Annotated in this window: 35 protein-coding genes (1 of these 35 running past the window's edge); 23 read left to right on the top strand and 12 right to left on the bottom strand. The window is 71.1% G+C overall.

Features of this window, described 5'->3' with window-relative positions:
• Positions 1–116: 116 nt before the first annotated feature.
• Positions 117–2141, bottom strand: coding sequence for a phosphocholine-specific phospholipase C (locus ACH4MY_RS27620; RefSeq protein WP_398006444.1), 2025 nt, complete (start codon positions 2139–2141; stop codon positions 117–119).
• 177 nt (positions 2142–2318) lie between these two features.
• Positions 2319–3140 (bottom strand): DeoR/GlpR family DNA-binding transcription regulator, encoded by an 822-nt coding sequence (locus ACH4MY_RS27615; RefSeq protein ID WP_398006443.1) that lies wholly within the window; start codon positions 3138–3140, stop codon positions 2319–2321.
• Between the two features lie 148 nt (positions 3141–3288).
• On the opposite strand from ACH4MY_RS27615, the gene ACH4MY_RS27610 reads away from it, so the two are divergent.
• Positions 3289–4212 carry an SIS domain-containing protein gene (locus ACH4MY_RS27610; protein ID WP_398006442.1) on the top strand — a complete coding sequence of 308 codons (924 nt, stop codon included), beginning with the start codon at positions 3289–3291 and terminating at the stop codon, positions 4210–4212.
• Between the two features lie 47 nt (positions 4213–4259).
• Positions 4260–5096 carry a ketose-bisphosphate aldolase gene (locus ACH4MY_RS27605; RefSeq protein ID WP_398006441.1) on the top strand — a complete coding sequence of 279 codons (837 nt, stop codon included), beginning with the start codon at positions 4260–4262 and terminating at the stop codon, positions 5094–5096.
• A 43-nt stretch (positions 5097–5139) separates the two neighbouring features.
• On the opposite strand, the gene ACH4MY_RS27600 is transcribed toward ACH4MY_RS27605, so the two are convergent.
• On the bottom strand, positions 5140–6018 hold the full coding sequence (locus ACH4MY_RS27600) for a LysR family transcriptional regulator (protein WP_398006440.1): 879 nt from the start codon (positions 6016–6018) through the stop codon (positions 5140–5142).
• Between the two features lie 72 nt (positions 6019–6090).
• Between ACH4MY_RS27600 and ACH4MY_RS27595 the strand changes: the two genes are divergently transcribed.
• Positions 6091–7035: a DMT family transporter gene (locus ACH4MY_RS27595; RefSeq protein ID WP_398006439.1), complete on the top strand. Its 945-nt coding sequence runs from the start codon at positions 6091–6093 to the stop codon at positions 7033–7035.
• Here the strand turns inward: ACH4MY_RS27595 and ACH4MY_RS27590 are convergent.
• Entirely contained in the window at positions 6978–7415 is a 438-nt protein-coding gene (locus ACH4MY_RS27590) for a nitroreductase family deazaflavin-dependent oxidoreductase (protein WP_398006438.1), read from the bottom strand. The genes ACH4MY_RS27595 and ACH4MY_RS27590 overlap by 58 nt on opposite strands.
• Positions 7416–7585: 170 nt before the next feature.
• Here ACH4MY_RS27590 and ACH4MY_RS27585 point away from each other — a divergent pair, with 170 nt between their 5' ends.
• The 3 genes from ACH4MY_RS27585 (at position 7586) to ACH4MY_RS27575 (ending at position 10981) form a co-directional block, all read left to right on the top strand.
• Complete coding sequence (locus tag ACH4MY_RS27585) at positions 7586–8377, top strand: alpha/beta fold hydrolase (protein WP_398006437.1); 792 nt, start codon at positions 7586–7588, stop codon at positions 8375–8377.
• A 226-nt stretch (positions 8378–8603) separates the two neighbouring features.
• A complete protein-coding gene (locus ACH4MY_RS27580; RefSeq protein ID WP_398006436.1) occupies positions 8604–9818 on the top strand; it encodes a S8 family peptidase in 1215 nt (404 codons plus the stop codon).
• Between the two features lie 158 nt (positions 9819–9976).
• Positions 9977–10981, top strand: coding sequence for a threonine/serine dehydratase (locus tag ACH4MY_RS27575; RefSeq protein WP_398006520.1), 1005 nt, complete (start codon positions 9977–9979; stop codon positions 10979–10981).
• A 14-nt stretch (positions 10982–10995) separates the two neighbouring features.
• Here ACH4MY_RS27575 and ACH4MY_RS27570 read toward each other — a convergent pair whose 3' ends face one another.
• Positions 10996–11466, bottom strand: a complete 471-nt coding sequence (locus ACH4MY_RS27570) for an Lrp/AsnC family transcriptional regulator (RefSeq protein ID WP_398006435.1) — start codon at positions 11464–11466, stop codon at positions 10996–10998.
• Positions 11467–11560: 94 nt separating this feature from the next.
• Here ACH4MY_RS27570 and ACH4MY_RS27565 point away from each other — a divergent pair, with 94 nt between their 5' ends.
• From ACH4MY_RS27565 to ACH4MY_RS27555, 3 genes are all read left to right on the top strand, one after another.
• The gene (locus tag ACH4MY_RS27565; RefSeq protein WP_398006434.1) at positions 11561–12424 is read left to right on the top strand and encodes an LLM class flavin-dependent oxidoreductase; all 864 of its coding nucleotides are present in this window, start codon (positions 11561–11563) and stop codon (positions 12422–12424) included.
• Positions 12421–12876: a nucleoside deaminase gene (locus tag ACH4MY_RS27560; protein ID WP_398006433.1), complete on the top strand. Its 456-nt coding sequence runs from the start codon at positions 12421–12423 to the stop codon at positions 12874–12876. The genes ACH4MY_RS27565 and ACH4MY_RS27560 overlap by 4 nt, the downstream gene beginning before the upstream one ends.
• Positions 12877–12963: 87 nt before the next feature.
• Positions 12964–13497 (top strand): GNAT family N-acetyltransferase, encoded by a 534-nt coding sequence (locus ACH4MY_RS27555; protein WP_398006432.1) that lies wholly within the window; start codon positions 12964–12966, stop codon positions 13495–13497.
• 30 nt (positions 13498–13527) lie between these two features.
• Here ACH4MY_RS27555 and ACH4MY_RS27550 read toward each other — a convergent pair whose 3' ends face one another.
• Positions 13528–14802: a serine hydrolase domain-containing protein gene (locus ACH4MY_RS27550; RefSeq protein WP_398006431.1), complete on the bottom strand. Its 1275-nt coding sequence runs from the start codon at positions 14800–14802 to the stop codon at positions 13528–13530.
• Positions 14803–15046: 244 nt separating this feature from the next.
• Between ACH4MY_RS27550 and ACH4MY_RS27545 the strand changes: the two genes are divergently transcribed.
• Together ACH4MY_RS27545 and ACH4MY_RS27540 are read left to right on the top strand one after the other, a co-directional pair.
• Positions 15047–16363, top strand: coding sequence for an FAD-dependent oxidoreductase (locus ACH4MY_RS27545; RefSeq protein ID WP_398006430.1), 1317 nt, complete (start codon positions 15047–15049; stop codon positions 16361–16363).
• Between the two features lies 1 nt (position 16364).
• A complete protein-coding gene (locus ACH4MY_RS27540) occupies positions 16365–17306 on the top strand; it encodes a phytoene/squalene synthase family protein (RefSeq protein ID WP_398006429.1) in 942 nt (313 codons plus the stop codon).
• 95 nt (positions 17307–17401) lie between these two features.
• On the opposite strand, the gene katG is transcribed toward ACH4MY_RS27540, so the two are convergent.
• Positions 17402–19621 carry a catalase/peroxidase HPI gene (gene katG, locus ACH4MY_RS27535; RefSeq protein ID WP_398006428.1) on the bottom strand — a complete coding sequence of 740 codons (2220 nt, stop codon included), beginning with the start codon at positions 19619–19621 and terminating at the stop codon, positions 17402–17404.
• A 170-nt stretch (positions 19622–19791) separates the two neighbouring features.
• Here katG and ACH4MY_RS27530 point away from each other — a divergent pair, with 170 nt between their 5' ends.
• Positions 19792–20202, top strand: a complete 411-nt coding sequence (locus ACH4MY_RS27530; RefSeq protein WP_398006427.1) for a Fur family transcriptional regulator — start codon at positions 19792–19794, stop codon at positions 20200–20202.
• Between the two features lie 161 nt (positions 20203–20363).
• On the opposite strand, the gene tpx is transcribed toward ACH4MY_RS27530, so the two are convergent.
• Entirely contained in the window at positions 20364–20864 is a 501-nt protein-coding gene (gene tpx, locus ACH4MY_RS27525) for a thiol peroxidase (RefSeq protein WP_398006426.1), read from the bottom strand.
• A gap of 272 nt (positions 20865–21136) precedes the next feature.
• Here tpx and ACH4MY_RS27520 point away from each other — a divergent pair, with 272 nt between their 5' ends.
• From ACH4MY_RS27520 to ACH4MY_RS27500, 5 genes are all read left to right on the top strand, one after another.
• Complete coding sequence (locus ACH4MY_RS27520) at positions 21137–22360, top strand: alginate lyase family protein (RefSeq protein WP_398006425.1); 1224 nt, start codon at positions 21137–21139, stop codon at positions 22358–22360.
• A gap of 154 nt (positions 22361–22514) precedes the next feature.
• Entirely contained in the window at positions 22515–23801 is a 1287-nt protein-coding gene (locus ACH4MY_RS27515; RefSeq protein ID WP_398006424.1) for a ricin-type beta-trefoil lectin domain protein, read from the top strand.
• A 160-nt stretch (positions 23802–23961) separates the two neighbouring features.
• The gene (locus ACH4MY_RS27510; protein ID WP_398006423.1) at positions 23962–24921 is read left to right on the top strand and encodes a GlxA family transcriptional regulator; all 960 of its coding nucleotides are present in this window, start codon (positions 23962–23964) and stop codon (positions 24919–24921) included.
• Between the two features lie 125 nt (positions 24922–25046).
• On the top strand, positions 25047–26042 hold the full coding sequence (gene gap, locus ACH4MY_RS27505; RefSeq protein ID WP_398006422.1) for a type I glyceraldehyde-3-phosphate dehydrogenase: 996 nt from the start codon (positions 25047–25049) through the stop codon (positions 26040–26042).
• Between the two features lie 195 nt (positions 26043–26237).
• A complete protein-coding gene (locus ACH4MY_RS27500) occupies positions 26238–27125 on the top strand; it encodes an alpha/beta hydrolase family protein (protein ID WP_398006421.1) in 888 nt (295 codons plus the stop codon).
• Between the two features lie 78 nt (positions 27126–27203).
• Here ACH4MY_RS27500 and ACH4MY_RS27495 read toward each other — a convergent pair whose 3' ends face one another.
• From ACH4MY_RS27495 to ACH4MY_RS27480, 4 genes are all read right to left on the bottom strand, one after another.
• On the bottom strand, positions 27204–27764 hold the full coding sequence (locus ACH4MY_RS27495; protein ID WP_398006420.1) for an HAAS signaling domain-containing protein: 561 nt from the start codon (positions 27762–27764) through the stop codon (positions 27204–27206).
• Positions 27761–28132 carry a PadR family transcriptional regulator gene (locus ACH4MY_RS27490; protein WP_398006419.1) on the bottom strand — a complete coding sequence of 124 codons (372 nt, stop codon included), beginning with the start codon at positions 28130–28132 and terminating at the stop codon, positions 27761–27763. Before ACH4MY_RS27490 ends, ACH4MY_RS27495 begins: the two co-directional genes overlap by 4 nt.
• Before the next feature lie 101 nt (positions 28133–28233).
• The gene (locus tag ACH4MY_RS27485; RefSeq protein ID WP_398006418.1) at positions 28234–31311 is read right to left on the bottom strand and encodes a glycoside hydrolase family 3 protein; all 3078 of its coding nucleotides are present in this window, start codon (positions 31309–31311) and stop codon (positions 28234–28236) included.
• Between the two features lie 66 nt (positions 31312–31377).
• Positions 31378–33327, bottom strand: coding sequence for a lectin (locus tag ACH4MY_RS27480; RefSeq protein ID WP_398006417.1), 1950 nt, complete (start codon positions 33325–33327; stop codon positions 31378–31380).
• Positions 33328–33534: 207 nt separating this feature from the next.
• Between ACH4MY_RS27480 and ACH4MY_RS27475 the strand changes: the two genes are divergently transcribed.
• The 6 genes from ACH4MY_RS27475 to ACH4MY_RS27450 form a co-directional block, all read left to right on the top strand.
• Positions 33535–34545 carry a LacI family DNA-binding transcriptional regulator gene (locus ACH4MY_RS27475; protein WP_398006416.1) on the top strand — a complete coding sequence of 337 codons (1011 nt, stop codon included), beginning with the start codon at positions 33535–33537 and terminating at the stop codon, positions 34543–34545.
• Between the two features lie 296 nt (positions 34546–34841).
• Positions 34842–38216 carry a CARDB domain-containing protein gene (locus ACH4MY_RS27470; RefSeq protein WP_398006415.1) on the top strand — a complete coding sequence of 1125 codons (3375 nt, stop codon included), beginning with the start codon at positions 34842–34844 and terminating at the stop codon, positions 38214–38216.
• Between the two features lie 144 nt (positions 38217–38360).
• Entirely contained in the window at positions 38361–42647 is a 4287-nt protein-coding gene (locus ACH4MY_RS27465; RefSeq protein ID WP_398006414.1) for a discoidin domain-containing protein, read from the top strand.
• Between the two features lie 307 nt (positions 42648–42954).
• On the top strand, positions 42955–44367 hold the full coding sequence (locus ACH4MY_RS27460) for an extracellular solute-binding protein (RefSeq protein WP_398006413.1): 1413 nt from the start codon (positions 42955–42957) through the stop codon (positions 44365–44367).
• A 154-nt stretch (positions 44368–44521) separates the two neighbouring features.
• Positions 44522–45481, top strand: coding sequence for a carbohydrate ABC transporter permease (locus tag ACH4MY_RS27455; RefSeq protein ID WP_398006412.1), 960 nt, complete (start codon positions 44522–44524; stop codon positions 45479–45481).
• A 16-nt stretch (positions 45482–45497) separates the two neighbouring features.
• Positions 45498–45733, top strand: partial view of a carbohydrate ABC transporter permease gene (locus tag ACH4MY_RS27450; protein ID WP_398006411.1) — the 5' portion only. It continues 640 nt past the right edge of the window; the window shows 236 of its 876 coding nt (coding positions 1–236); its start codon is at positions 45498–45500; its stop codon lies off the right edge, out of view.

Genomic DNA, 45733 nt, shown 5'->3' with positions numbered 1-45733 from the left:
GGGGGGGCGGCCCGCGTCCCCCCGCCGGCGCGGGCGGGGCCCCGCCGCGCCCCCCCCCCGGGGGGGGCGGGGGGGGGCGGGCCCCCCCCCCCCCCCCCCCCCGCCCCGGGACCGAATCAGCCGGTGACGCTCGCGGCGCCCGTCTCGATGTGGCCCGTGTACCGGCGCGACCAGGTGCCGTCGATGTCGGCCAGGACCGTGAAGTCGTACCAGCCGTTGTTGTAGGCCACCGCGTTGAAGAAGTCCTCACGGGTGGAGTTCGCCGGCACGGTGTACGTCCACGGGCCGTCGGTGCGGTAGGCGTTGGAGCGGATGGTGAACGTCACCGGTCCGGCCGAGGTGTTGCTCAGCTTGAACCAGAGGGCCGTCCGGCCCGTCCCCGGCTCGGTGGCGAAGCGGGACGCGACCTCGATCGCCCTGCCCGCCTTGGAGGCGTCGCCGATGAACCGCCGCAGGAAGCGATTGGGGCCCATCATCGAGATGTCGTACTTCCCCGATCCCGACCCCGTGCCGATGTTGAAGTAGTCGGTGGCCGTGCCGCCCGCGTCGACCGTGTACTGCCAGGCGGCCGTGTCGCGGTGCTGGTGCGGGTGGAGGGAGAAGTGCGCCGCCCGCTTGGCCTCCGCGCCCTGGTTCGTCATCGAGAACCAGGCCAGGATCTTTCCGGCGGCCCCGAACTCGAAGCGGTCGAGGTTGCCGTTCACCTGGTAGGGCACGGCCCGGGCCGGCCGGGTGCCGGCCTCCTGCGCGGGCAGGGCGTTGTTCTGTGGAGCGGGGTTCGGCAGCGGTTTGCAGGTGGACTGGCCGATCACCTTCGCCGTGGAGGGGAGGCCGGCGGGTACGCCGTACACCGGGTGGGCGAAGTCGAAGACGCCGGTCAGATCACCCGTCACCTTCCGCCGCCAGGCACTGATGTTGGGGCAGGTGGCCGGTGTGCCGAGCGCCGCCGTCCAGCTCTCCATGAAGCGCAGCACGGAGGTGTGGTCGAAGACCTCGGAGCTCACCCAGCCGCCCCGGGTCCAAGGGGACATGACGACCATGGGCACGCGGAAGCCCAGCCCGATCGGGACACCGTCGAGGTACTCGCCCGGCGTGCCCGGGGGAGCGACCGGCGGCGGCACATGGTCGAAGAATCCGTCGTTCTCGTCGTAGTTGAGGAAGAGCACCGTCGAGTCGAACACCTCGGCGTCGGCGGCGAGCGCGCGGTAGACGAGATCGACGAAGTGCGCGCCGTCCCCGGGCGGCGCGTAGGGGTGCTCGGAGAACGCCTCGCTCGCGACCACCCACGACACCTGTGGCAGGGTGCCCGCCACGACATCGGCGCGGATCGCCGCGGCGATGTCGTCAGGTGTCGATCCGGTCACCTTGGGGACCGAGCCCATGCCGCGGTCGTACAGCGGGTCGCCCGGCCGCGCGTCGGTGAACTTCTTGAAGTACGCGAGGCCGTTGTCGCCGTAGTTGTCCTGAGCGTTCTGGTAGACCTTCCAGCTCACCCCGGCGCGCTGGAGCGCCTCGGCGTAGGTCTCCCAGGTGAGCCCCGACTCCTCGCCGCCGTCCTTGCTGGAGCCGTCGATCTTCCCGCTCCACAGGAAGGTGCGGTTGGGTCCCGTGGCGCTCAGGGTCGAGCAGAAGTACGCGTCGCAGATCGTGTAGTGGTCGGCGAGTGCGTGGTGGAAGGGGATGTCCCCGCGGTCGAGGTGGCCGAGCGTGCGGGTGTTGCCCACGCCGATGACCCAGTTGTCGAGGCGCCCCTTGTTCCAGGCGGCGTGCTGCGAGGTCCAGCTGTGCGGCAGGTCGCCGTTGCACTGGGCGAGGGTCTCCCCGTCCACGCCACCGGCGGGCGGAGTGTCGCTGAGCTTCCACGGGTACTGGCGGCCACCCCAGTTGGGCTGGTTGAACATGCCCCAGCCGCCGGGCAGATTGCCCGCCGCGCGGTCGGCGAAGCCCCGTACACCGCGCAGCGTGCCGAAGTAGTGGTCGAAGCTGCGGTTCTCCTGCATGAGGATCACCACGTGGCGGACGTCGGCGAGGGTGCCGGTGGCCGCCTTCGCGGCGGCGGACGCCCGGGCCGTCGGGAGCGCCGCGCCCGCCACGAGCCCGGCGCCGATACCGACGAATCCTCTGCGGCTGATGGGAATCATGCTCCGCCTCTCCTGTCACGGTGTGCCCGGGCGGCACGTCGGAGACATGATGGGGGAGGGGAGCTTAAAGGTATACAGCCGTGCAGTAATTGATGGGTTAACACCTGAGGATGCCGTGGGGGCCTGGGAAATCTGTCTTCCGATTGGTTCAACAGGAGACCAATGAAAGATGATGGATCAGACGGTGAGGACCTTCACCCCGGCCTCGGTGAGCTGGGCGACCGCCTCCGCGCTGATTCCGGTGTCGGTCACCAGTAGGTCGATCCGGTCCAGACCACAGATGCGTGCGAACGCCCGGCGGCCCATCTTCGAGGAGTCGGTCACCACCACGACCCGGCTCGCCCGCTCCGCGAAGAGCCGGCTGATGCTCGCCTCGTCCTCCTGGTGGGCCATCACGCCGAGCCCGGCGTCGACCCCGTCGACCCCCAGCACCACCACGTCGAGCACGACCTCGTTGAGCACCCCGACCGTCAGCGGGCCCACCAGTTCGTACGTCTGGGGGCGGGCGACGCCGCCGGTTGTGACGATCTTGATCTGCGGACGCACCGCCAGCTCGCCCGCGATGTTGAGCGCGTTGGTGACCACGGTCAGCGCGGGCCCCGAAGCTGTCGTCCCCGCTGTCCCGGCCGTTCCCGCCGTGTCGGCCCTGCCGCTCGCGAACCGCAGGGCGAGGGCGCGCGCCACCTCCGTGGTCGTCGTGCCGCCGTTCAGCCCCACGACCTCGCCCGGTGCGACCAGATCGGCCGCGGCCTCCGCGATCCGCCGCTTCTCCGCCGCGTGCCGCGTCGACTTGTAGCGCAGGGGCAGCTCGTACGAGACGCCGTGCGCGACCGCCCCGCCCCGTGTCCGTATCAACAGCTGCTGCTCGGCGAGCTCGTCGAGGTCCCGGCGGATCGTGGCGGCGGAGACGTCGAGCGCGGTCGCCGCCTCCTCGACCTCCAGCTTCCCCGAGGCGGCCAGAAGTTCAAGGAGCGTGTTCCACCGCTCGTGCTTGGACATGGGTCCCTCCCTGGGGCTCGTGCGCGCGTCCGATTCTATCCACCGACACGTGCGGGACCTGGAAAGCAGATGCATGTTTCTGCTTGAATGGGCTCGACTTCAAGCATCTTCCATCATTCCTGTGCACTCTTCTTGCAAGGAGACCGGCATGAGCACCACCCGTACCGCCGTGGAGATCGCCTCCCAGCCGACGACCTGGCGTCAGGCTGCCCGCACGCTGTCCCAGCACACCTCAGCCCTGCCCCGGCGGGGCGAGCGGGTCGCGGTCATCGGCTGCGGCACGTCCTGGTTCATGGCCCTGGCCTACGCGGAGCTGCGCGAGTCCGGCGGCCACGGGGAGACCGACGCCTTCGCCGCCTCGGAGTTCCCCTACGGGCGCCGCTACGACCGCGTCGTGGCCATCACCCGCTCCGGCACCACCAGCGAGGTGCTCGCCGTTCTGTCCCGGTTGCGCGGCACGGTCCCCACCGGAGCGGTCACGGCCGACCCGACGACCCCCGTGATGGATCTCGCCGACGAGGTCGCCGTCCTGGACTTCGCCGACGAGGAGTCGGTGGTCCAGACCCGCTTCGCCACCACGGTCCTCGCCCTGTTCCGCGCGCACCTGGAGTCCGAGGACGCGCTGCCCGCGGGGGTGGCCACCGTCGAGGAGGCCGCGCGGGACGCCGAACAGGCCCTCACCTCCCCCCTGGACGACGGCGTCCGTACGGCGGAGCAGTTCACCTTCCTCGGCTCCGGCTGGACCTACGGACTCGCCCTGGAGGCCGGCCTGAAGATGCGCGAGGCGGCCGGCGCGTGGACGGAGGCGTACCCGGCGATGGAGTACCGCCACGGCCCCATCAGCATCACCGGACCCGGCCGGGTCACCTGGGGCTTCGGCGTCCTCCCCGCCGGACTCGCCGACGAGGTGCGCAAGGTGGGCGGCACCCTCTCCGAGAGCGACCTCGATCCGCTCGCGGACCTGATCCGGGCCCAGCGCCTCGCCGTGGCGGTCGCCGAGGCCCAGGGCCTGAACCCGGACACCCCCCGGAACCTGACCCGCTCGGTGGTCCTCACCGACGTCCCCGCCTGACCGCCGCCCCGCGCCCCCGCACCCGCTCACACCCCCGGAGAAGGACCATGCCGTTGACGCCGACCGATGAGATCGTCCGCCGCGCCCGCGCGGCGGGCACCGGCGTGGGGGCGTTCAACGTCCTCCAGCTCGAACACGCCCAGGCCATCGTGGTCGGCGCCGAGGACGCCGACCGCGCCGTCGTCCTCCAGATCAGCGAGAACACCGTCCGCTACCACGGTGCCCTGGAACCGGTCGCCCTCGCCTCCCTGGCGATCGCCCGCGCCGCCAAGACCCCCGTCGCCGTCCACCTCGACCACGCCGAGAACCCCGACCTCGTCCGCGAGGCCGTCGGGCTCGGCCTGGGGTCGGTGATGTTCGACGCCTCCAAGCTCCCCTACGCGGAGAACGTCGCCGCGACCCGGGAGATCGTGGAGTACTGCCACCAGCACGGCGTCTGGGTCGAGGCCGAACTCGGCGAGGTCGGCGGCAAGGGAGGCGCCCACACCCCGGGCGTCCGGACCGACCCCGACGAGGCCCGCGCCTTCGTCGAGGCCACCGGTGTCGACGCCCTCGCGGTCGCGGTCGGCAGCTCCCACCAGATGCTGACCCGGGACGCGGTCCTCGACTTCGACCTCATCGCGCGCCTGCGGGCCGCCGTCGACACACCGCTCGTGCTGCACGGTTCCTCGGGTGTGTCGGACACGGACCTCACCGCCGCGATCGCGGCGGGCATGACCAAGGTGAACGTCTCCACCCACCTCAACAAGGCCTTCACCCGGGCTGTCCGCACCCACCTCGCCGAACACCCCGCCGCCGTGGACCCCCGCCACTATCTGACCCCGGCGCGGGCGGCCGTGGCACGGGAGGTCGCCCACCTGCTGACGGTCCTCTCCCCTTCCTGACCGGGGTCCGGGGCCGGGCCGCCGACGGTCCCGAACCGGGCCCTCACACCTCCTGAAGGGCCGTGAGGAGACCGCGTACGGCCGGCAGGGCGAGCGAGGACGTCCGTACGGCCGCGTGGATCGAACGGACCGGCTCCGGGCCCCGGACCTTGCGGACGACCACGTTCGGGTGGCGGCTGCCCAGACCCATCAGAGGGATCAGGCTGATGCCGAGGCCCGCCGCCACGAAGCCCTGCGCGGTGGCGTACTCCTCGCACTCCACCGCGATGTCCGGGGTGAACCCGGCCGCCGCGCAGGCGTCCAGGACCGCGTCGAGGCAGGGCCCGGGACGTTCGCTGCCCACCCACGCCTCGGCGGCGAGTTCCGCCAGGTCGACGGCGTTACGGCGGTCGGCCAGCCGATGCCCCCGGGGGAGCACGGCGCGATAGGGGTCGTCGAGCAGCCGGACCAGCCGGAGCCCGTCGCCGGCCGAGTCCGGACCGCTGCCCCGGGGCCGTACGACCAGGGTGAGGTCCGCCTCCTCGTCGGGCACGCCGTCCGCGATCCTCAGAGCGACGCGCACGCCCGGGTGCTCGGTGCGGAACCGGGCCAGGGCGGGGGCGACGAGATCGGCGCCCGCGGTGGCGAAGTAGCGGACCGAGATCTGCCCGGTGCGGCCCGCCCGGAGATCGGCGAGCGCGGTCTCGGCCTCGGCGACCTGACGGCCGATCACGGTGGCGTGCTCGGTGAGCAGCCGCCCCGCGGCCGTCGGGCGCACACCCCGGCCGAAGCGTTCGAGCAGCGCGATGCCGGCCTCCTTCTCCAGGACTCCGATCTGCTGACTCACGGCCGAGGGGGTGTAACCGAGGTTCGCGGCGGCGGCGGTGACGGAGCCGCTGGTGACCACGGCCCGGAGCACCTGCATGCGTCTCACATCCAGCATGTAGCAGAGCTTAACGCTGGATGCACGATTCATCGCTTGTCCTGTTGGATGGGCTCGCGGGACCGTGAGGACATGACATCGGCGATACGCATGGGCGTCCTGGCCCTGCTCTGGGGCTCGGGCTTCCTCTGGATCAAGATCTCCCTCAACGAGGGCCTCACCCCGGGACAGATCACCTTCGTGCGGTGCCTGCTCGGCGCGGCGGTGCTCCTCGCCCTCGCGTACGGGGCGGGCCGGCGGCTGCCACGGGACCGGGCCACCTGGGGGCGGCTCGTCGTCGCCGCCTTCTTCTGCAACGCGCTGCCGTTCCTGCTCTTCTCGATCGGTGAGCAGACCGTGGACAGCGGCGTGGCGGGCGTACTGAACGCCACCACGCCGCTGTGGTCCCTCCTCATCGGCCTCGCCCTGGGATCGGAACGCCCGCTGCGCGCCGCCCGGGCGGCCGGTCTCGTGCTCGGCTTCGCGGGAGTCCTGCTCATCTTCGCGCCGTGGACCCACGGCTCGGGGCTGATGAGCCTGGGCGCCCTCGCCCTCCTCGGCGCCTCCGCGAGCTACGCCGTGGCCTTCGCGTACATGGCCCGCCACCTCACCGGGCGGGGCACCGCGCCGCTGGCGCTCTCCGCCGCACAACTCCTCGCGGCGACCGGACTCGGCACGCCCGCCCTGGTGGCCGGCGGCCCGGTGGCCGCCACCTGGACGGGCGTCCTCGCGGTCGTCGTCCTCGGGATCTTCGCCACCGGGCTCACCTTCCACCTGAACTACCGGATGATCGCGGAGGAGGGGCCGACCGCCGCCGCGACGGTCGGCTACCTGCTCCCGGTGGTCTCCGTGACCCTCGGCGCGCTGGTCCTCGACGAGCCGCTGACGGTACGGGTGGTGGCGGGGATGGCGGTCGTCCTGGTGGGGGTGGGGCTGACGAGGGCACGGACGCGCCCCGTCGACCCGCCGGAGGACAGGCCCTACTCGGCCCGCTCGACGACGAAGACCGGGATCTCCCGGTCGGTCTTGCGCTGGTAGTCCGCGTAGTCGGCGAAGGCCGCGACGGCCCGCTCCCACCAGGCCGCCCGCTCCTCGCCGGTGACCAGGCGGGCCGTCATGTCCCACACCTGCGTGCCGTCGCGCACCTCGACGAGGGGCGTGGCGACGAGATTGTGGTACCAGACGGGGTGCTTCACCGCCCCGCCGTTCGACGCGACGAGCGCGTACGCCCCCTCGTGCTCGACCCGCATCAGCGGGGTCTTGCGGAGCTTGCCGCTCTTCGCGCCGACGTTCGTGACCAGGACGACGGGCATGCCCCGCATGGTCGTGCCCTCGGTGCCGCCGGACGACTCGTACAGCTCGACCTGATTGCGCACCCACGTCTCGGGGCTGGGCTCGTACTCGCCTTCGAGGGGCATGGGCGTCCTTTCGATGGTGTCCGGCACGGCCGTCCGCCGGTCCGCGTCCCCCCGACGCTATCCGACGCCCCGCCCGGGGGCGGGGACGCGGGACCGGCGCTGTCAGTGCCGACTCATAGGGTGGCTCCTGACGGTACGGCAGTGGCGCGACACAGGGGAGAGTGGACGGCGTGCGGGAGTTGTTCCTGGCGGACCAGCAGGCGTACATCCGGTGGATCGACCTGCCGGGGGGCGGGCCCGTCCGGGTCTTCGTCCACGGCCTCGGGTGCACGGCGGCATCCGATTTCGCGCATGTCGCGGCCCTTCCCGCCCTCGCCGGCGGCCGTGCCCTGCTCGTGGACCTGCTCGGGTACGGGCTGAGTGACCGGCCCGCGGACTTCGACTACCGCATGGAGTCCCAGGCGGCGGTGGTGGCCGCCGTTCTCGACCACCTCGGCCTGACGGGCGTCGACCTCGTCGGGCACTCCATGGGTGGCGCGGTGGCGATTCACCTGACGGCCGCGCGTCCGGAACTGGTGGCGAGACTCGTGGTGGCGGAGCCCAATCTGTACGCGGGCGGGGGAGCGTTCAGTTCTCCGGTGGCGGCCCAGGACGAGGAGGCGTTCGTGGCGAAGGGGTTCGCCCGGATGCTGGCCGGCGTCGGACGGGCCGACTACGCGGCCCGGCTGCGCCTCGCCGACCCGCTGGCCGTCCATCGCAGCGCGGTCGCCCTCGTCGAGGGAAGCGTGCCCGAGCCGGGGGATCTCCTCGCCGCGATCGCCGTGCCCCGGACGTTCCTGGTGGGGGAGTCGAGCCTGCCGGACCCCGACGCCGAGAGGGTGGCGGCCTTCGGCGTCCCGGTGATCGAGATCCCGCGTGCGGGACACAATCTGATGCTCGACAACCCGGACGGCTTCGCCACGGCGCTCGCCCGTGCCCTCGCGGTTGCCCCGGCCCCGCTTCCCGGCCACCTCGGAAGCTGATCCGGCCACTTCAGCGGGGTTCGACGGGGGTTCGATTGCAGGCGTATGGCGGATGCATGACAAGGCCCCAACTTCCTTGAGCTACGCCCGTAGAGCGGCCAGGCTGCTGATCACGCCGGGACCGGACACACCGGTCCCGACCGTGTACGTGGCCCCACGTGCACCCCCCCACAGTCGCGCCGTCCACCCCACCGGGCGCGACGTCCATGAGGAGGAATCCCTCGTAATGGCACTCCCGAAGAACACCCGGACCCGCCTCGCCGTCACGGCATCCGCCGCCTCCGTGGCCGCCCTGCTCGGCACCTTCGCCGCCGTCCCCGCCCAGGCGGCCCCCGCCGAGGGCGTCGTCCTCGCGGCGGGCTCGGCCGACGCCGTACCCGGCAGCTACATCGTCACCCTCAAGCAGGGCGCGGGCTTCAAGGCCGCCTCCACCAAGGGACGGAAGCTGATATCCGGGTACGGCGGCACCGTCCGCAAGACCTTCGGCTCCGCCGTCAACGGCTTCTCCGCCACCCTCGACGAGACGGAGGCCCGCCGACTGGCCGCCGACCCGTCCGTCGCCTCCGTCGAGCAGAACCAGGTCGTCCGCGCCGACGCCACCCAGACCAACGCCCCCTGGGGCCTGGACCGCATCGACCAGGCGAACCTGCCGCTCTCCGGCACGTACACCTACCCCGACTCCGCGGGCGGCGGCGTCACGGCGTACGTGATCGACACCGGCGTCCGGATCAGCCACTCCCAGCTCACCGGGCGCGCCGTGAACGGCTACGACGCCGTCGAGGGCGACACGGTCGCCCAGGACGGCAACGGGCACGGCACCCACGTCGCCACCACGATCGCGGGCACCACCTACGGCGTGGCCAAGTCGACGAAGATCGTGGCCGTCCGCGTCCTCGACAACAACGGCTCCGGAACCACCGCCGGCGTCATCGCGGGCATCGACTGGGTCACCGCCCACCACACCGCCGGTGCCCCGGCCGTCGCCAACCTCTCCCTCGGCGGCGGAGCGTCCACCGCACTCGACAACGCGGTGAAGAACTCCATCGCCGACGGCGTCACCTACGCCGTCGCCGCCGGAAACTCCGGGGTCAACGCCTCCTCCACGTCGCCCGCCCGCGTCCCGGCGGCGATCACCGTCGGCGCCACCGGCAACACCGACGCCAAGGCCAGCTGGTCCAACTTCGGTTCGGTCCTCGACCTCTTCGCCCCCGGCGTGTCGATCACCGCGGGCTGGAACACGAGCGACACGGCCACCAGCACCATCTCCGGCACGTCGATGGCCACCCCGCACGTCGCCGGCGCCGCCGCGATCTACCTCGCCGGCCACCCCTCCGCGACCCCGGCCCAGGTCGCCACGGCCCTCGTCAACGGCGCCACGACCGGCAAGGTGACGACCCCGGGCAGCGGCTCCCCGAACCGCCTCCTGCGCATCGTCCAGTAGCCCCCGGGCAACAGCACCGCCCCGGAGGCAGCCGGCGCCTCCGGGGCGGTGCCGTCCCCGGACCACGGGTGGGGGAGACCTGTCCTGAGAGGATCGACGGCATGACCGTTCCGTTCCCCTCGGACCCGCGCGAGCCCCACCCGCGGCAGGAGCCCCCCGTGCACAACCCCCTCGCCCACGCCGACATCAAGACCGCCGCCGACCGGATCGGCGGCCACGTGCGCCCCGTCACGGTCGCGCCCGCCGACCCCCGTGACCGGCCGTACGCACTCCACCTCGCCCTGGAGCACATGCAGCACACCGGATCCTTCAAGGCCCGCGGTGCGCAGAACTTCCTGCTCGCCCACCGCGAGGAAGGGACCCTCCCCGCCGCGGGTGTCACGATCGCCTCCGGCGGAAACGCGGGCCTGGCCTGTGCCTGGGCCGCCCTCCGGCAGGGGGTCCGCGCCACGGTGTTCCTGCCGACCACCGCCCCGAAGGTGAAGGTCGACAAACTCGCCGGCTACGGCGCCGACGTCCGGCTCGTCGGCACGGAGTACGCCGAGGCGCTCGCCGCCTGCGAGGCCTTCGCCGCCGACACCGGCGCGCTCGCCTCCCACGCGTACGACCATCCCCTGATCGCCGCCGGAGCGGGCACCCTGATGGACGAGATCCACGACAGGATCCCGGACCTCGACACCGTCGTCGTCGCCGTCGGCGGGGGCGGACTCTTCGCCGGCGTCGCCACCGCCGCCCTGCACCACGGCATCCGGACCGTCGCCGTCGAACCCGAGAACTGCCGCGCCCTCGACGCGGCCCTCCGCGCCGGACACCCCGTCGACGTGACCGTCGACTCCGTCGCCGCCGACTCGCTCGGCGCCCGCCGTGTCTCGGCCACCGCCCTGGCCGTCGCCCGACAGGACGGCGTCCGCACCACCCTCGTCGCCGACGCGGAGATCGTCCGCGCCCGCCGGGCCCTCTGGGACGACCACCGCCTCGCCGTCGAGCACGCGGCCGCCACCGCTCTGGCCGCCCTCACGCCACCGGATCCGCACGGCACGACGGACCCCGCCGGTACGACGACGGGTGGCTACCGCCCGGCGCCGGGCGAGACGGTCTGCGTCGTCCTCTGCGGTGCCAACACCGATCCCACCGACCTCACCCACACCCCCCAGGGGATGTAGTCCGGACCGGAAGGTCACCCACCGGGCCGCGTGGGTGACCCCGGCTCCCGCGGGCCCCGCAGGGGCAGCGTCCGGCTGAAGACGAGACTGGTGGTCGTGCTCCCGAACTGGGCCAGCGCGTCGACGAGCTCCTCCAGATGCCCCATCGACGTCGCCGCCACCTTCAGCACGTAACAGTCGTCCCCCGTGGTCCGCAGGCACTCCAGGATCTCCGAGCGCTCCGCGAGGAGCCGATGCAGCGGCTCGTGCCGCGTCCCCGGGTACTTCAGCCGCACGACGGCGAGCACCGGATACCCGGTCCGCTCCAGATCCACCTCCGCCCGGTACCCCGTGATGACCTCGGCCTCCTCAAGGCGCCGCACCCGCTCCTTCGTCGCCGAGGCACTCAGATTCACCCGCCGCGCCAACTCCGTGTACGCGATCCGGCCGTCCCGCTGGACCTCCGTGAGGATCGCCCAGTCCGTCGCATCAAGACTCTCGGTCATCCGGTCAGATTACCGGCGAATCCACGGGCCAACGGCCTCTGAACAGGCGGGAGTCCCTTCTGGAAGCCCGTCGCGCATGGCTAGCCTTGGCGCTGTGAAGATCGGAGTCAACATCCTCAATTTCGGCCCCGGCACCGACCCCGGAGTGCTGCGGAGCTGGGCGCGGACCGTGGAGGGCCTGGGCTTCGACCTGCTCATGCTCTCGGACCACATCGCCATCACCCCCGATGTCGCCGAGCGGTATCCCGCCCCCTTCTACGAGCCGTTCACCACCCTGTCCTGGCTCGCCGGCCTCACCACCCGGGTCCAGCTCGGCACCACGGTCCTCATCGCCCCCTACCGCCACCCCCTGCTGACCGCCCGGATGGCGGCCAACCTGGACGAGCTGAGCGGCGGCCGGCTGGTCCTCGGTGTCGGGGTGGGCTGGGCACGGGAGGAGTTCGCCGCGCTCGGCATCCCCTTCGAACGCCGAGGACGCCTCACCGACGAGCACCTGCGGGCCGTGAGAGAGGCCTGGGCGGACACCGCCGCCTACGGAGACCGGAGCATTCCGGTGTGGGTCGGCGGCAACAGCGACGCGGGACTGCGCCGCGCCGTCCGGCTCGGCGACGCCTGGCATCCGCTGCGCTGCACCATGCCGTGGCTGCGCGAAGCCGCCGGACGACTGACCGCGTACGCGGAGGAACAGGGACTCCCCGTGCCCGGCTTCGCACCCCGGATCGCTCTCAGGCCGACCGAAGCGCCGGTCGTCGGGGCCGACCGGCTCGCGGGGGAGGGCACCATCGAGCAGATCATGGACGACCTCGCACAGCTGCGGTCGCTCGGAGCCGAGGCCGTCGTCCTCGACCCCTACGGCGGCGATCCCCGCGAGACGCACCACCCGCAGGCCGCCTGGCAGGCCCTCGCCTCCGTGGCCGCACTCCTCGACCCGCCCCGCACCCGAACGGATCCGTCATGAGCACAGCTTCGACCCCCGCCACCCCTGACACCTCCGACGACCACGCCCTCCTCCGGCGGGCCATCGCCCTCGCGGCCACCGCGCGCGAGAGCGGCAACCCGCCGTTCGGTTCCCTGCTCGCCGCGCCGGACGGAACGGTGCTGGCGGAGGAGTGCAACACGACCCTCACCGAGCAGGACATCACCGCACACCCGGAACTCAAGCTCGCCCGGTGGGCGGCTCGGGAGCTGGAGCCCGCCACGGCGGCCGAGACGACGATGTACACCAGCTGCCAGCCGTGCGGAATGTGCGAGGCGGTCATCCGGCGAGCGGGCCTCCGCCGCGTGGTGTTCGCACTCTCCGACGAACAGCTCCTGGACATCCGCCCCGCCGGTGGACTGCCGCCCGTGCCTCAGGAGGGCCCCGCACTGCTCGACGAGGTACGCGCCGTGGTCGAGGGCTACTACCGTTGACCACCGAAGCGGTGGTGGCATCGCTCCCCGTCTGAGCTGCGGGAGGGGGTGGCGTGGAGTGGTCGCTCCGTGCGTCAGGATGGGGGCATGACCGAAATTCGTACCCCCCGTCTCATCCTCCGGCGCTGGAGCGACGACGACCTTGTCCCGCTGGCCGAGATCAACGCCGACCCCGAGGTCATGCGATGGATCGACGACGGCTCGGTCCGGGACCTGGACCAGACCGCCGAGGACATCGAGCGGTACGAGGAGGAGTGGGACGAGGAGGGCTTCGGGATCTTCGCCGTGGAGCTCATCGCCTCGGGCGAGCTGATCGGCTTCGCCGGCCTCTCCCTGCCGGAGTTCCTGCCCGAGGTGATGCCGGACGTGGAGATCGGCTGGCGCCTCGGGAGGCCCTTCTGGGGCCAGGGTTACGCCTCCGAGGCCGCCCACGCGGTCCTGGAGTTCGCACTCCAGGACCGCGGTCTCGACAAGGTCGTCGCCATCACCCACATCAGCAACCAGGCCTCCGAGAACGTCATCGGCAAGCTCGGCATGTCCGAGGAGCGCGAGACGAACCACCCGGTCCACGACGTCCCCCTGCGGGTCTGGGCGATCGACCTCACCGAGTACGAGGCCTGAGCCCCGGGAGCGTCCCCCTCAGGGGACCGCTCAGTACCGCTCGGGCAGGTCCCGCTCCGCCGGCAGCGACGTGAGGTCACGGTCCGCGGACGGGGAGGCGGTGCGCGCGGACGCCGCGGGCACCGGCTTCTTGCCGCAGAACGCCGCCTCCAGCGTCCCGCCGAGCGCCGTGTTCGCGGCGCCGTGGTTCGAGGTGTTCGCCATGGCGGAGAGGCTGCGCCGGCCGTCACGGGTCGAGAAGGTGTACGTGTAGAAACCCTGGACGGTGCCGGTGTGGCCGTACACCTGCGTTCCGCACGACAGGTCGTAGCGGCGCAGACCGAGCCCGTAGAACCGGGTGTTGGTGGTGTCCGTGGGCGTGACCGTCGTCATGGCCTCCATCATCGCCGGGGACAGCAGCCGGCCCCGCATCAGGGCGCTGGTGAAGGTGTTCAGGTCGGCGGGGTTGGAGATGACGGCCCCGGCGGACTGGGCCCACGACACGGTCTGCTCCGTGGAGTCCACCAGCGCGCCGCCGGCCTCGTCGGGGTGCAGGTAGCCGCGCACGTGCAGGCCCTTGATCAGGGTGTCGGGGTGCACGTACGAGGTCTTGTGCAGGTGCAGCGGCTCGAAGATCCGGCGCTCGTACGCGTCGGCCACGGACCGGCCCGTCGCCTTCTCGATCAGCATCCCGACCACCACGAAGTTGGCGTTCGAGTACTTGTAGGACACGCCGGGCTCGGTGGTCCGCGGCTCGCTGAGGGAGAGGTCCACGAGCTCCTGGTAGCTGAACACCCGGTTCCGCACGGCCTCGAAGCCCGGCACGGTGTTGGCGAACATCGCGTTGGTGTAATCAGCCAACCCGCTGCGGTGGGTCAGCAGGTGACGGACCGTGATGCGGTCGTCGGGGAGCAGGCCGGGGAGGTACGTGTTCACCGGCTTGTCGAGTTCCAGCCTGCCCTCCTCCACCAGCTGGAGGAGCACGACCGTGGAGAACGTCTTGCTCACGCTGCCGATGCGGAAACGCGCCTGGATGTCCATCGCCGCGCCCGAGACACGGTCCTGGACGCCCACGGTCCGGCTCCGCACCCCGCTCGGGCCGGTGAACCGGGCCATCGCCCCCGGAGCCCCGTTGTCCATGGCCGAGTTCAGGGCGGCGACCACGCCGTCCATGTCCGGGGCCGGAACGGTGGCCGGCGCGTCGGCGGTGGGGGAGACGGGGGTACTGGTGGCGGCGAACGCGTTGGTGGCGGGGGCGACGCCGGCGGCGAGCGCGGCGATCAGGGTGGCGCTCACGGCCAGGCGTCGGTTCGACGACAGGGGCACGGTGATTCCTCGACTTCTTTCGAAACGGTCGGCACGGCGCACGGTGATGGTGCGGCGCGGGGCACGGGAAACCCGAAGGTCGGGCCTGGCCCCCGTACCCATGGATCATGAGTGCCAACGCCCGAGAACGGTTCCTGACACGGGCCACGGGTTTCGGAACCCGCGCTTCCCTCCACCGGCCCCGCGCGTCGCGGGAGCGGGCGGGTAAGGTCCGGCCGTTGCCGTGATCTTCGAGGGGGAGAACATGAAGCGTGCCGTCGTGCTGGGGGGAAGCTTCGCCGGGCTGCTCGCGGCCCGGGTCCTGAGCGACTTCGCCGAACAGGTCGTGGTCGTCGAACCCGAGCTCCCGGACGCAGCCGGCACGGGCTCGGGAGCGCCCCACCGCCGCCAGCTCCACGCCCTGCTCGCCATGGGCCACACCCAGATCGAGCGTCAGTTCCCCGGCATCACACTGGAGATGCTGCGCGGCGGCGCCCGCCTCGGCGTGGGAGACGCCGTGCAGTTCTACGTCGACGGAGCGAAAAAGGCCCCCGTCGCCGGCGCCCGGATGCTCGGCGCGACCCGCCCCTTCGTCGAGGCGCACGTCCGGCGCCGCGTCACGGCCCTCGCCAACGTCACCCAGGAGAACGCCACCGCCAGGGGACTCCTCCTCACGGGAGCCCGGGTCACCGGCGTACGTCTGGAGGGGCCCGGCGGCCCGAGCTCCGCCCACGACCTGCGGGCCGATCTCGTCGTGGACGCCATGGGACGCTCCAGCCGGCTGGGCACCTGGCTGACGGAACACGGCTGGGAGCGGGCACCGGTGGACCGGATGCGCGTCGACCTCGGCTACGCCACCGCGCGGTTCGCCCGCGGGAGCGAACTCCCCGACACGGTGATCGCCCACGCGACCCCGGGTCCCGCCAGCGCGTACCAGCCCACCCTCTGCGAACCCGGAGCCCTGGCCGCCGTCGAGGACGACGCCTGGTCCGTCGTCCTCGCCGGGTACGCCGACCACCGTCCCGGGCGGGACCGGTCCGACTTCCTGGCCCGGATGAAGCGCTGCGTCGCTCCGCTCCGCCGGGTGGCCGAGTCGTGCGAGATGCTCGGAGAGGTCGAGCCCTTCCACTTCCGCGAGAGCCGACGGCGCCGGTTCACCGCCCTCGGCCGGTTCCCCGGCGGACTCGTCGTCATCGGGGACGCCCTGGCCACCGTGAACCCCGTCTACGGCCAAGGGCTCACCCTCGCCACCCTGCAGGCCTCGTCCCTCGCCGTGCACCTGAGGTCCGGAGCCTCGCCGCACGCCCCCGCCCGGGGCTACTTCCGCCGGGCCGAGGTGGTCGTCGACGCCGCGTGGCAGCTGTCCACGACCGCCGACCTGGCCCAGCCGCACGTCACCGGTCCGTACCCGCGCGGCTACCGCCTCCTGCGCTGGGCCGGCGACCGCATCACCACCGCCTCCGTCAAGGACACCCGGGTGAACCAGGCGTACATGGACGTCGTCCACATGAACGCGCACCCGAGGGCCCTGACCTCGCCCCGCCTGCTCGCCCGCACCGCGCGGGTCCTCCGGAAAGGCTGACATGCCCCGCACCGCGCGACCGACGGCCCGCTGGGCCCCCTGGACACGATGCCTCACCGCGGCCGGAATCACCGACGAGGCCGCACGCCGCGACTACGGCCGGCAGCGGCACCTGGTGGCCCGGTTCGCACCCGCGGAGTACCTCGCCGTACGCGTCCTGCTGCCCGCCGCCCTGGTCCCCGACGTCATCGCGGCCGTGGCCTACATGCACGTCACCGACGACCGCGTGGACCGGGGCGATGCCGACCGGCGCGCGAACGCCCTGGAGCAGTGGGAGGCGGAGACCCGAAAGGCCCTGGCGACGGGTACCTCGCAGGACGCCGTGCTGCGCGCCCTGTGCCGGAGCACCGACCGGCATCCGGCACTCCGCGCCCATGTGGAGGACTTCCTCGCCGGCGCGCGGACCGAGGTCCGCTGGGAGGGCTTCGCCACCGAGCGGGAGGTGTCCGCCTACATCGACGCCTACTCCCTGCCCGCCCTCCTGCTCACCGCGGGCCTCCTGCCGAGGCCGCCCGCGACCGAGCCGGAATTCCGGCGCGGCTGCCGGCTTCTGATAGAAGCCATGCAGCGCCTCGACTGGCTGGAGGACCTCAGCGAGGACCTGCCCACCGGCCGGATCGGCATCCCGCTCGACGCCCTGGCGGCCCATGGACTGGACCCGGCGGGACTGGCGACGGGGGAGTACGACGCGAATGCGCCGGCGGGTCTGCTCCGGGAGCAGACGGAGAAGGCACGGATCTGCCTGATGGCCTCGCGCGACCTGGAGGGCACCGTCGACCGGGAGGTACGTCCCTTCGTACGCGCACTGCATCGTGTCCAGGGACTGCGGCTCCGCGCGGTCAAGCGCGCCGGACCGGACCTGCTGAGGACGCCGTCGCGACCGTCGCGCGCGCGGGCACTCGCCGTCCTGGCCGACGGGGCCTTCGCGGCCCTTCGCCGCTGACCCGTCACGCGGCCGGGCCCCGGCCCGCCGACGAGGTCGGCGGGCCGGGGCCCGGGAGCGTCGGACCGGATCGGGCGACGGTCGGACGGTGAGGGTCAGACGAGGTCGAACCGGTCCAGGTCCATGACCCGGGCCCACGCGGCGACGAAGTCCGTCACGAACTTCTCCTTCGCGTCGTCGCTCGCGTAGACCTCGGCCAGCGCGCGCAGCTCGGAGTTCGAGCCGAAGACCAGGTCGGCGCGGGTGCCCGTCCACTTGACCTCGCCCGTGGCGGCGTCGCGGCCCTCGAACGTGGTCGCGTCCTCGGACGCCGCCGTCCACGCCGTCCCCATGTCGAGCAGGTTGACGAAGAAGTCGTTCGTCAGGGTGCCCGGGGTCGTGGTGAGGACGCCGTGCGCGGACTGCTGGTGGTTCGCGCCCAGGACGCGGAGGCCGCCGACGAGGACCGTCAGCTCCGGCGCGCTCAGGGTCAGCAGGTTCGCGCGGTCGACCAGCAGGTACTCGGCCGGGAGGCGGTTGCCCTTGCCGAGGTAGTTGCGGAAGCCGTCGGCCTGCGGCTCGAGGGCCGCGAAGGACTCCACGTCCGTCTGGTCCTGCGCCGCGTCCACCCGGCCCGGCGTGAACGGCACCTGGACGTCGAAGCCGCCGTCCTTGGCCGCCTTCTCGACGGCCGCGGAGCCCGCGAGCACGACCAGGTCGGCGATCGAGACCTTCTTGTCGCCCGCGGCGTCGAAGGAGGCCTTGACGCTCTCGAGCGTACGCAGCACCTGCGCCAGCTCGTCCGGGTTGTTGACCTCCCAGTTGCGCTGGGGCTCCAGGCGGATGCGGCCGCCGTTGGCGCCGCCGCGCTTGTCGCTGCCGCGGAAGGAGGAGGCCGAGGCCCAGGCCGCGGAGACCAGCTGCGCGACGGTGAGGTCCGAACCGAGGATCTTCTCCTTGAGGGAGGCGATGTCCGCGGCGTCGAGCGGTTCGCCCTCGCGCGCCGGCAGCGGGTCCTGCCACAGGAGGACCTCGGAGGGGACCTCCGGGCCGAGGTAGCGGACGGCCGGACCCATGTCACGGTGGGTCAGCTTGTACCAGGCGCGGGCGAAGGCGTCCGCGAACTCCTGCGGGTTCTCGTAGAAGCGCCGCGAGATCTGCTCGTACGCCGGGTCGAAGCGCAGCGAGAGGTCGGTGGTGAGCATCGTCGGGAGGTGCTTCTTCGACGCGTCGTGGGCGTCGGGGATGATCGCCTCGGCGTTCTTCGCGACCCACTGGTTCGCGCCGGCCGGGCTCTGGGTGAGCTCGTACTCGTACTCGAAGAGGTGCTTGAAGAAGTCGTTGCTCCACCGGGCGGGGGTCGTGGTCCAGGTGACCTCGAGACCGCTGGTGATCGCGTCGGCGCCCTTGCCGCTGCCGTACGAGTTCGCCCAGCCGAAGCCCTGCGCCTCGAGCGGAGCGGCCTCGGGGTCGTTGCCGACGTTGTCCGCCGGGCCGGCGCCATGGGCCTTGCCGAAGGTGTGGCCACCGGCGATGAGGGCGACCGTCTCCTCGTCGTTCATCGCCATGCGGCGGAACGTCTCGCGGATGTCGCGGGCGGCGGCGACCGGGTCCGGGTTGCCGTTGGGGCCCTCGGGGTTGACGTAGATGAGGCCCATCTGGACCGCGCCGAGCGGGCTCTCCAGCTCGCGGTCGCCGGTGTAGCGCTCGTCGCCGAGCCAGGTGGTCTCGGGACCCCAGTACACGTCCTCGTCGGCCTCCCAGACGTCGGCGCGGCCACCGGCGAAGCCGAAGGTCTCGAAGCCCATCGTCTCCAGGGCGACGTTGCCGGTGAGGATCATGAGGTCGGCCCAGGAGATGTTCTGGCCGTACTTCTTCTTCACCGGCCACAGCAGACGGCGGGCCTTGTCCAGGTTGCCGTTGTCCGGCCAGCTGTTGAGCGGCGCGAAGCGCTGCTGGCCGGCTCCGGCGCCGCCGCGGCCGTCGCTGATGCGGTACGTACCGGCGCTGTGCCAGGCCATGCGGATCATGAGCGGGCCGTAGTGGCCGAAGTCGGCGGGCCACCAGTCCTGCGAGGTGGTGAGCACCTCGGCGATGTCACGCTTCACGGCCGCGAGGTCGAGGGCGTTGAAGGCCTCGGCGTAGTCGAACTCGTCACCGAGCGGGTTCCCCACGGCGGGGTTGGTGGCGAGGATCTTCAGGTTGAGCCGCTCCGGCCACCACTGGCGGTTGCCGCCGCCCTGGGTCGGGTGCGCGGCACGGCCGTGGGCCACCGGGCAGCCGCCCGTGCCCTCGGGCGTGGGGTCGGTGACGATTGCGTCGTGGTTCTCGGACATGCAAATCCTTCCGGACGGGGCGGATCGTGGTGCTCAGCCGGGGCGGGCACCGGCGGGGGACTCGCGCCCTGCCGGAGCCACGGTGTGCCTTGGCTATTGCCGGAACCGATCCTACGATGGACTCAGTCCAAGTCAAGAACCACGCCAACCATCCGAAGGGGTGAGCCCGAATGAGTGACCTGTTGGAGCGCCTGCGTGCGCGCGGCTGGCGGATGACGTCTCAGCGGCGTGTCGTCGCGGAGGTCCTCGCCGGCGAGCATGTCCACCTCACGGCGGACGAGGTGCACGCGCGCGCGGTGGCCCTCCTGCCGGAGATCGCGCGGGCGACGGTCTACAACACCCTGGGCGAGCTGGTCTCCCTGGGGGAGGTGGTGGAGCTCTCCACGGACGGGCGGGCGAAACGGTACGACCCGAACGCGCACGTCCCGCATCAGCACCTGGTCTGCTCGGGCTGCGGCATCATCCGCGACGTCCACCCGGCGGGGGACCCGCTGGCCGTCCTCCCGCCTGCGGAGCGGTTCGGCTTCACCGTCTCGAAGGCCGACGTGACGTATCGGGGGGTCTGCCCCGCCTGCGCCTGAGCGGCGACGGGGGATGGATGGCGGACGGAGGGCGGGTACGCGAAGGGCGCGCGAGCCGGTGGGGGCGGGCGCGCGAGCGGGTATGCGAGCGGGTGCGCGTAAAAGCCCCTCCACCGTGTCGGTGGAGGGGCTCCCGTCGTGCGTGGCTTCGCTCGCCCGGCTTACTTCAGGGCGGCGAGCGCGTCGTCGTAGCTGGGCTCCTCGGCGATCTCGCCCACGAGCTGCGCGTGCAGGACCGTGTCGTTCTCGTCGAGGACGACGACGGCGCGGGCGGTGAGGCCGGCCAGCGGGCCGTCCGCGATCTCCACGCCGTAGTTGGTGTGGAACTCGCGGCCGCGGAGCGTCGAGAGGCTCTTGACGTTCTCGAGGCCCTCGGCGCCGCAGAAGCGTGCCTGGGCGAAGGGGAGGTCCGCGGAGATGCAGAGCACCACGGTGTTCTCCAGCTCGCCGACCTTCTTGTTGAAGGCGCGGACGGAGGAGGCGCACGTCGGGGTGTCGACGCTCGGGAAGATGTTGAGGACCTTGCGCTGACCGGCGTAGTCCTTCAGCGACTTGTCCGCGAGGCCCTCGGCGACGAGCGTGAAGTCGGGAGCCTGGCTTCCGGGGGTCGGCAGGGTGCCGTTGACCTGTACCGGGCTGCCCTTCAGCGTGACCTGGGCCATGGGGGATCTCCTTCGGACGAGGTAAGTGACAACGGTGGAATCGTACGGCGTGCCGCCTCACCCGCCGGACACCGCCCGCCGGTCGGGCCGGGTGGGACCGATCAACCTTCGTTCATGTGTGTGAACTCCAGGTGGTCGATCGTGGGCACCTGAGCTGCCGAAACCGTTCATCCGGCACCGATCCCACCACCTTGACGCCACTGGTTCAGACCTTTAGGTTCCACCCTCGACAGTCCCCCCCCAGTTCACATATCTGAAGAAGGGGCAATCCCATGTTCATATGGCGCGATGGTTCCCATGCGAGGCGCAGCCGAAGGAGTGTGCTCCTCGCCGTCCCCCTGCTGGCCGCCGCCCTCCTGGCCGCACTTGTCGCAGGGCCCGGAGGCGGCCGGGCGGAGGCGGCCCCCACCACGTTCGTCCACCCCGGCGTCCTGGTCTCCCGCGGCCAGCTCGACTTCACCCGCGAGCAGGTCAACGCCGGGGCCCAGCCCTGGAAGGGCGCCTACGACCAGATGATGGCGAGCAGGTACGCCTCGCTCTCCCGGGTCCCGAAGCCCCGCTCGGTCGTCGAGTGCGGCTCGTACTCGAACCCGAACTACGGCTGCACCGACGAGCGGGAGGACGCCATCGCCGCGTACACGCTCTCCCTCGCTTGGTACGTGACCCGGGACAGTCGCTACGCCCAGAAGGCGATCGAGCTCATGGACGCCTGGTCCGGCGTGATCACGGACCACACCAACTCCAACGCGCCCCTGCAGACGGGCTGGGCCGGATCCTCCTGGCCGCGCGCCGCCGAGATCATCCGCCACACCTACACCGGCTGGCCCCAGGCCCGCGTCGACCGCTTCAAGACGATGCTGCGCACGGTCTACCTCCCCGAGGTCGCCAACGGCTCCCACTCCAACGGCAACTGGGAGCTCAGCATGACCGAGGCCGCCCTCGGCATCGCCGTCTTCCTGGAGGACCGCGCCGCCTACGACAAGGCCGTGGCCAAGTTCCGCGGCCGCGTCCCCGCGTACATCTACCTGGCGAGCGACGGCGCCCTGCCGAAGGCGGCGCCGGGCAGCGGCCTCGACACGCGCGACGAGATCGTCCGCTACTGGCAGGGGCAGACCACCTTCGTCGACGGTCTGACCCAGGAGACCTGCCGCGATCTCACCCACACCGGCTACGGCCTGTCCGCCATCTCCCACATCGCCGAGACCAGCCGTATCCAGGGCCAGGACCTCTATCCCGAGGTCGCCGACCGGCTGCGTCACGCCCTCGGTCTCCAGGCCAAGTACGAGCTCGGGGCGGCGGTCCCGAGCTGGCTCTGCGGCGGCACGCTCAAGGACCACCTCGGGCCGGTCACGGAGGTGGGTTTCAACGCGCTCCACCACCGCATGGGGTACGGGATGACCAACACGCAGAACCTGACCGAAGCCGGGCGTCCGGCCGGCACCGACAACCTCTTCGTCGCCTGGGAGACCCTCACGCACGCCGGCAACTCCCGCTGACCGGGCCGCGCGAGGGAGTCCCTACCTCTTGACGCCCCCTTACCTCACTTCTTAAATCATGGGGGCGACGAAGGCTCGTGTCATGTCATGCTCATGGCATAACATGCATGGCACGGGCCTGTCTCCTCCCCCACACCCGACGGAAGTGAGAGCCATGCCCTCCGCCCGCTCCTCACGGCGCCCGCTGTTCACCGCGGTGACAGCGCTCGCCGTGGCCGCCGCGACACTCGGTCTCGGCGCGACCGCCCCCACCGGCGCCACCCGGCCCGCCGAACGCGCCGCCGCACTCCAGCCCGCGGCCGAGGCCGCCGCCGTCACCTTCTCCGACGACTTCGACGGCGCCGCGGGACTCCCCGCGGACGGTGCCCGGTGGCAGATCGAGACCGGCGACAACGTCAGCAACCACGAGCGGCAGTACTACACGGCCGGCAACCGCAACGCCGCGCTCGACGGCCAGGGCCACCTCGTGATCACCGCACGCAAGGAGAACCCCGGCAACTACCAGTGCTGGTACGGCCGGTGCGAGTACACCTCGGCCCGGCTCAACACCGCCGGGAAGTTCACCACCCGATACGGCCACGTCGAGGCCCGTATGAAGGTGCCGCGCGGACAGGGCATGTGGCCCGCGTTCTGGATGCTGGGCAACGACCTCGGACAGGTCGGCTGGCCCAACTCGGGCGAGATCGACGTCATGGAGAACGTCGGCTTCGAACCGTCCACCGTGCACGGCACCCTCCACGGGCCCGGCTACTCCGGCTCGGGCGGCATCGGAGCCGCGTACACCCTGCCCGGCGGTCAGGCCTTCGCCGACGCCTTCCACACCTTCGCCGTGGACTGGTCGCCGGGGAAGATCACCTGGTCGGTCGACGGGAACGTCTACCAGACCCGTACGCCCGCCGACCTCGGCGGCCGCGCCTGGGTCTTCGACAAGCCGTTCTTCCTCATCCTCAACCTCGCGGTCGGCGGCTACTGGCCCGGCGACCCCGACGGCTCGACCGCCTTCCCGCAGCAGCTCGTCGTCGACCACGTCCGCGTCACCACCGCGGACAGCCCCGCCACCGGGGGACCGATCACGGGCATCGGCGGCAAGTGCGCCGACGTGGCCGGAGCGAACAGCGCGAACGGCACCCCCGTCCAGCTGTACGACTGCAACGGAACCGCCGCCCAGAAATGGACCGTGGGGGCCGACGGCACGATCCGGGCGCTGGGCAAGTGCCTCGACGTCACCTCCGCCGGTACGGCCGACGGCACCCCCGTCCAGCTGTGGGACTGCAACGGCAGCGGCGCGCAGCAGTGGACCGCCAACGCGGCCCGGGACATCGTCAACCTCGGATCCGGCAAATGCCTGGACGCCACCGGCAACAGCTCCGCCAACGGCACCCGGCTGCAGATCTGGACATGTGGCGGAGGCGCGAACCAGAAATGGACGGTGACCCGCTGACCTCGTACGGCCGGTGCCCCGCTGACCTCGCCGGCCGGTGACCGGCCGGCCCCGCCTGTTCGGCGACCCGCCGATCCGGCCCGGCCGGCGACCCGTTGACCCGCTGATCCCCGGCCGCCCGCCGGCGGCCGGGGCGCACCTCTCCGCCTAGTCTTGTCCCGTGCCGCCTACCCCCCGCCTCCATCGCGTCGCCGTCCTCGTACTCGAAGGGGCGAAGCCGCTCGACGTCGGCATCCCCGCACAGGTCTTCACGACCCGCGCGAGCATGCCGTACGAGGTGAGGGTGTGCGGCGCGGAACCCGGACTCGTCGCCGGGGGCGACGGCCTCTCCTACGCCGTCGCCCACGGCCTCGACGCGCTCGCGTGGGCCGACATCGTCTTCGTCCCCGGCTACCGCTTTCCCGACCGCGAGGACCCGCCGCGGGCCGTCGTCGAGGCGCTGATCGCGGCCCACGACCGGGGTGCGCGCCTCGCCGCCATCTCCACGGGCGCCTTCGCGCTCGCCGCCACCGGTCTGCTCGACGGCAAGCGCGCCACCACCCACTGGCACTACACCCAGGCGCTCGCGGCGAAACGACCCCTCGTCCGCGTCGACGAGAACGTCCTCTTCGTCGACGAGGGGAGCGTGCTGACCTCCGCCGGCGCGGCCTCCGGCATCGACCTCTGTCTGCACATCCTGCGCGGCGATCTCGGCGTGGCCGCCGCCAACCACGCGGCCCGGCGGCTGGTCGCCGCCCCCTACCGCAGCGGCGGTCAGGCGCAGTACGTGCCCCGCAGCCTGCCCGAGCCGCTCGGCGAACGGTTCGCCGCCACCCGCGAATGGGCGCTGCACCGGCTCGGCGAACCGCTCACCCTCGATGCGCTGGCCGAGCACGCCGCGGTGTCGGCCCGTACGTTCTCCCGGCGTTTCGTCGAGGACACCGGATACACCCCCATGCAGTGGGTGATGCGGGCCCGGGTCGACCTCGCCCGGGAGCTCCTGGAGCGCTCGGAGCGGAGTGTCGAACAGATCGCCGCCGACGTCGGCCTCGGCACCGGCGCGAATCTGCGGCTGCACTTCCAGCGCATCCTCGGCACCACGCCCAGCGAGTACCGGCGGACGTTCACCAAGGGCGAGTAGTCCCCTCGCCGGGTCTTCGCAGGGTCTTGGCGCGATCCTTGCGGACCGTGGCGATCCCGCCTCTGTCAGGACCGTTCCCGCCGAGCGAACCTGGTGGAGACGCAGAAGTTGAAGGGACACCATTCATGACTCGCATCGCCATCAACGGATTCGGCCGCATCGGGCGCAACGTGCTCCGCGCCCTGCTGGAGCGCGACACGGACCTCGAGGTCGTGGCCGTCAACGACCTGACGGAGCCGGCCGCCCTCGCGCGACTGCTCGCCTTCGACTCGACCTCGGGCCGCCTCGGCCGCCCGGTGAGCGTCGACGGCGACACCCTCGTCGTCGACGGCCGCCGCATCAAGGTGCTCGCCGAGCGCGAGCCGGCGCAGCTTCCCTGGGCCGAGCTGGGCGTCGAGATCGTCCTTGAGGCGACCGGCCGCTTCACCAACGCCAAGGCCGCCCGCGCCCACATCGACGCCGGTGCCAAGCGTGTGCTCGTCAGCGCTCCCGCCGACGGCGCCGATGTCACCCTCGCCTACGGCGTCAACACCGACGCGTACGACGCCGAGCTGCACACGGTCGTCTCGAACGCCTCGTGCACGACCAACGCGCTCGCGCCCCTCGCCAAGGTCCTCGACGACCTGGCCGGCATCGAGCACGGCTTCATGACGACGGTCCACGCCTACACGCAGGAGCAGAACCTGCAGGACGGCCCGCACCGCGACCCCCGCCGTGCCCGTGCCGCCGGCGTCAACATCGTGCCCACCTCGACCGGCGCCGCCAAGGCGATCGGCCACGTGCTGCCGAACCTCGACGGCAAGCTGTCCGGCGACTCCATCCGCGTCCCGGTCCCGGTCGGCTCGATCGTCGAGCTCAACACCACCGTGGCCCGTGACGTGACGCGCGAGCAGGTCCTCGAGGCCTACCGCACCGCGGCGGCCGGCCCGCTCGCCGGTGTCCTGGAGTACTCGGAGGACGCGCTGGTCTCCTCCGACATCACGGGCAACCCGGCCTCGTCGATCTTCGACTCGGAGCTCACCCGCGTCGAGGGCCGCCACATCAAGGTCGTCGCCTGGTACGACAACGAGTGGGGCTTCTCGAACCGCGTGATCGACACCCTCCAGCTGCTGGCCCGCTGACCCGGACGCCACCACCGCCCGCCGCCCCCGCCGAACCACGGATTCGGAGGGGGCGGCGGGCGTTCTGGGCAGATACCCAGACCGGTGGCGCCAGGTCTGGGCTCCTGCGGACAGACACGCGACCCCGCGAGCTCGATCATGGCCTGGTCACGCTTGCGAGGACACGCAACGTGCCGGATCCGTAAAGGAGTTCGTATGCCAGGGAGAACGAGCCGCGTGTTCGGCGGTCTTCTGCTCGCCGCCGTGATGGCCGTGTGCACCGCGCCGGGTACGGCCGGCGCGGCCGCCGACGCGGGGACCGCGAGCACGACCGCGGGCACGATCCCGTCCGTCGGCACCGACTGGGGCCGGACGGGCCCGTACGAGGTGAGCGTCGACATCGAGGCGGTGCACACCTTCTACTACCCGCGCGCCATGGGGCAGTCGGGCGAGCGCCACCCGGTGATCATCTGGGGCAACGGCACGGGCGCCGTGCCCGGTGTCTACAGCTCGCTGCTGCGCCACTGGGCGAGCCAGGGCTTCATCGTCGCCGCCGCCAACACGCCCACGTCGAACTTCGCGATCAGCATGCGCGCGGGCATCGACGTCCTGGAGCACCGGAACGCGGACAGCTCCAGCAAGTTCCACGGCAAGGTCGACCTCGAACACATCGCCTCCGCCGGTCACTCGCAGGGCGGCGCGGCCGCCCTCAACGCGGCCGTCGACCCGCGGGTCGACACCGCCGTCCCGATCCAGCCCGGTCCACTGGCCGACCCGGACCTGATGGACGAACCCGTCTTCTATCTGGCGGGCCAGCGGGACCTGACCGTGTGGCCGGCCCTGGTGAAGGCCCTGTACCGGGACACGGACCATGCCCCCGCCGTCTACGGAGAGGTCCGCGGCGCCGGGCACCTCAGTTCCATCGGCGACGGCGGGGACTTCCGCGCCCCGACGACCGCCTGGCTCCGCTTCTGGCTGCTCGGTGACGAGAACGCCCGCGGGGAGTTCTTCGGCCCCGGGTGCGGCTACTGCGTCGACAGCGACCTGTGGTCCGGCTGGGACCGGAACGCCGAGGCGCTTCGGATTCCCGGGCCCGCCGCCTGACGTCTCCTCCGCGCGTACGACAGGCTCCGGGCCGCCCCTCCGGCGAGGGCCGGCCCGGAGCCGCGTCGCACCCCGGCGTCAGCGGCGCACGGCCCGCAGCAGGAGGGTCATGCCGAGGAGCGGGACGCCCAGCGAGAACACGAGGATCAGCAGGACCTCCATCGGGCCGATCCGGGAGGCGTCTCCGAGCAGCGCGCCCAGGAACACCACGACGGGCACGGCCACGCCGGTGGCGGTACCGATGACCTTCCGACGGTTGTCCCACTGGGGCGCGCCCCACAGCATGACCAGGGCGACGATCAGTGCGATCGCCCCGGCGTACGGGTTGAGCAGGAGGAGCACTCCGGAGACGCCGAGGAGGATCGCGGTCGTCCTGGTGCGGCCGGTCCCGGGCGTGGCCGCACCGGTCCGACCGGCCGGCGCCTCCTCTGCGAGGGCGGAGGCGGCCACGGTGCGGGGCTCACCGAGCTCGGCCAGGACCGCCCGGAGCTGCTCGTCGTCCTCCGCGCCGCTGACCTGGATGTGCTCGCGGAGGTCCGCGAGGAGTTCGGCCCTGCGCTCGGCGGGCAGTTCGGCCGTCTCGCGGGCGACGCTCTCGAGGTAGGCGGTGACGAGCGGGTGGTGTTCGGTGGCGTTCATGCGGAGTCCCCCTGCGGGTCGGTGAGGAAGTGGTCGACGGCGTTCCGGAACAGCGGCCACGCCTGGGCGAATTCGGCGAGGGACGCCCGCCCGACGACGGTGAGTGTGTAGTAGCGGCGCGGCGGCCCGCTGGGGGACTCGCGCAGCTCGGTGTCGACGAGGCCTTCGCGCCGCAGCCGCGACAGCAGGGGGTAGATCGTGCCCTGACTGGTGGTCATGACGCTGACCGCGGAGAGCTCGGCGACGAGCTCGACACCGTACTTCGGCTCGTCCCTGAGCAGCGCGAGGACGCAGTACTCCAGCACTCCCTTGCGGAGCTGGCTGGGGACTCTGTCTCCCGCCTCGTTCATTGCGTTACCAGGAACCATGCAATGCAAGATACCGAGGCGAGGGGCCCGCGACAAGCCCGGCCCCCGGGGTGGGTTCCACCCCGGGGGCCGGGCCGTCCGTCCTTCGGTGCCGCCGTCCGTCAGCCCGCGGCCCGGAACGCCGCCGTCAGCTTGCCGACCGCGCCCGCGAGATCACCCGTGAGCAGCAGATGGTCCGCGTCGGCGAACGGCTTCGCGTTCGCCTCCGTGATGTTCTGGCCGATCTTCTTCTGGACGATCAGCCGCGCCGCCGCGACGAGCTTCCGGCCCTCGGGCGAAGTGCCCCGGCCGACCGCCTGGAGCGCCTTGGCGGCGACACCGAGCGCCCGCAGCGCGGGTTCCCCGCCGGACGGTACTGGGGTGAGGGTGGTCAGCCCCCAGCCGTACGGGTACTGCGGGTCGTAGGCGGCGTCCCCCACATTGAGGGGCAGCTGCGCCTCCGACTTCGGCCAAGTCACCGGCAGCTGACCGGTGAACGGCCGCTTGCCGTAGAGGACGTCGGCGACGCCGTCGCCCTCCGTGCCGGGCAGCCAGGACGCGACCAGCGCGTCGACGGCCGGCAGCCGGTCGCCGATCAGCTGCGGACGGCCGGACACGACCAGGACCGCGCACGGCATCGCCGCGCAGACCTTGTCCACCGCCGCCTTGTCGGCGGCCGTCAGTTCGAGGTCGTTGCCGTTGCCGACGTCGCCGAACCCCTCGGCGTACGGGGTCTCGCCGACCACCACCACACCGACGTCGTACCCGTCGGTCGGGGCGGACGCGTCCTTCGACCAGGCGATGTCGGCCCCCGGCGCGGCCTTGCGCATCCCTTCGAGGATCGTCGTGCCCGTGGTGTTGCGTCCGGAGGAGCCCTGCCAGCTGATCGTCCAGCCACCGGCCTGGTTGCCGAGGTCGTCGGCGTTCGACCCGGCCACGTACACCTTCTGCGAGGGCTTCAGCGGCAGGACCGCGCCCTCGTTCTTGAGGAGTACCTGGGACTTGGCCACGGCCTCGCGGGCGACCGCGCGGTGCTCGGGCGAGCCGATCGACGGCAGGTTCGTGGTGTCCGCGTACGGCTTCTCGAAGAGGCCGAGGCGGAACTTCTGGGTCAGGATGCGGGCCACGGCGTCGTCGATCCGCGCGGTGGAGATCCGGCCGGCCCCGACCTCGGAGGTGAGGGTCCGGGTGAACTCCTGGTAGTTCGTCGGCACCATGATCATGTCGAGACCGGCGTTGATCGAGGTGCGCACATCGCTGGGGTAGTCGCCGGGGATCTGGTCGATGGCCTGCCAGTCGCTGATGACGAAGCCCTCGAAGCCCATGCGGTCCTTGAGGACGCCGTTGATCATCTCGGCGTTGGCGTGCATCTTCACCGGACCCTGCTCGTCCCCGAGGATGTCGAGCGAGGAGTACGAGGGCATGACCGTGCCCGTACCGCGCTTCACCGCCTCCGCGAACGGCGCCAGGTGCACGGCCTCCAGCTCCGCGCGGCTGACCCTGGTGACGCCCTGGTCGATCGTGTACGAACCGGTGGCCGAGGAGCCGAAGGCGGTGCCGCCGTCCCCGACGAAGTGCTTGGCGCTGGTCAGGACCTTGTCGTTGCGGTCGAGGTCCTTGCCGTTCCGGGCGCCCTGCATGCCGTTGATCACGGTCTCCATGGCGGTGACGAGCGCCGGGTCCTCACCGAAGGCCTCGTAGGACCGCCCCCAGCGCTCGTCGCGGGTCACACAGAGACACGGGGCGAAGTCCCAGGGCACGCCGGTGGCCCGTACCTCCTTCGCGGTGACGGCTCCGGTCCGGGCGGCCAGCTCGGGGTCACGCCCGGCGCCGATGCCGATGTTGTGCGGCATGATCGTCGCGCCGATGACGTTGTTGTGGCCGTGGACCGCGTCCACACCGTAGATCAGCGGGATCTGGTAGCGGGTGGCCTGTGCGCGCAGCTGGTACGCGTCGACCATCGCCGCCCAGGACTGGGGCGTGTTGGGAGTGGGGACCGAGCCGCCGCCGGAGAGCAGCGAGCCGAGGGCGTATCCGGCGATGTCGCCCTGGCCCCGCAGCGCGTTGCGCTCGGCCTGCGTCATCTGGCCGGCCTTCTCCTCCAGGGACATCCGGGAGAGCAGATCGGCGACCCGCTTCCGTACCGGCAGCCGCGCGTCGAGGTACGGCAGCCCGTGCGCGTTCACCACGACCAGCGGGGTCTCGGCGGGTGCCTTGGCGCCGTCGACGGTGAGCCGCAGCGGAATCGTCTCCGCGGACTCGGCGGAAGCGTCCTTCAGGGTCTGCACCGTGATCGAGCGCGTCGCCCCGGAGGGCGTCCCGGCGGGGAAGACCACGCTGCCCGAGACCGGACGGTAGTCCTTCCCCGGCTCCGCGCTGCCACCGCTCTCCGTCTCGTACGTCACGGTGACGGGCTCACCGGTCGGCCCGGAGCCGGTGGTCGCCACCGAGACGTCGACCCGGGCGCTGCCGCCCTCGTCGACGGGGTGCACGACGGACCTGGTGACGACCTTGGTGTTCAGCGCGGGCTCCGCCGTGCCGTACAGCTCCACGCCGTCGAGGGCGAACGCCCCCGGTGCACCGGTCGGGAGCGTGACGGCGTACCCCCACATCCGGTCGAGACCGAGGACCTGGTCGATGCCGCCGACCGGCTGGTAGTCGGCCCGGTACTGGAACGTGGAGAAGGGGATCTCCACGAGGTGCCAGCCCTCCCAGTCGTCGGTGAAGGAGGTCGTCCACAGCTCGGAGGCCTCGCCGTTCGCGCCGCCGTCCTTGAGTTCCAGGGCGATCTTCTTGCCCGAGCCGGGCGGAAGCGGGGCGGTGTTCTGGCCGTACCACCAGAAACGGATGCCCTTGAACGCGGTCCAGTCGTGGGCCGGCTGGTCGAAGGCGAAGTCGTGGGTGAAGCCTCCCCAGCCGTCGATGTCGTAGCGGCCTTCGAGGACCTTGCCGCCCTCGGGGGCGTCGGCGCGCTCCGTCAGCTCCAGTCGCGGGTGGGACCCGGTGGCATTGCCCCAGGTGAACAGGCCCTCGGCGGGTGGTGCCGCGAAGGGGACCTCGCCCTCGAACCGGTCGACGGCGCGGGGTGCGGGCTCCTGGGCGGCGGCACTCGGCAGGCCGCCGGTGAGCAGGCCGGTGAGTACGGCGGTCGCGGCGACGACGGCCGCGCTCACCGTCCTTCGGGGACGTGCGGGTGACATACGGGCTCCTTGGGACGGGCCGCGGCCTGTCTGAGGGGTCGTTTCGGGGGCTGATGAGGGCCGGGGTCAGGCCGCGTTGTGGGTCCACTTCTGGTTGGCCCCGCCGGTGCAGGTCCAGATCTGGGCCCGTGTCCCGTCGGCGGAGGAGTTGCCGGTGATGTCCAGGCACTTGTTCGCGCCGGTGTTCACCACGTCGTGCGTGGTGGCGTTGTACGTCCAGCGCTGCGCCGCGGTGCCGTTGCAGTTGTACAACTGGACCTGGGCGCCGTCGGCGGTGGAACCGCCGTTGACGTCGAGACACTTGCCGAGCGCGCGCACGGTGCCGTCGGCGGCCAGGGTCCAGCGCTGCGCCGTGGTGCCGTTGCAGCCGTACAGCTGGACGGCCGTTCCGTCGGCGGTGGCGCCGCCGGCCACGTCCAGGCACTTCCCGGCCAGGCCGGTCAGGGTCCCGGCCCCGGTCTCGCCGCCGCCGGTCGTCCCCGACCAGGTGAAGGTCGCGGTGGTACGGGCGGGCAGGGTGTACGTGAAGGACTGGTTGCCCCAGTCGACCCGGACGGACTGGGCGGAGGTGCCGCCGTTGTGGGCGATGAGCGCCTTGGAGCCGTCGGAGTTGCGCCAGGCCACGTTCTGGACCGTGCTGTTCGCGGTGGAGGCGATGCGGTACGCCCCCGGCCGGACGAACTTCGTGAGGTGGCCGGTCGTGTAGTACTCGACGGTGTAGTCGACCTGTCCGGCGCGGGCGCCGCCCTCCTGCACGGTGATGAGGCCGGTGCAGGTGCCGCAGCCGCCGTTGTGCGGGCCCATGCTCTGGTTGAGCCCGAGGCTCCACTTGACCAGGCTGCCGCTCCAGTTGCGGGCGTAGTTCACGATGTCGCTCAGGTCCTCGTTGTGCTGGTTCCCGATCCAGGTGCCGCCCGAGTGCTCGGTGCTGAACTGCTTCACCGACGGGTACTGGTTGTGGACCTGTGTGCCCACGGCCGGGTCGCCGGCGTAGCCGTGCCAGGCGATGCCGCCGAACAGCGGATCGTTGCGCACGCCCGCGTCGTTCAGGATGCCCGCGCCGAAGTTGGCATAGTCGCCGTAGTTCCAGTCGTGGACGAGGACCTTGGTCGTGATCCCCGCGGCCCGGAAGGCCGGGTAGACGTGGTTCTTGGTGAACTCGACGAGTCCGGCGGGGTTCCAGCTCATACCGGGGTAGTTCATGGCGGTCGGGTTGCCGGCCTGACAGCAGTTCGGCTCGTTCTGGACGGAGAGGTAGTCGACCTTCACGCCCGCGGCCTGGTAGCTCTGCACGTACTTGACCAGGTACTGGGCGTACAGCGGGTAGTACTCCGCCTTCAGCCAGCCCATCTGGTCCATCCGGCCGTTGTCCTTCATCCAGCCCGGGGCGCTCCACGGCACGCCCTTGACCCGCAGGGCCGGGTTGAGCTGCTTGGCCTGTGCGGTCAGCAGCCGGACGTCGGTGTCGTAGCCGTTGGTGCCGAAGTCGTTCAGGTCGCAGCAGGTGTCGTCGAGGGAGACGTGGCCGGGCCGGGAGAGGTCCGAGGCGCCGATGGGGTTGCGGACGAAGGAGAGCCCGATGCCCTCGGTAGGCGAGAAGAGCTTGCGCATCACCGCGTCACGGGTGGCGGCGCTGACGGCTCCGCCGCGCAGCAGATGGGCGGTGGTGTCGGTGATCGACGCCCCGCCGCCCTCGAACTGCTGGTACGTGGTGTTCTCGTCGACGGTGACCGTGTGGCTCGCGGTGCCGCCGGAGGGCCCGAAGGCGAGGGGCGCCTGCTGGGCGAGGCCACGGGTGACGGTACGGCCGCCGGAGTCGGAGGTGGTGGTCAGCCAGACGTCGACCCGCTCACCGGCGGCCTGCGCGGTGCCGGGCCCGGTGAGGACCAGACTGCTCGCGACGAGGGCTCCCGCGGTGAGTGCGGTCAGCGGCCGGAGCCGGCGGGTGCGGGGGCCGGCGTCCGCCGGCCGGCCCGGCCTCCCCGCCGCTCGCCGGAGGAACGTGCGTACCCGCATGCGTGTGTTATGCACCTGACAACCCTTTCGCCGTCTCGCGCCCAACGGACAACAACAGCAAGCCTTTTATCAAGGCCTGAAGTTATGAGGCCCCCTTCCGCCCGTCAACCCTTCAAGCGTTGTCGGCTCTCATGGGTTGCGTTCGCTCTCCGCAAGGAGATGCTGATGACGCAACTCGCTTGCGAAGTTTGCGATACTCTTGCGTTCATGACGCGACGACTTGCTCAAGTGGCCAAGAAGGTGGGAGTCAGCGAGGCGACGGTCAGCCGTGTCCTCAACGGGAAGCCCGGTGTCTCCGAGGCGACACGGCAGTCCGTCCTCACCGCGCTCGACGTGCTCGGTTACGAGCGGCCCACACAGCTGCGGGGCGAGCGCGCCCGGCTCGTCGGCCTCGTGCTGCCGGAGCTGCAGAACCCCATCTTCCCCGCGTTCGCGGAGGTCATCGGCGGCGCCCTCGCGCAGCAGGGGCTGACCCCGGTCCTGTGCACACAGACCAAGGGTGGCGTCTCCGAGGCGGACTACGTGGACCTCCTCCTCCAGCAGCAGGTGTCCGGAGTGGTCTTCGCCGGCGGCCTGTTCGCGCAGGCGGACGCGCCGCACGACCACTACCACCAGCTCGCCGAGCGCAACATCCCGGTGGTCCTGATCAACGCCTCCATCAAGGGGCTCAACTTCCCCTGCGTCTCCTGCGACGACGCCGTCGCCGTCGAGCAGGCCTGGCGCCACCTCGCCTCTCTCGGGCACGAGCGGATCGGGCTGGTCCTGGGCCCCGGCGACCACGTCCCCTCGCGCCGCAAGCTCGAGGCGGCCCGCGCCGTGGCCGAGGCGGCCGGCGGCTCGCTCCCGGACGAGTACGTCGTACGGTCGATCTTCTCGCTCGAAGGAGGCCAGGCCGCGGCCACCCGCCTCCTGGAGCGGGGCGTCACCGGCATCGTGTGCGCCAGCGACCCGCTCGCCCTCGGCGCCATCAGGGCCGCCCGCCGCCGCGGCCTCTCGGTCCCCGCGCAGGTGTCGGTCGTCGGCTTCGACGACTCGGCCTTCATGAACTGCACCGAACCGCCGCTCTCCACCGTGCGCCAGCCCATCGAGGCGATGGGGCGGGCCGCCGTCGAGCTGCTCTGCGCCCAGATCTCGGGCACGCAGACGGACCCCGGTGAGCTCCTCTTCGAGCCCGAACTCGTGGTGCGCGGGTCGACGGCGCCGCCGCCGACCGCCTGACACCTCTCCGCTTCGTTCCTCGGCTCCGGCGCCGGGGGAGGCCTCCCGCCTCCCCCGGCGCCGGAGCCGTTTGTCGTTGACCTGCGGGGATGTGGCAGTTCAACTTCCGTTTCTGTCACGGCTGTTGACAAGCCGGTGACCTGATAGAAACCTGACACCCCGACGGCGCAAAAGATTAACGAAAATGCTCAATAAGTTTGTATATCGCCGTCATTCATTGTCAGAGTTCCGCTGGGTTCCTGGCGAGAGGCCCTGTGTCGTCTCCGAGTCGCGGCCCAGCAGGCGGAGAGGCCCATATGAGAGGCAAAATCCTGAGCTGGCGGCTCACGATCGGCGTGCTGATAGCCGGACTGATAGCCGTCGGACTCCTGCCGGTCACCGCGTACGCGGCGGCCGCACCCAACCTGGCACTCGGCCGGCCGGCGACGGCGAGCGGCGCCCACGGGGCGTACCCGGCCGGCAACGTCACCGACGGAAGCCAGCAGTCCTACTGGGAGAGCCCCGTCGGGTCGTTCCCGCAGTGGGTGCAGATCGACCTCGGCGCCGGGACCCGGGTCGACAGCGTCGTTCTGAAGCTCCCCACCACCTGGGAGGCCCGCAACCAGACCGTCGGCGTGCTCGGCAGCACCGACGGCAGCACCTTCACCACCCTCGCCGCGCCCCAGTCACGGCCGTTCGCCCCCTCCGCGGCGAACACCGTCACCCTCGGCATCACCTCCGCCACGGTCCGGTACCTCCGGATCCAGGTGACCGCGAACACCGGCTGGAACGCGGCCCAGCTCTCCGAGGTCGAGGTCTACGGCGAGAGCGGCGGCGGCCCGGTCGACCCGCCGCCCGCCGGTACCAACCTCGCGCGCAACAAGCCCATCGAGGCGACCTCGACGACCCAGACGTACGTCGCGGCCAACGCCAACGACGACAGCACCTCCACCTACTGGGAGTCCGCGGGCTTCCCGTCCAGCCTCACGGTGAAGCTCGGCGCCAACGCGAACGTCACGGGCGTCGTCGTCAAGCTCAACCCCGACCAGGCCTGGGGCCCCCGGACACAGTCGATCCAGGTCCTCGGCCGCGAGCAGGCCGCCTCCGGCTTCACCTCGCTGAAGGCCCGCGCCGACTACGCGTTCAGCCCCTCCACAGGCCAGAACACCGTCACCATCCCGGTGACCGGCAGCTACGCCGACCTCCGGCTGACGTTCTTCTCCAACACCGGCGCCCCCGGCGCCCAGGTCGCGGAGTTCCAGGTCGTCGGCACGGCCGCACCCAGCCCCGACCTCACCGTCACCGATCTGACCTGGACTCCAACCTCCCCCTCCGAGACGGACGCCGTGACCGTCGGCGCCACGGTGCGCAACGCCGGCACGGCCGCGTCCGCCGCCACCACGGTCGAGGTCAGCGTCGAAGGCGCCGTGGCCGGCTCCGCCCAGGTCGGCGCGCTCGCCGCGGGCGCCTCGGCGACCGTCCCGGTCACCGTGGGCAAGCGGCCCATGGGCTCGTACACCGTCTCCGCGGTGGTCGACCCGACCGACACCGTCCCCGAGTCGGACAACGGCAACAACAGCCGCACGGCCTCGACGAAGCTCGTCGTCGGCCAGAGCCCCGGCCCCGACCTGCGGGTCACAGGGATCACCACCAACCCCACCAGCCCCGCCGTCGGCTCCGCCGTCACCTTCACCGTCGCCGTGCAGAACCGCGGCACAACCGCCGCAGCCTCGGGGACCGTCACCCGGCTGACCGCCGGAACCAGCACCCTCAACGGCACCGCGGGCGCCATCGCCGCAGGCCAGACGGTCAATGTGGCGATCTCCGGCACCTGGACGGCCACCACCGGTGGAGCCACGCTCACCGCGACCGCCGACGCCACCGGCACCGTCACCGAGACCGACGAGAGCAACAACGTCTTCTCACGCTCCCTCGTCGTCGGCCGGGGCGCGGCCGTCCCCTACACCGAGTACGAGGCGGAGGACGCCCGCTACCAGGGCACCCTGCTCACCGCCGACCAGAAGCGGACCTTCGGACACACCAACTTCGCCACCGAGTCCTCCGGCCGCAAGTCGGTCCGCCTCAACTCCACCGGTGAGTTCGTCGAGTTCACCTCCACCAACCCGTCCAACTCCATCGTCGTCCGCAACTCCGTGCCCGACGCGGCCGCGGGCGGCGGCGCCGATGCCACGATCAGCCTCTACGCGAACGACGTCTTCGTCCGCAAGCTGACCCTGTCGTCCAAGCACAGCTGGCTCTACGGCAGCACCGACGACCCCGAAGGGCTCACCAACCGGCCCGGCGGCGACGCCCGGCGCCTGTTCGACGAGTCCCACGCCCTGCTCGCCCAGTCCTACCCGGTGGGCACGAAGTTCCGGCTCCAGCGCGACGCCGGCGACTCGGCGTCCTTCTACATCATCGACCTGATCGACCTGGAGCAGGTCGCGCCCCCGGCCGCCAAGCCGGCGAACTGCGTCTCCGTCACCGAGTACGGAGCCGTCCCCAACGACGGCATCGACGACACCGACGCCCTCCAGCGCGCGGTGACCGCCGACCAGAACGGCCAGATCCCCTGCGTGTGGATCCCCGCCGGCCAGTGGCGCCAGGAGCAGAAGATCCTCACCGACGACCCGCTCAACCGCGGTCAGTTCAACCAGGTGGGCATCCGGGACGTCACCATCCGCGGCGCGGGCATGTGGCACTCCCAGCTCTACACCCTCACCCCGCCGCACGAGGCCGGCGGCATCAACCACCCCCACGAGGGCAACTTCGGCTTCGACATCGACCACAACACCCAGATCTCCGACATCGCCATCTTCGGCTCGGGCGCGATCCGCGGCGGTGACGGCAACGCCGAGGGCGGCGTCGGCCTCAACGGGCGCTTCGGCAAGGACACCAAGATCAGCAACGTCTGGATCGAGCACGCCAACGTCGGCGTCTGGGCCGGCCGCGACTACTCCAACCTCCCCGAGCTCTGGGGCCCCGGAGACGGCCTCGAATTCAACGGCATGCGGATCCGCAACACCTACGCCGACGGCATCAACTTCGCCAACGGCACCCGCAACTCGACCGTCTTCAACTCGTCCTTCCGCAACACCGGCGACGACGCCCTGGCCGTCTGGGCCAGCAAGTACGTCAAGGACACCTCGGTCGACGTCGGCCACGACAACCACTTCCGCAACAACACCATCCAGCTGCCCTGGCGCGCCAACGGCATCGCGGTCTACGGCGGCTACGGCAACACCATCGAGAACAACATCATCTCCGACACGATGAACTACCCCGGCATCATGCTGGCGACCGACCACGACCCGCTGCCCTTCTCCGGGCAGACCCTCATCTCCAACAACGCCCTGCACCGCACCGGTGGAGCGTTCTGGAACGAGGACCAGGAGTTCGGTGCCATCACCCTGTTCGCCCAGGGCCAGCCCATCCCGGGCGTCACCATCCGGGACACCGAGATCCTCGACTCGACCTACGACGGCATCCAGTTCAAGACGGGTGGCGGCGAGATGCCGGACGTGAAGATCACCAACGTCCGCATCGACAAGTCGGTCAACGGCTCCGGGATCCTCGCCATGAGCGGAGCCCGTGGCAGCGCGACCCTGACCGGCGTCACCATCACCAACTCGGCCGAGGGCAACGTCCTCGTCGAGCCCGGTTCGCAGTTCGTCGTCAACGGAACCGGCTGACCCCTGCGCAGCACGCTCCGGTGGCCCGCGGCGGCGGGCCACCGGAGCGCACCCCCGCACGCCCCCACCTGTGAGGACCCCCCTCACCGAGCCGCGCCTCGCCGCCCCGACGGGCGACGGGGCCGAGAGCGAGACAGAGGACAGATGACCATCCGCAACTGGAGATCACGGAGCCTGAGCGCCGTGATCGCGACCAGCCTCCTGGCACTGGGAGGCCCCCTGATGACCGCCCAGGCGGCGGGCGGCCCCAACATCGCCCTGGGCGACGCCGCGGCGGCGTCCGGTGCGCTCGCCGAGTACGGCGCCGCGAACATCACCGACGGCAACCAGGGAACGTACTGGCAGAGCGCGGGCAGCACCCTGCCCCAGTGGGTCCAGGTCGACCTCGGCGCCACGACCCGTGTGGACGAGGTGGTGCTGAAGCTCCCTGCCGGCTGGGAGAGCCGCAACCAGACGCTCTCCGTCCAGGGCAGCGCCGACGGCACCAGCTTCGCCACCCTCAAGAGCTCCGCCTCCTACACCTTCACCCCGGGTGCGGCCAACACCGTCACGGTGAGCTTCCCCGCCACGCAGGCCCGATTCGTACGCGTCGACATCACCGCGAACAGCGGCTGGCAGGCCGCCCAGCTCTCCGAGCTGGAGGTGCACGCGGCCGACGGATCCTCCGCCAACCTGGCGAGCGGCCGCACCCTGACCGCCAGCAGCCACACCGAGGTGTACGCCCCCGCCAACGCCAACGACGGCAACCGCGCCACCTACTGGGAGAGCGCCAACAACGCCCTCCCGCAGTGGATCCAGGCCGACCTCGGCGCCTCCGTCCGCGTGGACCGCGTCGTTCTGCGTCTCCCCGACGGCTGGGGCGCGCGCAGCCAGACCCTCAAGATCCAGGGCAGTACGAACGGCACCACGTTCACCGACCTGACCGCCTCCCAGGCGTACACCTTCGACGCCGCCGGGGGACGGGCCGCGACCGTCACCTTCGACGCGACCACCACCCGGTACGTCCGCGTCCTGGTCACGGCGAACAGCGTCCAGCCCGCCGCCCAGCTCTCCGAGCTGGAGGTCTACGGGCCGCAGACGGGCGACACCCAGGCGCCGACCGCGCCCGGGACCCTCGCCCTCACCCAGCCGGCCACCGACCAGATCCGGCTGACCTGGAACGCCGCCACCGACAACACCGGCGTCACCGGCTACGACATCTACGCCAACGGCGCCCTGCTGACCAGCGTCGCGGGGAACGTCACCACGTTCACCGACACCCGGCCGGCGAACCAGACCGTCACCTACCGCGTCCGCGCCAAGGACGCCGCCGGCAACCAGTCCGCCGACAGCAACGCCGTCACCCGCACAGGCGAGACCGGGGACACCCAGGCCCCCACCGCGCCCGCGAACCTCGCGCTCACCGAGCCCGCCGCCGGCCAGATCAAACTGACCTGGAACGCCTCCTCCGACAACACCGGCGTCACCGGCTACGACGTCTACGCCAACAACGTCCTCCGGGGCAGCGTGGCCGGGAACGTCACCACCTACACCGACAGCCAGCCGGCCTCCGCCACCGTCACCTACCGCGTCCGCGCGAAGGACGCCGCCGGGAACCAGTCCGGCGACAGCAACGCCGTCACCCGTACCGGCAGCGGCGGCACGGGCTCCAACCTCGCCGTCGGCAAGGAGATCAACGCCTCCTCCGTCGTCCACACCTTCGTCGCGGCCAACGCCAACGACAACAACACCAGCACCTACTGGGAGGGGACGGGCGGCAGCTACCCCAACACCCTGACCGTCAAGCTGGGCTCCAACGCCGACGTCAACAGCCTCGTCCTCAAGCTCAGCCCGGACACGGCCTGGTCGACCCGGAGCCAGACCGTCGAGGTCCTCGGCCGCGAGCAGAGCGCCTCCGGCTTCACCGGCCTCACCGCCGCGAAGAGCTACACCTTCGACCCGGCGAGCGGAAACACCGTCATCCTTCCCGTCTCCGCCCGGGTCGCCGACGTCCAGCTGAAGTTCACCGCCAACTCCGGCTCCGCGGCCGGTCAGCTCGCGGAGTTCCAGGTCATCGGCGTGCCCGCACCCAACCCCGACCTCGAGGTCACCGGCCTGACCACCACGCCCGCCTCCCCGGTCGAGTCGGACCCGATCACCGTCGGCGCCACCGTCCGCAACAGCGGCCCGGCCGCCGCACCGGCCAGCACGGTCGCCCTGCGCCTCGGCGGCACCAAGGTCGCCACCGCCCAGGTCGGCGCCCTGGCCGCCGGCGCCCAGATTACGGTGAGCGCCTCCATCGGCGCCCGCGAGGCCGGTTCGTACCAGCTGAGCGCCGTCGCCGACGACACCAACGCCGTCATCGAGCAGAACGAGACCAACAACACCTTCACCCGCCCCGCCGCCCTGGTGGTCACGCCGGTCTCCAGCTCCGACCTGGTCGCCGCCTCGGTGACGACCTCCCCGTCCAGCCCGTCCGCCGGTGACACGGTCACCTTCAAGGTGGCCCTCAGGAACCAGGGCACCGCGGCGAGCGCGGCGGGCGCCCACGGCGTCACGCTCACCCTCACGGACTCGACGGGAGCCACCGTCAAGACCCTGACGGGCACCCACAGCGGTGTCCTCGCGGCCGGTGCCGGCGCCGACGTGAACCTCGGTCCCTGGACCGCGGCCAACGGCTCGTACACCGTGAGGACGGTCCTCGCCGACGACGCGAACGAGCTCCCGGTCAAGCGCGCCAACAACACCTCCACCCAGCCCCTCTTCGTCGGACGCGGCGCCAACATGCCGTACGACATGTACGAGGCGGAGGACGGCACCGTCGGCGGCGGCGCCACCGTCGCCGGTCCCAACCGCACCGTCGGAGACATCGCGGGCGAGGCCTCCGGCCGCAAGGCCGTCAGCCTGGACGCGACGGGGGAGTACGTCGAGTTCACCACCCGGCGGCCCACCAACACCCTGGTGACCCGGTTCTCGATCCCCGACGCGGCGGGCGGCGGCGGCATCGACTCCACCATCAACGTGTACGTCGACGGCGTCCTCAAGAAGGCACTCCCGCTGACGTCGAAGTACGCCTGGCTGTACGGCGCCGAGACCGCGCCCGGCAACTCCCCGGGCTCGGGCGCACCCCGTCACATCTACGACGAGGCGCACATCCTCCTCGGTGAGAACGTCCCGGCGGGCGCGAAGATCCGGCTCCAGAAGGACGCCGCGAACACCTCCGCGTACGCGATCGACTTCGTCAACCTGGAGCAGGTCGCCCCGGTCGCGAACCCGGACCCGGCCACGTACACCGTGCCGGCCGGATTCGGTCACCAGGACGTGCAGAACGCCCTGGACAAGGTCCGCATGGACACCACCGGCACCCTGGTGGGCGTCTACCTCCCGCCGGGCGACTACCAGACGGCCAGCAAGTTCCAGGTGTACGGCAAGCCGGTCAAGGTGGTCGGCGCCGGGCCCTGGTACACGAAGTTCCACGCGCCGTCGACGCAGGACAACACCGACATCGGCTTCCGCGCCGAGGCAGCGGCCAAGGGCTCGCTGTTCAAGGGCTTCGCCTACTTCGGCAACTACACCTCGCGCATCGACGGACCGGGCAAGGTGTTCGACTTCGCCAACGTCTCGGACATCGTCATCGACGACATCTGGAACGAGCACATGGTCTGCCTCTACTGGGGCGCCAACACCGACCGGATCACGATCAGGAACTCCCGTATCCGCAACCTGTTCGCCGACGGCATCAACATGACCAACGGCTCGACGGACAACCACGTCGTCAACAACGACGCGCGCGCCACGGGAGACGACAGCTTCGCCCTGTTCTCCGCGATCGACGCCGGCGGCGCCGACATGAAGAACAACGTCTACGAGAACCTCAGCAGCACCCTGACCTGGCGAGCGGCGGGTGTGGCCGTCTACGGCGGTTACAACAACACCTTCCGCAACATCCACATCGCCGACACCCTCGTCTACTCGGGGATCACCATCTCGTCCCTGGACTTCGGCTATCCGATGAACGGCTTCGGTACCGATCCCACGACCTTCGAGAACATCTCGATCGTCCGGTCGGGAGGCCACTTCTGGGGCTCCCAGACCTTCCCCGGCATCTGGGTGTTCTCCGCCTCCAAGGTCTTCCAGGGGATCAGGGTGAACCACGTGGACATCGTCGACCCCACGTACAGCGGGGTGATGTTCCAGACGAACTACGTGGGCGGCCAGCCGCAGTTCCCCATCAAGGACACCGTGTTCACGGACGTCTCGATCACGGGAGCGCGCAAGAGCGGCGACGCCTTCGACGCCAAGTCCGGCTTCGGTCTCTGGGCCAACGAGATGCCCGAGTCGGGGCAGGGCCCCGCCGTGGGTGAGGTGACCTTCAACGGTCTGCGGCTGAGCGGCAACGCGGTCGACGTACGCAACACCACCTCCACCTTCAAGATCGACATCAACCCGTAACCGCAGTGGCGGGGCGACCCGTCCCGGCCCCGTGAGACCGATGCAGGTGGCTTGCAGCCGCTTGCATCGGTCTTGCGTGCGTTCTGCCTCGGAGTGGGCGTCAGGTGGGCATACAGGCCCCGCCAGGGGCCGCGTCCTGTCGGTTTCGTAAGCCAAGATCCCTGCCCATCGGCCCTCGACTGTCAGGCAATTACGAAATCAGCGCGATATCTTGCGTTCACTTGTTGATGGTGGTTGAGTGTGCGGCGCCCCACAAACGCACAGGCGGTGGGGCGACCTCCACGTTCAGGCCCGAAGGGGACCACCCATGAGAAGTGCCCGGTTCCGCCGTACGCGCCGCGCCAGCGCGGTCACCCTCGTCTCCGCGCTCACGCTGACCGCCCTCGCCGCCTGCGGCACGAGCAGCAGCAACAACGGCGGCGGTTCCGAGGGCGGTGGGTCCACCGACCCCACCGCCCCGCTGGACCCGAAGACCAAGGTGACGCTCACCATCGACTGCATGCCCCCCGCGGCGAAGGCGGCCGAGCTCAAGGAGTGGAAGGAGGACGTCGCCGAGTTCAACAAGACCTACCCGAACGTCACCATCGAGGGCCGCTCCACCCCCGGCCAGTGCCTGGAGCCGCCGCGCTTCACCGCGATGCTCAAGGCCAAGTCCCAGCCGGACGTGTTCTACACCTACTTCACCGACCTGCCGCAGGTGCTCTCCGAGGACGGCGCCGCGGACATCACCGCGTACGTCAACGACAAGAGCGTGCCGCTCCTCAAGGACATCGACCCGAACGTCCTCGACTCCCTCAAGCAGGACGGCAAGCTGTACGGCCTGCCCACCAGCAACTACACGATGGGCCTGCTGGTCAACCGCAAGCTCTTCACACAGGCGGGCCTCGACCCCGACGCCCCGCCGCGCACCTGGGACGAGCTCCGCGCCGCCGCCAAGAAGATCGCCGCACTCGGCAAGGGCGTCGCCGGCTTCGGCGAGTACAGCGCCGGCAACACCGGCGGCTGGCACTTCACCGCGCAGATGTACAGCATCGGCGGCGAGGTCGTCGACGCGAGCGGCAAGAAGGCCGCCTTCAACAACGAACTCGGCAAGCAGGTCGCCAAGAACCTCCACGCCATGCGCTGGGAGGACGACAGCATGGGCAAGACCCAGCTGCTCAAGTGGGGAGACCTGCAGAAGCAGATCGCCACCGACAAGCTCGGCATGTTCCTCGCCGCCCCCGACGACATCGCGTACATGGTCCAGCAGCTCGGCGCCTCGTACGAGAACTTCGGCATGGGCCCGATCCCCGGTGAGAAGAACACCCTGGCCGGCGGCAACAACTACATGATCAAGAAGGGGATCTCCGGCGACAAGATCAAGGCCGCGATCGCCTGGCTCACCTACAAGAACCTCACCGTCGGCAAGGGCCAGTTCGACTGGGCCCGCACCAAGACGGACGCGCTGCCCGTCGGCGTACCGCAGCCCAACTTCTGGCTGAACGACTCCAAGGCCAAGGACGATGCCGCCCGCGTCGCCAACGCCACCATGCCGGTCGCGAACTTCAAGTCCTTCATGGACAACCCCGTCGCCGGCAAGGCCGAGCCGCCGAAGGCGCAGGAGGTCTACAAGGTCCTCGACAACGTGATGTCCGGCCTCCTCACCAACAAGGACGCCGACATCGACAAGCTGCTCGCCACCGCCGAGACACAGGTCAACCAGGTCCTCGCCAACCAGTGACGGACCCCGGCGGGGGCGGACCTTCCGGCCGCCCCCCCCGGCCCGGCCACCCCGCGACGCAGGCCGTCCACGCCGGCCCGTCCCCCGCGGGACCCCTCAGGACCCCGACCACCAACGGCACCACACCCCGGCAGACCAGCACCAAGGAGCGACGATGTCGGCCCCCAGCCTGACCCCGAGCAAGGCGGGATCCCCCCGCCCCTCCCCGCCGCGCGAGGCGGACCACGCACCCCCCGGTGGCCGGTTCGCCAAGAACCTGAAGCGCAACCTCACCGCCCACGGATTCCTCATCGGCGCGGTCGTCTGCTTCGCGGTGTTCTCCTGGTACCCGATGGTCAGGGAGTTCTTCCTGGCCTTCCAGAAGACCGAGAGCGGCCACGCCACCTGGGTCGGCTTCGACAACCTCGTCACCGTCGTCAACGACCCGGCCTTCTGGCAGGCCTGGCGCAACACCCTCCTGTTCACCGCGTTCGCGCTGGTCTTCGGCTTCGCGGTCCCCTTCGTGGTCGCCCTCGTCATCAACGAGTTCCACCACGGCCAGGGCTACCTCCGACTGCTCGTCTACCTGCCCGTCATGCTCCCGCCGGTCGCCTCCGTACTCCTCTTCAAGTACCTCTACGACCCCGGCTACGGACTCCTCAACGAACTCCTCCGGTCCGTCGGACTCCCCGAACAGCAATGGCTCCAGGACCCCGACCTCTCCATGCTCTCCGTCGTCATCGCCTCGACCTGGATGAACATGGGCGGCGCCGCCCTGATCTACCTCGCAGCCCTCCAGAGCATCCCCGGCGAGCTGTACGAGGCGGCCGAACTCGACGGCGCCGGGATCCTCCGCAAGATCTGGCACGTCACCATCCCGCAGACCCGCCTCATCCTCTCGCTGATGCTGCTCATGCAGATCATCGCGACCATGCAGGTCTTCGTCGAACCGTTCCTGCTCACCGGCGGCGCCGGGCCCGAGGGATCGACCACGACCGTCGTCTACCTCATCTACCAATACGCCTTCAACTTCAACAACTACGGTGCCGCGGCGGCGCTCGGCCTGCTCCTGCTCGTACTCCTGGCCGGATTCTCGGCGGCGTACGTCAAGCTCAGCCGCGCCGAGGACGAGTAGGACCGGGGAGACCAGCATGTCCACACGCACACTCATCTCGCCGGCGCAGCTCGCCCGCCCCCGCGGCAGGATCCTCTACTGGACCGTCTTCGCCCTGGCCGTCGGCGGCTTCACCCTGGCCTTCCTCGGACCCCTGTACTGGCTGGTGTCCAGCGGCTTCAAGGACACCCAGGAAGTGATCCAGACACCCCCGACCCTGGTGCCGGGATCCTTCGAACCGGAGAACTACACCCGCGCCTGGGAGGTCATGGA

The sequence above is a fragment of the Streptomyces sp. NPDC017246 genome (assembly GCF_044331325.1).
In the GTDB taxonomy this organism is placed as follows: Bacteria; Actinomycetota; Actinomycetes; order Streptomycetales; family Streptomycetaceae; genus Streptomyces.
This window is presented reverse-complemented; position numbering and strand designations above follow the sequence as displayed.

What these genes read in the sequence shown, in the direction of transcription:
- ACH4MY_RS27600 (WP_398006440.1), bottom strand. Translation starts at nt 6,018, where the DNA reads ATGCTGGATGTGAGACGCATGCAGGTGCTCCGGGCCGTGGTCACCAGC.
- ACH4MY_RS27495 (WP_398006420.1), bottom strand. Translation starts at nt 27,764, where the DNA reads ATGAACGCCACCGAACACCACCCGCTCGTCACCGCCTACCTCGAGAGC.
- ACH4MY_RS27470 (WP_398006415.1), top strand. Translation starts at nt 34,842, where the DNA reads ATGAGAGGCAAAATCCTGAGCTGGCGGCTCACGATCGGCGTGCTGATA.
- ACH4MY_RS27530 (WP_398006427.1), top strand. Translation starts at nt 19,792, where the DNA reads ATGAGTGACCTGTTGGAGCGCCTGCGTGCGCGCGGCTGGCGGATGACG.
- ACH4MY_RS27615 (WP_398006443.1), bottom strand. Translation starts at nt 3,140, where the DNA reads ATGTCCAAGCACGAGCGGTGGAACACGCTCCTTGAACTTCTGGCCGCC.
- ACH4MY_RS27540 (WP_398006429.1), top strand. Translation starts at nt 16,365, where the DNA reads ATGCCCCGCACCGCGCGACCGACGGCCCGCTGGGCCCCCTGGACACGA.
- tpx (WP_398006426.1), bottom strand. Translation starts at nt 20,864, where the DNA reads ATGGCCCAGGTCACGCTGAAGGGCAGCCCGGTACAGGTCAACGGCACC.
- ACH4MY_RS27490 (WP_398006419.1), bottom strand. Translation starts at nt 28,132, where the DNA reads ATGGTTCCTGGTAACGCAATGAACGAGGCGGGAGACAGAGTCCCCAGC.
- ACH4MY_RS27515 (WP_398006424.1), top strand. Translation starts at nt 22,515, where the DNA reads ATGCCCTCCGCCCGCTCCTCACGGCGCCCGCTGTTCACCGCGGTGACA.
- ACH4MY_RS27555 (WP_398006432.1), top strand. Translation starts at nt 12,964, where the DNA reads ATGACCGAAATTCGTACCCCCCGTCTCATCCTCCGGCGCTGGAGCGAC.
- katG (WP_398006428.1), bottom strand. Translation starts at nt 19,621, where the DNA reads ATGTCCGAGAACCACGACGCAATCGTCACCGACCCCACGCCCGAGGGC.
- ACH4MY_RS27520 (WP_398006425.1), top strand. Translation starts at nt 21,137, where the DNA reads ATGTTCATATGGCGCGATGGTTCCCATGCGAGGCGCAGCCGAAGGAGT.
- ACH4MY_RS27485 (WP_398006418.1), bottom strand. Translation starts at nt 31,311, where the DNA reads ATGTCACCCGCACGTCCCCGAAGGACGGTGAGCGCGGCCGTCGTCGCC.
- ACH4MY_RS27475 (WP_398006416.1), top strand. Translation starts at nt 33,535, where the DNA reads ATGACGCGACGACTTGCTCAAGTGGCCAAGAAGGTGGGAGTCAGCGAG.
- ACH4MY_RS27455 (WP_398006412.1), top strand. Translation starts at nt 44,522, where the DNA reads ATGTCGGCCCCCAGCCTGACCCCGAGCAAGGCGGGATCCCCCCGCCCC.
- ACH4MY_RS27500 (WP_398006421.1), top strand. Translation starts at nt 26,238, where the DNA reads ATGCCAGGGAGAACGAGCCGCGTGTTCGGCGGTCTTCTGCTCGCCGCC.
- ACH4MY_RS27605 (WP_398006441.1), top strand. Translation starts at nt 4,260, where the DNA reads ATGCCGTTGACGCCGACCGATGAGATCGTCCGCCGCGCCCGCGCGGCG.
- ACH4MY_RS27480 (WP_398006417.1), bottom strand. Translation starts at nt 33,327, where the DNA reads ATGCGGGTACGCACGTTCCTCCGGCGAGCGGCGGGGAGGCCGGGCCGG.
- ACH4MY_RS27560 (WP_398006433.1), top strand. Translation starts at nt 12,421, where the DNA reads ATGAGCACAGCTTCGACCCCCGCCACCCCTGACACCTCCGACGACCAC.
- ACH4MY_RS27580 (WP_398006436.1), top strand. Translation starts at nt 8,604, where the DNA reads ATGGCACTCCCGAAGAACACCCGGACCCGCCTCGCCGTCACGGCATCC.
- ACH4MY_RS27465 (WP_398006414.1), top strand. Translation starts at nt 38,361, where the DNA reads ATGACCATCCGCAACTGGAGATCACGGAGCCTGAGCGCCGTGATCGCG.
- ACH4MY_RS27620 (WP_398006444.1), bottom strand. Translation starts at nt 2,141, where the DNA reads ATGATTCCCATCAGCCGCAGAGGATTCGTCGGTATCGGCGCCGGGCTC.
- ACH4MY_RS27595 (WP_398006439.1), top strand. Translation starts at nt 6,091, where the DNA reads ATGACATCGGCGATACGCATGGGCGTCCTGGCCCTGCTCTGGGGCTCG.
- ACH4MY_RS27590 (WP_398006438.1), bottom strand. Translation starts at nt 7,415, where the DNA reads ATGCCCCTCGAAGGCGAGTACGAGCCCAGCCCCGAGACGTGGGTGCGC.
- ACH4MY_RS27570 (WP_398006435.1), bottom strand. Translation starts at nt 11,466, where the DNA reads ATGACCGAGAGTCTTGATGCGACGGACTGGGCGATCCTCACGGAGGTC.
- gap (WP_398006422.1), top strand. Translation starts at nt 25,047, where the DNA reads ATGACTCGCATCGCCATCAACGGATTCGGCCGCATCGGGCGCAACGTG.
- ACH4MY_RS27545 (WP_398006430.1), top strand. Translation starts at nt 15,047, where the DNA reads ATGAAGCGTGCCGTCGTGCTGGGGGGAAGCTTCGCCGGGCTGCTCGCG.
- ACH4MY_RS27460 (WP_398006413.1), top strand. Translation starts at nt 42,955, where the DNA reads ATGAGAAGTGCCCGGTTCCGCCGTACGCGCCGCGCCAGCGCGGTCACC.
- ACH4MY_RS27610 (WP_398006442.1), top strand. Translation starts at nt 3,289, where the DNA reads ATGAGCACCACCCGTACCGCCGTGGAGATCGCCTCCCAGCCGACGACC.